At 72.8% G+C, this 56,429-nt stretch carries 45 protein-coding genes and 2 pseudogenes (1 of these 47 running past the window's edge); 17 read left to right on the forward strand and 30 right to left on the reverse strand.

What is annotated here, in order from left to right; all coding sequences use genetic code 11:
- Positions 1-170 precede the first annotated feature (170 nt).
- Together ACFXGI_RS17630 and ACFXGI_RS17635 are read left to right on the forward strand one after the other, a co-directional pair.
- Positions 171-941, forward strand: a complete 771-nt coding sequence (locus tag ACFXGI_RS17630; RefSeq protein WP_384706957.1) for a hypothetical protein — start codon at positions 171-173, stop codon at positions 939-941.
- Between the two features lie 180 nt (positions 942-1,121).
- Complete coding sequence (locus ACFXGI_RS17635) at positions 1,122-1,700, forward strand: hypothetical protein (RefSeq protein ID WP_384706959.1); 579 nt, start codon at positions 1,122-1,124, stop codon at positions 1,698-1,700.
- 167 nt (positions 1,701-1,867) lie between these two features.
- On the opposite strand, the gene ACFXGI_RS17640 is transcribed toward ACFXGI_RS17635, so the two are convergent.
- Positions 1,868-2,425: a hypothetical protein gene (locus ACFXGI_RS17640; protein ID WP_384706961.1), complete on the reverse strand. Its 558-nt coding sequence runs from the start codon at positions 2,423-2,425 to the stop codon at positions 1,868-1,870.
- 355 nt (positions 2,426-2,780) lie between these two features.
- Here ACFXGI_RS17640 and ACFXGI_RS17645 point away from each other — a divergent pair, with 355 nt between their 5' ends.
- Positions 2,781-3,476 (forward strand): class F sortase, encoded by a 696-nt coding sequence (locus ACFXGI_RS17645; RefSeq protein WP_384706963.1) that lies wholly within the window; start codon positions 2,781-2,783, stop codon positions 3,474-3,476.
- Between the two features lie 78 nt (positions 3,477-3,554).
- Here the strand turns inward: ACFXGI_RS17645 and ACFXGI_RS17650 are convergent, their stop codons facing one another.
- Positions 3,555-4,487, reverse strand: a complete 933-nt coding sequence (locus tag ACFXGI_RS17650) for a polysaccharide deacetylase family protein (protein WP_384706965.1) — start codon at positions 4,485-4,487, stop codon at positions 3,555-3,557.
- A 70-nt stretch (positions 4,488-4,557) separates the two neighbouring features.
- On the reverse strand, positions 4,558-7,863 hold the full coding sequence (lysX, locus tag ACFXGI_RS17655; RefSeq protein WP_384706967.1) for a bifunctional lysylphosphatidylglycerol synthetase/lysine--tRNA ligase LysX: 3,306 nt from the start codon (positions 7,861-7,863) through the stop codon (positions 4,558-4,560).
- Positions 7,864-7,922: 59 nt separating this feature from the next.
- On the opposite strand from lysX, the gene ACFXGI_RS17660 reads away from it, so the two are divergent.
- Positions 7,923-8,384, forward strand: a complete 462-nt coding sequence (locus ACFXGI_RS17660; RefSeq protein ID WP_099888596.1) for a universal stress protein — start codon at positions 7,923-7,925, stop codon at positions 8,382-8,384.
- 24 nt (positions 8,385-8,408) lie between these two features.
- Here ACFXGI_RS17660 and ACFXGI_RS17665 read toward each other — a convergent pair whose 3' ends face one another.
- Positions 8,409-9,623: a CapA family protein gene (locus tag ACFXGI_RS17665; protein WP_384706969.1), complete on the reverse strand. Its 1,215-nt coding sequence runs from the start codon at positions 9,621-9,623 to the stop codon at positions 8,409-8,411.
- A gap of 274 nt (positions 9,624-9,897) precedes the next feature.
- Between ACFXGI_RS17665 and ACFXGI_RS17670 the strand changes: the two genes are divergently transcribed.
- Positions 9,898-10,437 carry a sigma-70 family RNA polymerase sigma factor gene (locus tag ACFXGI_RS17670; protein WP_327134401.1) on the forward strand — a complete coding sequence of 180 codons (540 nt, stop codon included), beginning with the start codon at positions 9,898-9,900 and terminating at the stop codon, positions 10,435-10,437.
- Positions 10,438-10,638: 201 nt separating this feature from the next.
- Positions 10,639-11,103, forward strand: coding sequence for a hypothetical protein (locus ACFXGI_RS17675; protein WP_384707087.1), 465 nt, complete (start codon positions 10,639-10,641; stop codon positions 11,101-11,103).
- 60 nt (positions 11,104-11,163) lie between these two features.
- On the opposite strand, the gene ACFXGI_RS17680 is transcribed toward ACFXGI_RS17675, so the two are convergent.
- Genes ACFXGI_RS17680 through ACFXGI_RS17695 form a run of 4 tightly spaced genes read right to left on the reverse strand, consistent with a single transcriptional unit; the run spans position 11,164 to position 16,035 of the window.
- Positions 11,164-11,628, reverse strand: coding sequence for a hypothetical protein (locus ACFXGI_RS17680; protein ID WP_384706972.1), 465 nt, complete (start codon positions 11,626-11,628; stop codon positions 11,164-11,166).
- Between the two features lie 26 nt (positions 11,629-11,654).
- Positions 11,655-12,515 carry an Fpg/Nei family DNA glycosylase gene (locus ACFXGI_RS17685; RefSeq protein ID WP_384706974.1) on the reverse strand — a complete coding sequence of 287 codons (861 nt, stop codon included), beginning with the start codon at positions 12,513-12,515 and terminating at the stop codon, positions 11,655-11,657.
- Positions 12,516-12,563: 48 nt separating this feature from the next.
- A complete protein-coding gene (locus ACFXGI_RS17690; protein WP_384706976.1) occupies positions 12,564-14,627 on the reverse strand; it encodes a SpoIIE family protein phosphatase in 2,064 nt (687 codons plus the stop codon).
- A 7-nt stretch (positions 14,628-14,634) separates the two neighbouring features.
- The gene (locus ACFXGI_RS17695) at positions 14,635-16,035 is read right to left on the reverse strand and encodes a DUF6777 domain-containing protein (RefSeq protein ID WP_384706978.1); all 1,401 of its coding nucleotides are present in this window, start codon (positions 16,033-16,035) and stop codon (positions 14,635-14,637) included.
- A 213-nt stretch (positions 16,036-16,248) separates the two neighbouring features.
- Between ACFXGI_RS17695 and ACFXGI_RS17700 the strand changes: the two genes are divergently transcribed.
- From ACFXGI_RS17700 to ACFXGI_RS17710, 3 genes are read left to right on the forward strand one after another with little or no spacing between them, the layout of a single operon-like run.
- On the forward strand, positions 16,249-17,118 hold the full coding sequence (locus tag ACFXGI_RS17700; RefSeq protein ID WP_384706980.1) for a YndJ family protein: 870 nt from the start codon (positions 16,249-16,251) through the stop codon (positions 17,116-17,118).
- Positions 17,115-17,648, forward strand: coding sequence for a DUF1990 family protein (locus ACFXGI_RS17705; protein WP_384706982.1), 534 nt, complete (start codon positions 17,115-17,117; stop codon positions 17,646-17,648). The genes ACFXGI_RS17700 and ACFXGI_RS17705 overlap by 4 nt, the downstream gene beginning before the upstream one ends.
- Positions 17,649-17,668: 20 nt before the next feature.
- Positions 17,669-19,108: a lipase maturation factor family protein gene (locus tag ACFXGI_RS17710; RefSeq protein ID WP_384706984.1), complete on the forward strand. Its 1,440-nt coding sequence runs from the start codon at positions 17,669-17,671 to the stop codon at positions 19,106-19,108.
- Here ACFXGI_RS17710 and ACFXGI_RS17715 read toward each other — a convergent pair.
- Positions 19,094-20,077: an NAD-dependent epimerase/dehydratase family protein gene (locus ACFXGI_RS17715; protein WP_384706986.1), complete on the reverse strand. Its 984-nt coding sequence runs from the start codon at positions 20,075-20,077 to the stop codon at positions 19,094-19,096. The two genes, ACFXGI_RS17710 and ACFXGI_RS17715, sit on opposite strands and share 15 nt — an antisense overlap.
- 182 nt (positions 20,078-20,259) lie before the next feature.
- Positions 20,260-20,436, reverse strand: a complete 177-nt coding sequence (locus ACFXGI_RS17720; protein WP_384706988.1) for a hypothetical protein — start codon at positions 20,434-20,436, stop codon at positions 20,260-20,262.
- Between the two features lie 346 nt (positions 20,437-20,782).
- On the opposite strand from ACFXGI_RS17720, the gene ACFXGI_RS17725 reads away from it, so the two are divergent.
- On the forward strand, positions 20,783-21,310 hold the full coding sequence (locus ACFXGI_RS17725; RefSeq protein WP_384707090.1) for an HD domain-containing protein: 528 nt from the start codon (positions 20,783-20,785) through the stop codon (positions 21,308-21,310).
- An 87-nt stretch (positions 21,311-21,397) separates the two neighbouring features.
- Here the strand turns inward: ACFXGI_RS17725 and ACFXGI_RS17730 are convergent, their stop codons facing one another.
- Entirely contained in the window at positions 21,398-22,891 is a 1,494-nt protein-coding gene (locus ACFXGI_RS17730; protein WP_384706990.1) for an SDR family NAD(P)-dependent oxidoreductase, read from the reverse strand.
- A gap of 257 nt (positions 22,892-23,148) precedes the next feature.
- Here ACFXGI_RS17730 and ACFXGI_RS17735 point away from each other — a divergent pair.
- A pseudogene (locus ACFXGI_RS17735) lies at positions 23,149-23,943 on the forward strand (DMT family transporter); the annotation flags it as partial.
- Positions 23,944-24,000: 57 nt separating this feature from the next.
- Here ACFXGI_RS17735 and ACFXGI_RS17740 read toward each other — a convergent pair.
- Complete coding sequence (locus ACFXGI_RS17740) at positions 24,001-25,239, reverse strand: transglycosylase family protein (RefSeq protein WP_384706992.1); 1,239 nt, start codon at positions 25,237-25,239, stop codon at positions 24,001-24,003.
- Between the two features lie 185 nt (positions 25,240-25,424).
- Here ACFXGI_RS17740 and gndA point away from each other — a divergent pair, with 185 nt between their 5' ends.
- Complete coding sequence (gene gndA, locus ACFXGI_RS17745) at positions 25,425-26,867, forward strand: NADP-dependent phosphogluconate dehydrogenase (RefSeq protein WP_384706994.1); 1,443 nt, start codon at positions 25,425-25,427, stop codon at positions 26,865-26,867.
- Positions 26,868-27,172: 305 nt separating this feature from the next.
- On the opposite strand, the gene ACFXGI_RS17750 is transcribed toward gndA, so the two are convergent.
- Genes ACFXGI_RS17750 through panD form a run of 3 tightly spaced genes read right to left on the reverse strand, consistent with a single transcriptional unit; the run spans position 27,173 to position 28,589 of the window.
- The gene (locus tag ACFXGI_RS17750) at positions 27,173-27,802 is read right to left on the reverse strand and encodes an aspartate/glutamate racemase family protein (RefSeq protein WP_384706995.1); all 630 of its coding nucleotides are present in this window, start codon (positions 27,800-27,802) and stop codon (positions 27,173-27,175) included.
- On the reverse strand, positions 27,796-28,155 hold the full coding sequence (locus ACFXGI_RS17755; RefSeq protein ID WP_384706997.1) for a GNAT family N-acetyltransferase: 360 nt from the start codon (positions 28,153-28,155) through the stop codon (positions 27,796-27,798). Before ACFXGI_RS17755 ends, ACFXGI_RS17750 begins: the two co-directional genes overlap by 7 nt.
- A gap of 14 nt (positions 28,156-28,169) precedes the next feature.
- A complete protein-coding gene (gene panD / locus ACFXGI_RS17760; RefSeq protein ID WP_384706999.1) occupies positions 28,170-28,589 on the reverse strand; it encodes an aspartate 1-decarboxylase in 420 nt (139 codons plus the stop codon).
- A gap of 363 nt (positions 28,590-28,952) precedes the next feature.
- On the opposite strand from panD, the gene ACFXGI_RS17765 reads away from it, so the two are divergent.
- On the forward strand, positions 28,953-30,650 hold the full coding sequence (locus ACFXGI_RS17765; RefSeq protein ID WP_384707001.1) for an SWIM zinc finger domain-containing protein: 1,698 nt from the start codon (positions 28,953-28,955) through the stop codon (positions 30,648-30,650).
- Between the two features lie 542 nt (positions 30,651-31,192).
- Positions 31,193-33,640, forward strand: coding sequence for a SpoIIE family protein phosphatase (locus tag ACFXGI_RS17770; protein WP_384707004.1), 2,448 nt, complete (start codon positions 31,193-31,195; stop codon positions 33,638-33,640).
- A 49-nt stretch (positions 33,641-33,689) separates the two neighbouring features.
- On the opposite strand, the gene fusA is transcribed toward ACFXGI_RS17770, so the two are convergent.
- The 5 genes from fusA to ACFXGI_RS17795 all read right to left on the reverse strand — a co-directional run bounded on the left by fusA (position 33,690) and on the right by ACFXGI_RS17795 (position 40,408).
- A complete protein-coding gene (gene fusA / locus ACFXGI_RS17775) occupies positions 33,690-35,789 on the reverse strand; it encodes an elongation factor G (RefSeq protein ID WP_384707006.1) in 2,100 nt (699 codons plus the stop codon).
- 385 nt (positions 35,790-36,174) lie between these two features.
- Positions 36,175-36,747, reverse strand: coding sequence for a hypothetical protein (locus ACFXGI_RS17780; protein WP_384707009.1), 573 nt, complete (start codon positions 36,745-36,747; stop codon positions 36,175-36,177).
- Between the two features lie 58 nt (positions 36,748-36,805).
- Positions 36,806-37,819: an SCO0930 family lipoprotein gene (locus ACFXGI_RS17785; protein ID WP_384707093.1), complete on the reverse strand. Its 1,014-nt coding sequence runs from the start codon at positions 37,817-37,819 to the stop codon at positions 36,806-36,808.
- A 154-nt stretch (positions 37,820-37,973) separates the two neighbouring features.
- Entirely contained in the window at positions 37,974-39,422 is a 1,449-nt protein-coding gene (locus ACFXGI_RS17790) for an NADH-ubiquinone oxidoreductase-F iron-sulfur binding region domain-containing protein (RefSeq protein ID WP_384707012.1), read from the reverse strand.
- Positions 39,419-40,408 (reverse strand): hypothetical protein, encoded by a 990-nt coding sequence (locus tag ACFXGI_RS17795; RefSeq protein WP_384707014.1) that lies wholly within the window; start codon positions 40,406-40,408, stop codon positions 39,419-39,421. The genes ACFXGI_RS17790 and ACFXGI_RS17795 overlap by 4 nt, the downstream gene beginning before the upstream one ends.
- Before the next feature lie 594 nt (positions 40,409-41,002).
- On the opposite strand from ACFXGI_RS17795, the gene ACFXGI_RS17800 reads away from it, so the two are divergent.
- Positions 41,003-42,232 carry a PucR family transcriptional regulator gene (locus ACFXGI_RS17800; protein ID WP_384707017.1) on the forward strand — a complete coding sequence of 410 codons (1,230 nt, stop codon included), beginning with the start codon at positions 41,003-41,005 and terminating at the stop codon, positions 42,230-42,232.
- Between the two features lie 192 nt (positions 42,233-42,424).
- Here ACFXGI_RS17800 and ACFXGI_RS17805 read toward each other — a convergent pair whose 3' ends face one another.
- The 4 genes from ACFXGI_RS17805 to ACFXGI_RS17820 all read right to left on the reverse strand — a co-directional run bounded on the left by ACFXGI_RS17805 (position 42,425) and on the right by ACFXGI_RS17820 (position 47,972).
- Positions 42,425-43,288 (reverse strand): RNA polymerase sigma factor, encoded by an 864-nt coding sequence (locus tag ACFXGI_RS17805; protein WP_384707020.1) that lies wholly within the window; start codon positions 43,286-43,288, stop codon positions 42,425-42,427.
- Positions 43,289-43,442: 154 nt separating this feature from the next.
- Positions 43,443-44,882, reverse strand: a complete 1,440-nt coding sequence (locus ACFXGI_RS17810) for a DUF1996 domain-containing protein (RefSeq protein WP_384707023.1) — start codon at positions 44,880-44,882, stop codon at positions 43,443-43,445.
- A gap of 9 nt (positions 44,883-44,891) precedes the next feature.
- Entirely contained in the window at positions 44,892-45,557 is a 666-nt protein-coding gene (locus ACFXGI_RS17815) for a DUF4142 domain-containing protein (RefSeq protein ID WP_384707026.1), read from the reverse strand.
- 249 nt (positions 45,558-45,806) lie between these two features.
- A complete protein-coding gene (locus ACFXGI_RS17820; RefSeq protein WP_384707029.1) occupies positions 45,807-47,972 on the reverse strand; it encodes a SpoIIE family protein phosphatase in 2,166 nt (721 codons plus the stop codon).
- A 197-nt stretch (positions 47,973-48,169) separates the two neighbouring features.
- On the opposite strand from ACFXGI_RS17820, the gene ACFXGI_RS17825 reads away from it, so the two are divergent.
- On the forward strand, positions 48,170-49,288 hold the full coding sequence (locus ACFXGI_RS17825; protein WP_384707032.1) for a PP2C family protein-serine/threonine phosphatase: 1,119 nt from the start codon (positions 48,170-48,172) through the stop codon (positions 49,286-49,288).
- 181 nt (positions 49,289-49,469) lie between these two features.
- Complete coding sequence (locus ACFXGI_RS17830) at positions 49,470-51,023, forward strand: alpha/beta hydrolase (RefSeq protein ID WP_384707096.1); 1,554 nt, start codon at positions 49,470-49,472, stop codon at positions 51,021-51,023.
- Positions 51,024-51,045: 22 nt separating this feature from the next.
- Here the strand turns inward: ACFXGI_RS17830 and ACFXGI_RS17835 are convergent, their stop codons facing one another.
- The 6 genes and pseudogenes from ACFXGI_RS17835 to ACFXGI_RS17860 all read right to left on the reverse strand — a co-directional run.
- Positions 51,046-51,489, reverse strand: a complete 444-nt coding sequence (locus tag ACFXGI_RS17835; RefSeq protein ID WP_384707035.1) for an SRPBCC family protein — start codon at positions 51,487-51,489, stop codon at positions 51,046-51,048.
- 106 nt (positions 51,490-51,595) lie between these two features.
- Positions 51,596-52,810: pseudogene (locus ACFXGI_RS17840) on the reverse strand (MFS transporter); the annotation flags it as partial.
- Between the two features lie 6 nt (positions 52,811-52,816).
- Positions 52,817-53,230 (reverse strand): PaaI family thioesterase, encoded by a 414-nt coding sequence (locus ACFXGI_RS17845; protein ID WP_384707038.1) that lies wholly within the window; start codon positions 53,228-53,230, stop codon positions 52,817-52,819.
- A 41-nt stretch (positions 53,231-53,271) separates the two neighbouring features.
- Complete coding sequence (locus ACFXGI_RS17850) at positions 53,272-54,144, reverse strand: alpha/beta fold hydrolase (RefSeq protein ID WP_384707041.1); 873 nt, start codon at positions 54,142-54,144, stop codon at positions 53,272-53,274.
- A 17-nt stretch (positions 54,145-54,161) separates the two neighbouring features.
- Positions 54,162-56,195 (reverse strand): FAD-dependent oxidoreductase, encoded by a 2,034-nt coding sequence (locus ACFXGI_RS17855; RefSeq protein ID WP_384707043.1) that lies wholly within the window; start codon positions 56,193-56,195, stop codon positions 54,162-54,164.
- A 91-nt stretch (positions 56,196-56,286) separates the two neighbouring features.
- Positions 56,287-56,429, reverse strand: the 3' portion of a protein-coding gene (locus tag ACFXGI_RS17860) for a DUF4328 domain-containing protein (RefSeq protein WP_384707046.1). 502 nt of this gene lie beyond the right edge of the window; only the last 143 of its 645 coding nucleotides appear in the window; the start codon falls outside the window, past its right edge; it ends in the stop codon at positions 56,287-56,289.

Here is a 56,429-nt window from a genome sequence, read left to right on the forward strand (position 1 = left end):
GGGTGGTCCTCGCTCCCCCCGCGGGGCCCCCCGCATGGGTTGTTTCTAAAAGTGGGCGTGGGCCCCCACAAGGGGGGCCCGGACGGGACTTTGACGACAGGACCCAGGCCGAGGCGGGGCCCGGACCCGCTGCCCCGCACACCACCTTTGTGACCCGATTGGGAGTCATCTTGTCGGAATGGCTCGTCCTGACCCTCGCGATGGCCGCGGCCTGCGCCGTGGTGCTGTCCATCACCTTCTTCAACCACCGGCGGATCGGCGACGACGACGATCCCAACGAGACACCGGACGTCATCGAGTACATGACGATGATGATCGGTGTGATCTACGCGATCGTGCTGGGCCTGGCGATCGCCGGTGTCTGGGAGGGCCGCGGGGCCGCCCAGGAGTACGTGCGCCAGGAGGCGCAGGCCCTGCACGAGATCAGCGTCCGCTCGGAGGTCTACCCGGCGGACGTGCGCAAGAAGATCCGGTCCGATGTCGACGCGTACGTGACGTACGTGGTGGACACCGAATGGAAGGAGATGGCCGACCACGGCGATCTCACCGACCACAGCGGGGAACTGCTGGAGCGCATCCGCCGCGACGTCACGGACTACGAACCGCAGACCGACCACGAGGGGCAGGCGTACCAGCCTCTGGTGGACCAGGTCGCGCTGGTGGACGACGCGCGCAGCGCCCGCGGCCAGAGCGCCGGGGCGACGATGCCGGGGGTCGTGTGGTTCGGGCTGATCGCCGGGGCGCTCGTGACGGTGGGCCTGATCTTCACCCTGCAGATCCGCCGCTCGTTCCGGGAACTGCTGCTGGCGGGCCTGTTCAGCGCGCTGATCGCGTTCCTGCTGTTCCTGATCTGGGACTTCGACGCGCCGTTCGGCCGGGGCGTCGCGGCGACCGCGGAGCCGTTCCTCGCACAGTTCCCGCATCTGCCGCTCGGCGGCTGAACGCCCGGCAAACCGGGGACGGGCCCTCCGTCCCCGGTTCGGCCTACCCCCGTGCCCCATTCGCCCGTTCCTGATCGCGGGTCACCGCGCCCGGACCTAGCGTGTCGGACATCGAGGCGCACGACCCCCCACGTGCGGAAACCGTTCCGCGGCTGCTCCTCGGAGATCCGGAGATCAACCATGGGTGCGATACGCAGCAACGCCACCGCCCTGCTGAGCGCCGGCGCCATGAGCGCCGTACTCGCGCTCGGCGCCCTCGGCGCGCCCTCCGCGTCCGCGGCCGAGGCTCAGCCCATCACCTCGTTCGGCTTCGCCCTGACCCCGTCCACGGTCGCCCCGGGCGGCCAGACGGTGCTCTCCGTCACCGGCTGCAACGCCGCCTACGCCACCGTCTCCTCCGGAGTCTTCGACACCGTGAGCGTCGCGCGCGGCCAGACCGCCCGGGTGACCGTGGACCGCGACGCCCGGCGCGGAGCCGTGTACTCCGTCTCCTTCACCTGCAACGGGGAGACCGGTTCGGCGGACCTCACCATCACCGGTGGCACCACCAAGCCCACCACCAGCTCCACCTCCACCTCCACGTCGACGGCCGCCTCCGCGGCCACCCGGGGCGCTTCCCTCGGTGTCCGCGGCGGTCTGGGCGGCAGCGTGGCCGGGATGGATCCCCGGGAGCTCGGCGCGGGCGCCGCCCTCTTCCTCGCCGCCGCCGGCGGTACGGCGTACGCACTGCGCCGCCGCGCCTCCACCCGCGGCCACTGACCGGCCCCGCCGACGACGTACGGCAGCACGCCGCACACACCCGGAACCACACCCACACCCCAGAGCACCGACCGCCGGTCGCCCCGAATCCTGATGAGGATTCGGGGCGACCGGCGTTTCCCGGGCCACTGCGGGCTGCGAAGGGCTCGACCGGGCAGGCCCGGCCGTCAGGCCCGCCCGCGCAGCGGACGGCGCCGACGCATCACGTGCACGCCCGCACCCAGGGCCGCGGCGCCGACCAGGCTCGACCCGATGGCGGTCTCGGCGGTGGACGGGCCGAACGAGCCGCCGATACCGCCCTGTGCGCCGTTGCCCCGGAGGATGGTGAACCGGTGCGTGGCGACCAGGCTGTTGTCGTGGCACTTGACCGACAGCGTGTGGTTGCCGGGCGAGGCGTGGTTGAAGATCCGGACGCTGGCGAATCCGATGGAGCCGGCCGACAGGTTCGTCTGGGGAAAGTTGCCGGCCGACCAGACCGTGCCGCCGTGGCGGCAGCCGGCCGCGCTGACCTGCATCGTCGAGCCCTGGTGCACGGAGTACGGGTTGACGGTGACGTTGCTGGGCCCGTTGCCGTTGTTGCCGCCGTTGCCGCCCTGGCCCGACGGGGATCCGCCCAACGGGGCTCCGCCCAGTGGGTCCGACGGGTTCGCTGCGGCAAACGGGGTACTGAGCCCGACGGCGACGACAGCCGCCGCGGCCACGGTGAGGGCGCGGAGAACACGCATGGTGGAACCTCCAGCGGGAAGCGCCCCGGAGCGGTCGCCCGGGAAGATCGACGAGAACGCCTCCCACGACGAACCCTCAGGGCGGCTCGCAACCAGCGCATTTCCGGCTTTGGGCCGCAAGGTTGAGCGACACGCCGAGGCGCGCGCGGCTCGGCTGACGGATCCGCAGGTCACGACCCGTCAGGCATTTATGTGACGAATACCTGGATGGGCGCACCCCTTCCGGCCGTCCCGCCACCCGTTCGCCCTTCAGCGATCGCCGTCTTGCGCACGCAGCCTTAGCGTGCGTGAGGAAGGGCGTACAGGGGTGGGACAAGAACGCGGGTCGGGACCCCCGCGTCGGGAAGGGAGAGCCATGACCGAGGACGAGAGCGAGCAGCCACCGAGAAGACGATCCCCCTGGGGCGTGCTCGCACTGGTCATGCTCAGCGGCCTCGCCCTGATGCGCAACGGAGCGGACATCGGCGACGGGCCGCCGCAGCCGACCGCAGCGGCGGCGGTCGGGGTACCGGCCGAGCAGCTGCCGGCGAATCCGCCGGCGCAGGGTGAGCAGCCGATGCAGCAGGCCCAGCCGCGCGCGGAGATGGCACCGCTGGAGCACTCGTCGGTGCAGCGCATCCGCATCCCCAACATCAAGGTGGACGCGCCGGTGATGACGGTCGGGCTGGACGCGCAGGGCTGGATCGAGGCCCCGCCGCCGCAGGACCCGAATCTGGCCGGCTGGTACCTCAACGGCATCTCGCCGGGCCAGCGCGGATCGGCGGTGATCGTGGGCCACGTGGACAACGCGAGCGGCCCGGCGGTCTTCTACGGCCTGGGTTCGCTGCGCAAGGGCAACCACATCGAGGTGGAGCGCTACGACGGACGCACGGCGGTGTTCGAGGTGTACGGGGTGGAGGTCTTCTCGAAGGAGACGTTCCCCGGGGCCCGGGTGTACGGGGACAACGGGCACGCGGAGCTGCGGGTGATCACCTGTGGCGGCGGCTACTCCAAGGCCCGGGGCTACGACGGCAACGTCGTCGTCTTCGCCCGGATGGTGGAGGCCCGCTGAGGGGCGGGCCCGCCGCCGCCCGGCCGCGCGGACCCGCCCGAACACCGCCCCGCCCCGCCCCGCCGAGGAGGAGGCTCCTCAGCGGGGCGGCAGGGCGGGCAGCGTCATCCGGTAGCCCCGGGCCAGCAGTTGGGGCAGGTAGGTACTCACCGCCTGCACGCTCTGTGAGCGGTCGCCGCCCGCGTCGTGGTTGAGCACGATGACGCCGGGCGCCGCGCCCTTGAGGACGTTCGAGACGATCGTGGTGGTGCCCGGCTCCTTCCAGTCCAGGGTGTCCACCGTCCAGGCGAGCGGCTCCATGCCCAGCTCGGCCCCGATCTCGAACGCCGCCCGGTTCCACGCCCCGTACGGTGCCCGGAACCACTGCGGCGCCTCCCCCACCGCCTGCTGTACGACCTCGCTCGTCCGGGCGATCTCCGAGGCGAGGGCGGGCCGGCTCAGCGTGGGGATGAGCGGATGGGTCCAGGTGTGGTTGCCGATGACGTGGCCCTCGGCGGCCATCCGGCGCAGCAGGTCCCGGTTGTCGGTGGCCATCTCCCCGCACACGAAGAACATGGCGCGCACCCCGTACCGGGCGAGGGTGTCGAGGATGGCGGGCGTGTAGCGCGGGTCGGGCCCGTCGTCGAAGGTGAGCACCATGGCGCTCGCCGTGCTCGCGTCGGCCGGCAGTTCGAGGATGGGCCGGGTCCGTACGGCGGGCCGTGCGGCGGGCGGCCTCAGCGGGGTCTCGGCGGTCATGGGGCTCAGCCGGTACGCCGCCTGCCCGGGTGCCTGCGGTCGCAGGGCGCGGACTCCGCCCGGTCCGGCGGCTCCGCCCGGTCCGGGCTGCCCGGCCGCCGGGCCGCTGCCGGGGGCGGCGCCGAGACCGGCGCCGGGTGCACCGCCCGCCGCGTTCCGGCCGGGCGCTCCGGTCTCGCCGCCGGTGAGCAGTCCGGAGGCCGCGGCGACTCCGAGGAAGACGGCGGTACGCAGGAGCACGCGTCGCCCTACTGTCGGCTCGTCATTTTTCATTATTACTACGTATCAACGACATCCCCGCAGATGTCGAGAGGCGCGAACGCGCGCACTCCCCCTCACCCGATCAGCCGCGCCGCACCAGCGGGAACGGCAGCGTCTCGCGGATCGTGAGGCCCGTGAGGAACATGACCAGCCGGTCCACGCCGATGCCCAGGCCGCCGGTCGGCGGCATCGCGTACTCCAGCGCCTCCAGGAAGTCGTTGTCGAGCTCCATCGCCTCCGGGTCGCCGCCCGCCGCGAGCAGCGACTGGACGGTGAGCCGGCGCCGCTGCTCCACCGGGTCGGTCAGCTCCGAGTAGGCGGTGCCCAGTTCGGTCCCGAAGGCGACCAGGTCCCAGCGCTCGGCGAGGCGCGGGTCCTTGCGGTGCTGCCGGGTCAGCGGGGAGACGTCGGTGGGGAAGTCCTTGTAGAAGGTGGGCAGCTTGGTCTTCTCCTCCACCAGCCGCTCGTACATCTCCAGCACCACGTCTCCGCGGGTGTTCTCGGGTGTGTGCGGGACGGACGCCCGGTCGCAGAGCCGCCTGAGCACGTGCTCCTCGGTGTCGGCGTCGACCTCTTCGCCGAGCGCCTCGCCGATCGCCCCGTACATCGTCTTGACCGGCCAGACCCCGGAGATGTCGTGGACGACGAGCTTTCCGTCCGGGCCCGCCTTGTGGGCGATCGGAGAACCGAAGGCGGCGGTCGCGGCGCCCTGGATGAGCTCGCGCGTCAGGTCGAGCATCACGTCGTAGTCGGCGAAGGCCTGGTAGGCCTCCAGCATCGTGAACTCGGGGTTGTGCTTGTAGGAGACGCCCTCGTTGCGGAAGGTGCGGCCCATCTCGAAGACCTTCTCCAGGCCGCCGACGCACAGCCGCTTCAGGTACAGCTCGGGCGCGATGCGCAGGTACAGGTCGAGGTCGTAGGCGTTGATGTGGGTCCGGAAGGGCCGGGCGTTGGCCCCGCCGTGGATCTGCTGGAGCATCGGGGTCTCGACCTCCAGGTAGCCGCGGTCCAGCAGTCCCTGGCGCAGTGCCTGGACGGCCGCGGAGCGGGCCCGTACGACGTCCCGCGCCTCGGGGCTCGCGACCAGGTCGAGGTAGCGGCGCCGGACGCGCGCCTCGGGGTCGGCGAGACCCTTGCGCTTGTCCGGCAGCGGGCGCAGGCATTTGCCGGTGAGCTGCCAGGAGGAGACCACGAGGGAGGGCTCGCCGCTGCGGCTGGCGCCGATCTCTCCGCTCGCGACCACGTGGTCGCCGAAGTCGACCTGGGAGGTGAAGGAGTCCAGTGCACCGGCGCCGCTCTCGTCGCGGGTGAGCATCAGCTGCATGTCCCCCGACCAGTCGCGCAGGACGGCGAAGACCACGCCGCCGAGGTCGCGTACGAGCATCACCCGGCCGGCGAGCGTGGCCTGTTCCCCGGAGCGGGCGCCGGGCGCGTGCCCGGGGAGGGCGGCCTTCAGCTCGGCCACGGTGTGGGTGCGCTGCCGGATGCCCACGGGGTACGGGTCGGTCCCGGCCGCCCGGATCCGCTCCATCTTGGCGTGGCGGACGCGCACCTGGTCGGGCAGGCGCTCGCCCCGCGCGGCCGTGCCGTCCCCCACACCGACGAGGTCGAGGGCGAGGGAGTCGATCGAGGGCAGCCCCTCGGTGCTGGTGGGGGCGATGAGCCCCTTGGCGTGCCCGTTGCCCCACAGTTTGCGCAGGCTCGGTACGGAGACGAAGCCCTCGGCGATGCCGGAGGCGAGGCTGACCCGGGCGAGCGAACCGGCGTCCTGGTAGCAGAGGAACCGCGGGTACCACTCGGGCCCGTACTTGACGTTCGAGCGGTACAGGGCCTCCAGCTGCCACCAGCGGGAGAAGAACAGCAGCAGCTTGCGCCACAGCTTGAGCACCGGTCCGGCGCCGATCCGGCCGCCTTCCTCGAAGGCGGAGCGGAAGACGGCGAAGTTCAGGGAGATCCGCCGTACGCCCAGGCCGGGCGCGGCGGCGCACAGCTCGGCGACCATGAACTCCATGACCCCGTTGGGGGCGGTGCGGTCGCGGCGCATCAGGTCCAGGGAGATGCCGTCCTTGCCCCAAGGGACGAAGGACAGCAGCGCGATCAGCTCGCCCTGTGCGTCGAAGGCCTCGACGAGCAGGCAGTCCCCGTCTGCGGGGTCGCCGAGCCGGTCCAGCGCCATGGAGAACCCGCGCTCGGTCTCGGTGTCGCGCCAGGTGTCGGCACGCTCGATGATCCGCTGCATCTCCTCGTCGCTGAGGGCGGAGTGGCGGCGGATGAGGGTGGTGGCTCCGGTGCGCTTGACGCGGTTGACGGCCTGGCGGGTGACCCGCATGTCGCGGCCGTCGAGGTCGAAGTGGGCGACCTGCAGGATGGCCTCGTCGCCGAGCTGGAGGGCGCCGAGCCCGGAGCGGGCGTACGCGGTGGCCCCCTCCTCGGAGGCGCCCATGACGGCCGGCTGCCAGCCGTGGCGGCGGGCGACGGTGAGCCAGGCGTCGACGGCGGCGGACCAGGCGGCGGGGTCGCCGACCGGGTCGCCGCTGGCGAGGCAGACCCCGGCCTCGACGCGGTAGGTGACACCGGCCCTGCCGTTGGGGGCGAACACGACGGCCTTGTCGCGGCGGGTGGCGAAGTAGCCGAGGGAGTCGCCCCGACCGTAGGCGCCGAGCAGGGCCCGGATGCGGGGCTCCTCGTCCCCGTGCAGGGCGGCGGTCAGCCGCTGCGAGCGGAACAGGGTCGAGGCGGCGTTCAGCAGGGCGAGGGCGCCGAACAGGCCGAGGAAGAAGTACAGCGGGCGGGGCGGGTGGCCGTCGAACTGGCGGGGCGAGACGAGACCGCCGAAGACCTGCCGGGCGGCCCAGTCCAGCCACTGCCCCTTGGGCAGGGTGCCGGGGAACAGGGCGACCAGCCCCCAGCCGACGAGCACCGCCACGAGCAGCCCGAGACCGAGGACGAGCATCGCGCGCCAGAAGGCGCCGGGCCGGGCGGCGGCGTAGAACTCCTGGCGGGCGGCGATCAGGATTCCGAGGGCGGCCACGGCGAGGGCCATGGAGGGCCCGCCGATCCAGTAGTACTCGTCGGCGATGATCAGGACGTCGACCAGGACGAGCAGGGCCAGATAGGTGACGACGATCCACCAGGCGACCTTCTTGCGGGTGCCGAGCGCGGCGGCGAGCAGGAAGAGGAAGACCGCGTAGGCCAGGTTGGCGCTGACCGGCACCACGATCTCGTCGAGGAAGCGCACGATGTGCCGGAGCAGGTGCCGCAGCGTCGGGGAGAGCGCCAGTACGGCGCACAGGAGTCCGAGCGTTCCGAAGAACGCCGCGAACGCGTCGGGCACCCGGTTCAGGAAGCGGTTCCGGGTGCCCCGGGTCTCCTCCACGGTGGCACTCATGGTTCGCACTGTAGGGAGGCCCGCGCCGCCGCGCGCGGCGAAGGACATACCGTGGGGAGGTGACTGAGCACGTGAACACGGGATTCGAACGCGGTACCGACGGCCCCAAGGTGATCCTCGCCGGGGTGGACGGCTCGGAGTCCTCGCTGCGGGCGGCGGCGTACGCGGCGGGTCTGGCCCGGCGCCAGCACGCGCTGCTGGCGCTGGTGTACGTCCAGCCGGTGATGCCGGCCGGGGCCTCGCTGGGCGCGCCGGTGGCCGACACCACCGGGGAGATCGCGGAGGGTCTGGTCGCCGAGATCCGGGAGGCGGCGGAGCGGGTCAAGGGCGTCTACGACGTGCGCTGGCAGTTCCACACCTTCCGCGGCGACCCGTACGCGGGACTGGTGAGCGCGGCGGACGAGCTGAAGGCGGACGCGGTGGTGGTCGGCGCCTCGGAGCAGGCCGGGCACAGGATCGTCGGCTCGGTGGCGGTCCGCCTGGTCAAGGCGGGCCGCTGGCCGGTCACGGTGGTTCCGTGACCGGCGTGCCCTGACGGGGGGCGGCTACTTCGCCGTCGTCAGTCCGTCCTTGGCCGCGCCGCGGCTGAGGACGGCCTCGCTGACGGCGTCCCGCGCGGCCTCGTACTCGTCGTCGCCGGGGTCCTGGGCGAGGGCGGCGGGCAGGTTGACGACCTTCCCGGCGGACAGGTCCATCATCTGCGGGATGAACTCGGCCTGGGTGACCTGCCATCGCTGCCCGGCGGCGGCCGGCGGGGCGAAGGTGAAGCGGCCGATCGAGCCGTAGTTGCCGCGCATGTCCCGCGCGCCGGAGTAGTCGAACATCTCACCTGCGACCTGGTCGCCCATGCCGTAGACGATCCACGTCCCGTTGACCTTCTCGTAGGCCTGCGGGATGTGCGCGTGCGTGCCCAGGATCATGTCGATGTCGGGGCGCCCGCTGCTCTGCGAGGCCGTCAGCTCCTTGCCGAGCGACAGCTGCTTCCCGTCCGGCTCGGTCTGCCATTCGGTGCCCCAGTGGACGCTGACCAGGACCACGTCCGCCCCGGCCTTCCGGGCGGCCCGCGCGTCCGCGATGATCCTGTCCTTCTCCATCAGGTTGACCGCCCAGGGCTGCCCCTCCGGCATCGGGTAGCCGTTCGTGTCGTAGGTGTACGCGAGGTGCGCGACCTTCGCGGAACCCGCCGTGTACAGGGTGGGCGTGGCCGCCTCGGCCGCGGTACGGGCCGAACCGGCGTGCTTCAGCCCGGCCCGGTCGAACTTGTCGAGGGTGCGCTTCAGCCCCTCGGCTCCGGCGTCCAGGGTGTGGTTCGAGGCCGTGGAGCAGCCGTCGTACCCGGCGTCCTTGAGACCGTCGGCCACTTCCGGCGGGGACTGGAAGGCCGGGTAGCCGGTGAACGGCCCGCCGTCCTCCCCGTACACGGTCTCCATGTGGCACAGGGCCAGGTCGGCCGCCGAGACCACCGGCTTGACCAGGGAGAACATCGGCCTGAAGTCGTGGCCGTCGCCGTCCGCGTCCGCCGCCGCCCGCTTGATGACCGAGTCGTGCGGCAGTACGTCGCCGGACGCGACCAGGGTGAAGCCCTTCGCGGAGCCTTCGGCCGGCGCCGAGTTCGCCGCGGAGCCGGTGGGCGGCGACGGGGCGCGGGGCTCGCCGAGGCGGGCCCGCGCGGGCTCCTTGCCGGAGGAACAGCCGGCGGCGGCCGCGGCCAGCAGGACAGCCGACAGGAGCGCGAGGGCCTGCCGGGTGCGCTTGGTCATCTGAGCCAGCTCTCATTAGTAGGACTATCTGACCATCTGTAATCCATGGGGAGAGGCGTCACCAGTCGGCCGGCGGCTCCGGGGGATCTCCGGGGTGCCCGCGCACCCCGGGTGGCCGTTCGCCGCGCCGTTCGACCGTTCACCGCCGGGCACGGCCGCCCACCGGACGACCCGGACGCTTGGGCGCAACGGCGCCCCCGGACGGTTCCCGGGGCGCTCCGCGCAGGTGAGGGTGGGTGCGTCGGAGCCGAACGGACCCAGGAAGGAGCCACTCGTGCCCCTCTCCCCCACCCTCCTGCGCACGGACCCCGAGGCGCTGGCCGAGCTCCAGCGCGACCACGGGCGGGCCCTGTTCGGCTTCCTGCTCGGACTCACGGCCGGGGACTCGCAACGCGCCGAGGACCTCGTGCAGGAGACTCTGGTGCGGGCGTGGCAGCACCCCGAGGTGCTGGAGAGCGCTCACGACTCCATGCGGCCCTGGCTGTTCACGGTGGCGCGGCGGCTCGCGATCGACGCCCGGCGGGCACGGCTGTCCCGCCCGCAGGAGGTGGACCCGGAAGGGCTGGAGCAGGCGCCCGCGCCCGAGGACGCGGTGGCCGGCTCGGTCACGGCGATCGACGTCCGCCGGGCCGTGGGCTCCCTCGGGCCGGAGCACCGCGAGGTGCTGATGCAGGTCTACTTCCAGGACCGCTCGGTGGCCGAGGCGGCGGCGGAGCTCGGGATTCCGGCCGGAACGGTCAAGTCCCGTACGTACTACGCCCTGCGCGCCCTGAGGAAGGGCCTCCAGGGATACGGGTACGGCCTCGGAGCCTGAACGAACCGAATGCACGCGGATCGGACACAAAACGCATCGAAATCAGCCTCAGAGCGTTCAAGTTGGGTAAACATGCCACGTTCCGCGAGTCGCTCGGTGAAGGCTCATGACTGACGACGGGAAGCTCGACGCGCGGGAGAAGGTGGAACGGTGCAGCCCGAGGGTACGAACGGCACCAGTGACGGCGGGCTCGCGGTGCCCATGGCATGGCTCTACGCGGAGTACATCGCCGACGAACTGCTGCGCACGGGCCGGCTGATCCCGGTCAGTACCCTGGAGTTCCGTGCCGGGCGGGACACGCTCGCGCTGACGATCTACCTCTCCGACGCGGCCGGCGAGCTCTCCGGGATCCGGGTGGTCTCGCAGCTCGACGAGTGGATGTCGCTCACGGCGTACGGGCACCCCTGGCGCGACTGGGTGGACACCCGCTTCCTCGCGCTGGGCGAGGAGGCCCGGGAGCGCGGCGGCGGCGAGGACCCGGACCTGGAGCTGGCCCGGGCGGCCTGGCGCTGGCTGGACCGCACCGAACTGTTCGCCACCAACCTCGACCCGGGCCGGATCGGCCACGCCGACACCCCGGCCGGGCTGGACGAGAACGCGCGGGTGTGGACCCCGGCGTGGCAGCTCGGCCTGCCGCTGGGGCACTTGGCGATGCACCTGTTCTGAGGCGGACGCCGGGCCGGGGGCCGCGGGCCGGGCTGCGGACCGCGGGCTGCGGGCCGGGGGTCAGCCGGGCTGTCGGTGGATGCCCGGCGCCTCGGCCGGATCCATCACCAGGCCGGTGAAATCGGCCTCGTTGCGCTCGGCCCGGGTGACGTACCACCGGGCGATCAGCCACATCACCGGGTAGGCCGCCAGACCGAGCGCCACCCAGACCAGCGGCCCCGACTCCGCGCGCGACAGTGTGAACAGCACCGGCAGCGTCCCGACGAGCAGCGCGAGGGCGCCCAGCGCGCCGAGTCCGGCCCGCAGCTGACTGCGCATCAGGGCCCGGACGTACGTGGCGCCCAGGGTGGTCTGCTCGGAGATCTCCGAGCGGGCCGGGGTGTGCGCGGGCGGGCGGCTCCGGGTGCCCCGCGGCACGCCCGTGACGACCTCGCGCCGGGGCGGCGGCGGCTGCTGCGGGCGCGCGCGGGGCTGCTGCGGGCGCGCGCGGGGCTGCTGCGGGCGCGGCTGCTGCTGGTCGGCCATGGGGCCGGAGTCTACGCAGGCGGAGGTCATTTGAGGAGACGGGAGAGCCTGCGGTCGGCGAGCGGCCTGCCGCCCGTCTGGCAGGTCGGGCAGTACTGGAGCGAGGAGTCGGCGAACGACACCGAGCGCACGGTGTCCCCGCACACCGGGCAGGGCTCCCCGTCCCGGCCGTGCACCCGCAGCCCGCTCTTCTTCTCGGCCTTCAGGTTCCCGGCGGCCACGCCGTGCGCGCGCCCGACGGCCTCGCGCAGGGTCCGCCGGACGGCCTCGTACAGGTGGGTGACCTGCTCCTCGTCGAATGAGGCGGCCAGTTTGAAGGGCGAGACCTTCGCGGCGTGCAGGATCTCGTCGCTGTACGCGTTCCCGATGCCCGCGATGACGCCCTGGTCGCGCAGCACCCCCTTGATCTGCCGCCGCTCCCCCGCGAGGAGCGCGGCGAACGCGTCCCGGTCGAACCCGTCGGCGAGCGGGTCCGGTCCGAGGCGGGCGATGCCGGGCACCTCCTGCGGGTCGCGCACGACGTACACGGCCAAGCGCTTCTGCGTCCCGGCCTCGGTGAGGTCGAAGCCGCCGCCCCCGTCCAGGGCGACGCGGAGCGCGAGCGGCCCCTTGCCGGGACGCGGCGGTTCGTCGGGCAGGGCGTCCTGCCAGCGGAGCCAGCCGGCCCGGGCCAGGTGGGTGACGAGGTGGAGCTCGCCGATCCGGATCGCCAGGAACTTCCCGTGGCGGTCGGTGGCCCCCGCCCGCTGCCCTTCGAGGGCGCCGAGCGGCGGGTCGTACGTCTTGAGCACGCTGACGGCGAGCGGGAGGACTCGCTCCACCACCCGCCCGGCGAGGTGCTCGTCGAGGAACTCCCGCAGGGCCTCGACCTCGGGCAGCTCGGGCATACCCCCACCCTCCCCCGCAACTCCCGCCCCGGCGACCCGGGCGCGGGGTCAGGACATCACGAACTCGCACCAGACGCATTTGCCGCTGCCCCGGGGTTCCACTCCCCAGACGTCCGCCAGCCGGTCCACCAGCATCAGGCCGCGGCCCGAGACGCCGGACTCACCCGCTTCGCGGCGGCGCGGGAGGGCGCTGGAACGGTCCGCGACCTCGACGCGCAGGCGCCGCTGCGGGCTCGTCAGGACCCGGAGGGTCACGATGGCCGGGCCGTCCGTGTGCATCAGGGCGTTCACGATGAGCTCGTCCGCGACGAGTTCGATCTCGTCGGACCGTTCCCGCGCACCCCACGCCCGTACCGCCGCGCCGATCATGTGGCGGGCCGCGACCAGGGCCTCCGGGTCTCCCGGGGCCACGTGCTGCTGGAGACGGCCGCCGCCCTGCGGGACGTCCTCCACCTGGCGGCGCAGCAGGAGCAGCGCCATGTCGTCGTCGCCGCCGCGCTCGTCGATCACCCCGCACAGCCGGTCCGCCAGCCGCGCGAGGTCCGCCGGCCCGCTCCGGACGAGCTCGGTGAGCAGCTGGATCCCGTCGTCGAGGTCCGCGCCCGGGTGCTCCACGAGGCCGTCCGTGCACAGGACGAGCGTTTCCCCCGGGTCCAGCTCCACGGTGGTCACGGGGTACTCCAGCCGGCCGAACTCCGCCGACAGGCTCAGCGGCATCCCGCCCTCCACCGGCAGGCGCCGACAGTCCCCGTCCCGGGTGCGCAGGAGCGGGTCGATGTGCCCGGCGCGGACCACTTGCAGGACACCCGTGGCGAGGTCGGCCTCGACGTACGTGCAGGTGGCGAAGCGGTCGGTGTCCAGCTCGTGCAGGAAGACGGAGGCCCGCGCCATGACCGTGCCCGGCGCGTGCCCTTCGGCGGCGTACGCGCGCAGCACGATCCGCAGCTGGCCCATGACCGCCGCCGCGTGCGTGTCGTGGCCCTGGACGTCTCCGATGACGGCTCCGACCCGGCCGCCGGGCAGCGGGATGACGTCGTACCAGTCGCCGCCGATGTCCTGGCCCATCCGGGCGGAGCGGTACCGTACGGCGATCTCCGCACCCGGCACCGAGGGGATCCGGCGCGGGAGCATCGCCTGCTGCAGGCCCTCCGCCAGATCGTGCTCCTGCTCCAGCAGCATCGCCCGCTGGAGGCTCTGCGCGATGCTGCTGCCCAGTGCGATCAGCAGGTTCCGCTCGTCCTGGGTGAAGCCGTCCTTGTCCTGGTAGAGCAGTCCGATCGCGCCGATCGGGCGGGCCTGGGCGATCAGCGGCAGGTACGCGGCCGCCGAGATGTCCATGGACGAGATCTTCGACCAGAGATCGGGATAGCCCTCGGCGAACTCCTTCGCCGAGTCGAGGAAGCGCGGTTGCAGCGAGCGGACGACCTCGCTCATCGGGTACTGCTCGTCGATCCGGGTGTACCGGGTGCCGGGTACGAAACTGTCGGCGGGACCCTCGGCCACGAGGTGGATCCGCCCGGCCTCGACCAGCCCCATCACCATGCCCATCGAGCCGAGCCGCTCCAGGCCGTGGGCGTCGCCGATGACGTCGATCACGTCCCGTACGGTCCGGGCGTGCGCGAGGGCGGCGGTGGTGCTCTCGACCACCGAGGTCTGGCGGCGCCGCTCCTCGTCGAGGCCGAGGCGCTCGGCCGAGTGGCTGAGCTCCTCGGTGGCGTCGCGGACGATGCCGATGATCCGGAACGGGCGGCCGTCGGAGCCGCGCACGACGCGGCCCTGGGTGTGGGTCCAGCGCAGCCGCCCGTCCTGGGTGCGGATCCGGAAGTACGCGCCGTAGCTGTCGTCGCCGCTCTTGAGGACGCTGGAGACGAGCGCGTCGAGCCGCGTCGCCTCGTCGGGCGGCACGCGCGGGCCGAGGGATTCGGGCCGGCCGTCGTATTCCCCGGGCGTCATGTCGTACACCTCGAGGGCCGCTGCGTCCATGTGCAGGAGACCGGTCTCCAGGTCCCAGTCGAAACTGCCCATGCGGTTCAGCGAGAGCGACCGGTCCGGGTGTGCGGGCCAGTCGTCCGGCAGCGATACGGTGGTCGGCACCGATCCACCATGACACACGGGCCGGTCAGGCGCGCTCCAAGGAGCTCGCCGGGTTCGCGAGCGGTTGTTGCCGGTCCGGGCCGCCGAAGGGGTCGTACGGGGCGTCCCGGCCGTCCTGACCGGACGGGGCGAAGGGGTCGTCGCCCCGGCCGAACGGGTCTGTCTGCGTGAACGGGTCTCCCTGGGCGAACGGGTCACCGGAGTCGGGCCGGCGCGGCATCGAGCCGTCGGCCTCCTGCGGGAGACCCGGGTCGGCGAAGCCGTCCGCGGGTACGTCGCCCGGCTGGTTCGGGGGCGCGTCGGACCGCGGCGCGGCCGGGGGCTGCCCGGGCCGCTGCTGCTTCTGCGGGGTCTGCGGCGGCGCCTGGCCGGGGCGGTCCGGCCGGACCTGCTGGTCGGGGCGTGCCTGCTGGTCCGGACCGGCCTGCTCGCCCTGGGCAGGCACGCAGTCCGTGGCCTCGGGGGCCGGGACTCCCGAGGGACCGGCCGGCGGCTTCGGCGGGGCCGGCGGAGCGGTCCTGGCCAGGCCGTTCGTCCCGGCGCCGGCGTCGTGGCCGGTCTCGGGCGGAGCGCACGGCTCGGCCGGGGCCGCCGCGGGCGGGGTCACGGGGCCGGTCGGGATGCCGTCCGCCGGGTCGAACGCGGGGACGGCCTGCGGGGTGCCGTCCTGGGCGCCGTCGTCGCCGGTCTTGCGCTCCAGCCAGGTGTTGTCGGCGATGTTGACGATGACCAGGCTCTTGATCGGGTGCGGGGTCGGTTCGATGACGATGACCTGGTGGGGCTGGTAGCCGCTCCACTGGTCGCCCTTGAGCGCCGGGGAGCCCTTCGGGGCACGCGGCGCCTGGAGCGGGTTTCCGCAGGCGCAGCGGACCCGGGGCATGCCGTGGTCGTCGACGAGGACGGCGGTGCCGGCCTGCAGGACGGACTGGAAGGCGTCCCCGCGGCCACCGCGGAAGGCGTGGTTGGTGACGCGGGTGTCGGCGCGGAGCACGACCGGCGTCAGGCCGCGCAGGAACTCGGGGAGCTTCGCCCGGTCGACGGAGACCGCCTGGGCGAAGGCCTTGGCCTTGGCTTCGTCCTCGGTGACGGCGCGCAGCTGCTGTTCCACGTCGCAGCTGCCGAGCCGCTTGGTGCCGGCGTAGAGCCCGGGCGTGGCCGCGTTGACGGTCCGGATGCCCTGACCGGTCGCGTTGGGCAGCGGAGGCTGCGCCGGGGCGGACTCGCCGGTGGCCGAGGTGGTGGTGAAGGGGTCGGGTCCGGCCGACCCCACGGGCTGGAGCAGGACCTCCTGGCTCTCCGGGCCGGCCGCGCTCTTCGGTTCCTCGGGGGCGCCGCAGGCCGCGGCGAGCAGACCGAGGAGCGTGAAGAGGGCGGCGCGGACCGGAGTGTGACGGCGTGGAGCCTGACGAGGTGTCGGTACGTGCACGTGAATCTCCCTTTCGCCCCGGTTGCTCCCTCCTGTCTGCCGTATCCGCGGGAGGGTCGCAACCGGAGCGGCGCGAGGGAGCGGGGTCGGCGCGAGGGCGGACCGGGGCAAAATCCGGATCGCGTCTTGAACATGTTCAAGGAACCTCGTAAGGTCACGACCGTGAGTTGAACGCGTTCAAAGCGTTCGGCCGCGCGCGGAGGGGAGCCCACGGTGACGGTACTGGTGCATCTGATCGTCACCCTGGGCATGCTCTACGTGATCCCCGCCGGCCTCCGCCTGATCGACCCGGCCGGGCTGCGCACAGCGGCCCGCGTCTGGCCGCTGCTCGCCGTCCCCGGGGCCGTCTGCCTCTGGCTGCCGCGCGGCGCGACCGCCACGGTGCTCGCCACGCTGTACGCCGCCGCCACCCTGGCGCTCGCGGCCCGGGCCCCGGCCCGGCTGCTGCGGACCCTGCGGACGCCGACCGCCGCAAGCGGCCCCCCGGCACCGGCCGAGATCGCCGTGCTCACCGCGCTGATCTCGCCGTCGGTCGCGGGGACCGCCCTCGTCGCCGAGCGCGCCGGGTACCGGCTGTTCGGCTTCGACCTGGACATCCTGGCGCTGACCGTGCCGCACTTCCACTTCGCCGGGTTCACCGCCGCCCTGGTCGCCGGGCTGGTCTGCCGGGCCACCGCGACCGCGCCCGGCAGTACGGCCCTGGCGCGCTGGGCCGCGTACAGCGTCCCCGGCGGGACCCTGCTCGTCCTCCTCGGCTACTTCGTGGACGACTGGGCGGAGCTCGCGGGCGCGGTGGTGCTGACCGGCGGGATGTGGGCGGTGGCACTGCTGACCTGGCGGGAGATCCGGCCCGGCGCCCGCGACCGCACCACCGGGATGCTCCTGGCGACCTCGGCCGCGGTGCTGGTGGCCACCATGCTGCTCGCCCTGTGGTGGGCGCTCGGCGAGGCCACCGACCTCGTACACCCCACGCTGACCTGGATGGCCGCGACCCATGGTCTCGGCAACGCCCTCGGCTTCGCCCTGTGCTCGCTGCTGGCCTGGCGCCGGCTGACCGTCGACCGAATGGAGATCACGCCATGACCCGCCTCATCAGCGCCGGCCGTGACACCGTCAACTACCCCGACCGGGGCGCGACGCGGCGGCGGCCGCTGCCCACCGGATACCACCACCTGCACCACCGCACCCGGATCGGCCGAGGACGGGCCGCCTTCGAGGCCGCCGGCACCGCCGTCACCACCTTCGGCGCCCACCGGGCCTCGGGCATGCTGGTCCGGGCCGGCCACGGCGCGGTCCGCCCCGGGAGCCGGGTGGTGGTCGGGATCGGCTGGGGGCCGCTGCGGATCAGCGCCCCGTGCGAGGTGATCTGGACGGCGTACGAGCCCGCGCGCATCGGTTTCGCGTACGGGACGCTGGCCGGCCACCCGGAGTGCGGGGAGGAGTCCTTCATGGTGTCCCTGGACCGGGACGGCGCCGTGTGGTTCGAGGTGACCGCCTTCAGCCGCCCGGACGTCTGGTACACCCGGCTCGCCGGCCCGGTGGTCCCCTTCCTGCAGCTGCGCTACGCCCGATGGCTGGGCCGCACCGTGCGCAAGCTGGCCGTCGCGGCCTGATCAGCCCGATACTGGAGGGGATGGACTGGTTCACGGCGCCCGGCTACTGGCTCGGCCGGCTGGTCTTCCAGCGGGCCCTCGCCGGCGTCTACCTCTTCGCCTTCGTCGCGGCCGCCCTTCAGTTCCGGGCCCTGATCGGCGCGCACGGCATGCTGCCCGTGCCGCGCTACGTGCGGTACGTGCCCTTCCGCCGCGCCCCGAGCCTGTTCCAACTGCGCTACTCGGACCGGCTCTTCGCCTGCTGCGCCTGGGCGGGGGCGGCGGGGGCGGCGGCCCTCGCCGCCGGGGCGGGGGACCTCGTCCCGCTGGGCGCGGCCATGGGGATGTGGGCACTGCTGTGGCTGCTGTACCTGTCGATCGTGAACGTCGGGCAGACCTGGTACTCCTTCGGCTGGGAGTCGCTGCTGCTGGAGGTGGGCTTCCTCGCCGTCTTCCTCGGCAACGGGCGGGTGGGGCCGCCGGTGCTGGTGCTGTGGCTGCTGCGCTGGGTGGCCTTCCGGGTGGAGTTCGGCGCGGGGCTGATCAAGATGCGCGGGGACTCCTGCTGGCGCAAGCTGACCTGCCTCTACCACCACCACGAGACGCAGCCGATGCCGGGGCCGCTGAGCTGGTTCTTCCACCACCTGCCGAAGCCGCTGCACCGGGTGGAGTGCGCGGCCAACCACGTGACCCAACTGGTGGTCCCAGTGCTGCTGTTCACTCCGCAGCCGGTGGCCTCCTACGCCGCCGGGATCATCGTGGCGACGCAGCTGTGGCTGGTGCTTTCGGGCAACTTCGCCTGGCTGAACTGGATCACCATCACGGTGGTCCTGTCGGCGGTCGACTTCACGGGGCTCGCGGGGCCGCCGCCGGCCGCTGCCTCGCGCGGCGCGCCCGTCTGGTTCGCGGCCCTGGTGTGCGCGGTGACCGTGCTGGTGCTGGTGCTGAGCCGGCATCCGGTGCTGAACATGATCTCGCGGCGCCAGGTGATGAACCGCTCCTTCGACTCCCTGCACCTGGTCAACACGTACGGGGCCTTCGGCACGGTGGGCCGGATCCGGGACGAGGTGGTGGTCGAGGGGACCGCCGACCGCGTGCCGCGGGAGGACGGGGCGTGGCGGGAGTACGGGTTCAAGGGGAAACCGGGTGATCCGCGCAGGATTCCGCGCCAGTTCGCCCCGTACCATCTGCGGCTGGACTGGCTGATGTGGTTCGCCGCGCTCTCCCCCGGCTATGCGCGGGACTGGTTCGGGCCGTTCGTGGAGCGGTTGCTGGCGGGCGACCGCGACACCCTGCGGCTGCTCCGCCACAACCCCTTCCCGGACGCCCCGCCGCTCTACGTACGGGCCAGGCTGTACCGCTACCGGTTCACCACCTGGCGGGAGCTGCGCGAGACGGGCGCGTGGTGGCACCGCACGCTGCTGCGCGAGTACCTCCCCCCGACCCGCCTCGCCGAGGCCTCCTGGTCAGAGCCCGAGTAGCACCGCCTCGCGCTCCGCCGAAATGCCCTTGGCCGAGCGGTCGTGGCGGAGGGGGAGGGGGCCGTCGAGGGACCGGAGCCAGGCCCAGGTGTCGGCCACGGTCTCCTCGACCGGGCGGCACTTCAGGCCCGCCGCCAGCGCCTTGGAGACGTCCCCGCCGAACATGTAGTCGTGCAGTTCGCCCTCGGGGAGCCAGATCGGCAGTTCGGTCCAGGGCTCCACTCCGGCCTCCGCGATCCGGTCCTGGTCGATCCAGCGGAGCTCGGCGCCGCCACCGGTCACGGCCGCGCAGGCCTCGAGGAGCGCGCCCATCGTGGCGTGCCCGGACGGGGCGACCACGTCGTACGGGCCGCCGTGTCCGGCCTCGGCCGCGTCGAGCGTCCAGTGCGCGAGGTCGCGCACGTCGATGTACTGGATCGGGAGTCCGGGGCGGCCGGGGGCCGGTGTGGGACCGCCGCGGGCGGTCCGGTCCAGCCACCAGGGCAGGCGGCCCACGTTCTCGTAGGGCCCGAGGATCAGCCCGGCGCGTACCAGCAGGGCCCGGTCCCCGAAGGCGTCGACGGCGGCGATCTCACCGCCCCGCTTGTCCTCGGCGTAGGCCGTGGATCCGGCGTCGGCCGAGCCGTCGACGACCGGGCCGTCCTCGGTCAGGCCGGCGGGGGCGGGGTAGGCGTACACCGAGCGGCTGGAGATGTACACGTACCGCCCGGCGCGGCCGGCCAGCAGCCGGGCACTGTCGCGCACGGCGGTCGGGGCGCCGCTCCAGGTGTCGACGACGAGGTCCCACTCCCCCGCGGCGAGGGCGTCGAGGCCCCCGGGCGCGGTGCGGTCGCCGTGCAGGGCCCGGGTGCCCGGCGGCGGCGCGTGGTGCCCGCGGTGGAAGACGGTGACCTCCCAGCCCCGGGCCAGGGCGTCTTCGGTGATCGCGCGTCCGACGAATTCGGTACCGCCCAGCATGAGTAGCTTCATGCGCTCCAGCGTGCCGGGGCCGGGGGCCGGCCGGAAGCCTTGATCGCCCACAGCGATGACGCTCACGGCGTAGGGCCTACGGGAACCTCCCGCCGGTCCCGAACGGTCGGCGGGCGCGCACGCCCGGCTCAGCACCGCGCCCCCGTCGCCGGGCGGCTCGGGGGCGCTGTGTGACGGTCGTGCTAGTCGATGCCGGGCAGGATGTGGGGCTCCGCCAGGTCGTCCTCGTAGCCGGCCAGTCGGATCGGGGCGGACCGGGCCCAGACTTCGAGGCTTCCGAGTTCGTCGACGTGAGGACGGAACCGCGCCCCCTGGTACGTCCTCGGCTTCTCCTCGGACTTCGTCGTCGTGTCTGTCACCGCGCACTCCTTTGTGTCGCGCAACCCGGCGGGCGAGCCGCGCGCCGGGCACAAGGGATCAAGGGTTTCCGGACGCGGTGGCGCCTTCGTGGAGCGTGGCCTGGATACGGCCGATCTGTGGCACTCAGAGTACACATATGAGCGCGCCCCCGCTCGATGGATTGGCAAAATCCCCTCGACGGCTTGATTTCGCCCGGAATTCAGGAAGTCGTACGCCGATGTGACCGAGTCGGGTGGTCTGCTCGACGCCGGTGACACGACCGGAGTACGGGCGGCGGAGGGAGCGACGGTGGCGGCGAGGTCCGGAGTGCCGGGGGTGCCGAGGGTCGACAGCATCGAGGAGCTGATGGAACTGCTGCTCGCGTGCCGCGGGGCGTGGGACACGCCCGACCGCAGCGGAGACCCGGTCGATCTGCACGATCATGGGCTACAGACTGCGGCACTGCTGCGCCGTTCGCATCCGTTCGACAAGGAGCTCCAAGTCGCCGGCCTGGTGCACGACCTGGGCCATCTGCTCTTCCCCGGGGACGACGCGCGCCACGCCGACCACGCGGCGCAAGCGATCCGTCCGCTGCTCGGCGGCCGGGTGGCCCGGCTCGTACGGCTGCACGTGCCGGCCAAGCGCTACCTGGGGGCCGTGGAGCCCGACCGGGCGCTGTCCCCGCAGAGCGCGCTGACGCTGCGCGCCCAGGGCGGGCTCATGGACGCGGCGGAGGTCCGGGCCTTCGAGGCCGATCCGGACGCGGAAGCGGCGGTGACATTGCGCCAAGCGGATGACGCGGGCAAGGTCGTCGGGCTCGACGCGGGCGTGATGGAGGACTGGCGTCCGGTCCTGGAGCTGGTGGCGGCGCGGGCGTACGAGCGCACACCCTGAAACGGCCGCGCCCCGGCCCCTTCGAGGGGGACCGGGGCACGGGACCGGGACGTGGGCCGACCGGCGAGGGGCCGCCGGGCGGAGGGCCTACCAGTTGGCGGGCGCGTAGTCCTTGAGGAAGACGCCGTACAGGTCCTCGCCGACCTCGCCGCGGACGACGGGGTCGTAGACCCGGGCCGCGCCGTCGACCAGGTCGAGCGGGGCGTGGAAGCCCTCCTCGGCCAGGCGGAGCTTGTCGAAGTGCGGGCGCTCGTCGGTGATCCAGCCGGTGTCCACCGAGGTCATGAGGATCCGGTCGGTCTGGAACATCTCCTGGCCGCTGGTGCGCGTCACCATGTTCATCGCGGCCTTGGCGGCATTGGTGTTCGGGTGCCCGGCGCCCTTGTAGCCACGGCTGAAGACGCCCTCCATCGCGGAGACGTTGACCACGTAGGCACGCCCGCTGGCCGCCCGGCGGGCGGCCTCGGCCATCGCCGGCCGCAGAGCGCTGATCAGGATGAACGGCGACGTGTAGTTGCACAGCTGGGTTTCCAGCAGCTCCACCGGGGAGATCTGGTCGATGGTCTGCACCCAGGTGTTGGTCTCGACGACGTCGGGCAGCAGGCCGCCCGCGTCGATGGCGGTGCCGTCGAGGTGCCGTTCGATGCTGGCGTTGCCCGCGACCAGGGCGAGGTCGGCGACCTTCTGCGCGTCGATCCCGCTGACGCCGACGGGCAGCGCCGCCAGACCGTCGACCGCGCCGGAGTTGAACGCGCCGATGACGTGGTGGGCGGGGAGCTCGCCGGCCGGCAGCGGGGCGCCCTCCCCCTCGACCAGCGCGGCGTACGCGCTGGGCAGGCGGCGCACGGTCTGCGTCGCGTTGTTGATCAGGATGTCGAGCGGGCCGGCCTCGGCCACCTGGTCGGCGAGGGCCACGGCCTGGGCCGGGTCGCGCAGGTCGAGTCCGACGACCTCCAGGCGGTGCATCCAGTCCGCCGAGTCGTCCATCGCCTTGAAGCGGCGGATCGCGTCCTTGGGGAAGCGGGTGGTGATCGTCGTGTGGGCGCCGTCGCGCAGCAGCCGCAGCGCGATGTACATGCCGATCTTGGCCCGGCCGCCGGTGAGCAGCGCGCGCTTGCCGGCGAGGTCGGCGCGGGCCTCGCGCTTGGCACGGTTGTGGCCGGCGCACTCCTGGCAGAGCTGGTGGTAGAAGTAGTCGACCTCGACGTACCGCGCCTTGCAGATGTAGCAGGAGCGCGGGCGCTGGAGTATCCCGGCGATCCGGCCGGCCTCCGTGACCGAGGAGGGCAGGATGCCCTCGGTCTCGTCGTCGATGCGCTCGGCGGAGCCGGTCGCGGTCGCCTCGGTGACGGCCTTGTCGTTGGCGGTCTTGGAGGCGCGGCGCTCCTGGCGGCGGCGCTGCTTGACCGTGCGGTAGAGGCCGGCGGTGGCGCGGCGTACGGTGATGGCGTCGGGGTGGTCGACGTCGATCTTGTCGAGTTCCCCGAGGACGCTGAGGCAGAGCGCCAGCCGCTCGGGGTCGATGCCCGGCCCGTAGGCGTGGTCGTCCGCGCTCACGTGGTTGTCTTCGGTCACCGTCATGGCCGCTGCCGTTCCTTGCTCACTCGTACGCGTCCGCCTTCTGCGGAAGTCCCAAAACCGCCACTGTACGGATCCGACGCGCCCGGAACCAAACCCGTCACCCGGCGCCTCACGCACCGCGACGGGGCCGTCACCATGGGCAGGGCCCGGCCGGCCCCGCCGGGGCCATGCACTCCTTCCGGAGTATGCCTCGGGTATGACTGGTGACCACCTGTAGGGGGAGGAATAGGCCGCTGAGGTCGGGCATTGTGGAAATCATGAGTGCCCTTGCGCTGTCGGTCCTGCTCTGCCTGGTTTCCGCCCTCGCGTACGCGGGCGGCGCGATCGTCCAGGAACAGGTCGCGGCGAGCACCCCCGACCGCCCGTACGCGCCGCTGCGCCGGGCCGGCTGGTGGTGTGCGGTCGGTCTGAACGGCCTGGGCGCCCTGCTGCACGTGGTGGCCCTCGCGTACGGGCCGCTGAGCCTGGTCCAGCCGCTCGGTGCGCTGACCATCGTGTTCGCGCTGCCGATGGCGGCCCTCTTCGTACACCGCCGGGCGGGTGCGGCGGCCTGGCGCGGTGCGGTGCTGGCCACGGTGGGGCTGGCCGGGCTGCTGGCGCTGACGGGCGGGGACGGGAACGCGGACCGGCCGCTGGCGGGCGGGGAGCGGAGCCTGCTGCTGATCGCCACCGGGGCCGGGGTGGCCGCGCTGGTCCTGGCCGCGCACCGGATGCACCGGCCGGTGCTGCGCAGTGTGCTGCTGGCGGTCGCGGCCGGTTCGGCCTTCGGCATGGCCTCCGTGTTCACGAAGTCGGTGGCCGAGAACGCCGAGGAGTTCGCCTTCGCCCCGGACGCGCTCGGCTCCGCGTGGCCCGACCTGGCGGCGATAGCCGTCCTGGCCTCGGGCGGGCTGCTGCTCTCCCAGGCCGCCTACCGGGGAGCGGGGCTGGCCGCGCCGCTGGCCACGCTGACCGTGGTCAATCCGGTGGTCGCGGCGGCGGTCGGCATCTCGCTGTTCGACGAGGGCTTCCGGTTCGGGGCGGCGGGCACGGCGGCCGCCCTGGCCAGCGGCGTACTGGCGGCGGCCGGCCTGATCCTGCTCGCGGTCGTGCCGCCGCACGTACGGGGGTCAGATGCTGACGCCGCGGCCGCGGAGGTACTTCAGGGGGTCGATGTCGGAGCCGTAGCCGGGGGACGTGCGCATCTCGAAGTGCAGGTGGGGTCCGCTGGTGTTGCCGGTGGAGCCGGAGCGGCCGATCCGCTGCCCGCCGGAGACCTGCTGCCCGGCCTTGACCCCGAGGGCCGAGAGGTGGGCGTACTGGGAGTACCGGCCGTCGGTGTGCAGGATGACGACCTGGTAGCCGTACGCACCGGCCCAGCCGGCGGAGACGACGGATCCGGGGCCGACGGCCTTCACGGAGGTTCCGGTGGAGACGGGGAAGTCGACGCCCGTGTGGTAGCCGCTGGACCAGGACGATCCGGCCACGTGGTACGCGGTGCCGATGGCGGCGTCCACGGGGGCGACGAAGCCGCCCGAGGCCGGCTGCTGCTGCGCTGAGGCGGGAGCGGGGGCGGGCTTCTCGGCCGGCTTCTCCGCGGGCTTGGGAGCCGGCTTCTGCGCGTTCGGCTCCACCGGCTCCGCGGTCCGCGGCGGCTTCTCGGGGTTCTGCGCGGGCGGCGCCGCCGGCGGGGCGGGTGCGGCGGTGACGCGCAGGGTGAGCCGCTGACCGGGGAGGATCAGGTTCGGATCGCTGCCCACGGTGGCCCGGTTGGTCTCGTACAGCGCCTGCCAGCCGCCCTCGACGTGCTGGCGGGTGGCGATCGCCGAGAGGGAGTCGCCGGGCGCGACCACGTACGGGTTGGGCAGGACGGAGGTGCCGGTCGGGCGGGGCGTGGTGGCCGGCGGGGCGGCGGGCTTCGCCTCCTTGACCTGGACCTGGACCTTCACGCCCTGGCCCTGGCCCTGCGGGGAGACGGCGGGCGCGGGGCCGCTGCGCGAGAGCCCGGCCTGCTTCCCGCACACCGGCCAGGCCTGCGGGCCCTGTCCGCCCAGGACCTTCTCGGCGACGGCGATCTGCTGGTCCTTGGTGGCCAGGTCGGCGCGGGCGGCGTACGCGGTGCCGCCGAAGGCGCGCCACGTGCTCTGGCTGAACTGCAGCCCGCCGTAGTAGCCGTTGCCGGTGTTGATGTGCCAGTTGTCGGTGGACTCGCAGTCCGCGACCTTGTTCCACGTGTCCACCGAGGCGGCGTGGACGGTTCCGGCGCCGATCAGAGGGAGTGCGAGTCCTGCGCCACCGGCGGTGACGGCGAGCGAGGCGCGGTTGATGCTGCTCGGCTGGTACCGGCGGTGCCGACCCCGTACACCCATGGGAGCCCCCATTGAAGACATCAGGAACCGCACAACTTAACGGCGCGATCAGAGCATGACAAGGGGCGCAACAGGGCGCACACCCGGGGAAGTTGACATTGATTCGCATGGCGGGACGGCTCGCGGCTTCTTTGCCCATGTAGCGTCGCTCCCACCCGCACATCGAAGCACTCAGGAGCGCATGCATGAGCAGCACCGCCCAGATCGGCGTCACCGGGCTCGCGGTGATGGGGAGCAACCTCGCCCGGAACTTCGCCCGCAACGGCTACACGGTCGCGGTCCACAACCGCACGGCCGCGAAGACCACCGCCCTGGTGGAGGAGTTCGGGCACGAGGGGTCCTTCGTCGCCGCCGAGTCCGCCAAGGAGTTCGTGGACGCGCTGGAGCGGCCGCGCCGTCTGATCATCATGGTGAAGGCCGGTGAGCCGACCGATGCCGTGATCCGCGAGTTCGCCCCGCTGCTGGAGCCGGGGGACGTCATCATCGACGGCGGCAACGCCCACTTCGAGGACACCCGGCGGCGCGAGAAGGAGCTGCGCGGGCAGGGCATCCACTTCGTGGGCGCGGGCATCTCGGGCGGCGAGGAGGGTGCGCTGCTCGGCCCCAGCATCATGCCGGGCGGCTCCGCCGAGTCGTACGCCTCGCTCGGTCCGATGCTGGAGAAGATCTCCGCGAAGGCGAAGGACGGTACGCCGTGCGTCTCGCACGTCGGCCCCGACGGCGCCGGACACTTCGTCAAGATGGTGCACAACGGCATCGAGTACGCCGACATGCAGCTCATCGCCGAGGCCTACCACCTGCTGCGCGAGGTCGCCGGCTACTCCCCCGCGCGGATCGCGGAGACCTTCCGCGGCTGGAACCGGGGCCGGCTGGACTCGTACCTGATCGAGATCACGGCGGAGGTGCTCGCCCACACGGACGCCGAGACCGGGCAGGCGTTCGTCGACGTCGTGGCCGACGCCGCCGAGCAGAAGGGCACCGGCCGCTGGACCGTGCAGATCGCGCTGGACCTGGGCGTGCCGGTGTCGGGCATCGCGGAGGCGGTCTTCGCCCGTGCGGTTTCGGGCCACGCGGACCTGCGTACGGCCTCCCGCGGGCTCGCGGGCCCGACGGCGGCGCCGCTGTCGGCGGAGGCGGCGGACGCCTTCGCCGCCCAGGTGGAGCAGGCCCTGTACGCCTCGAAGATCGTCTCGTACACGCAGGGCTTCCACCAGATCCAGGCGGGCAGCGAGGAGTACGACTGGGGCGTGGACCTGGGTGCCGTGTCCTCGCTGTGGCGGGGCGGCTGCATCATCCGGGCGGCGTTCCTGGACCGGATCCGCACGGCGTACGACGCGAAGCCGGACCTGCCGAGCCTGCTGGCGGACCCGGGCTTCGCGCAGGAGATCGGCGAGGCCCAGGACGACTGGCGGGCCGTCCTGGTGGCTGCCGTGTCACACGGCATCCCGGTACCCGCCTTCGCCGCCTCCCTGGCGTACTACGACGCGCTGCGCTCGGAGCGGCTCCCGGCGGCCCTCACCCAGGGCCAGCGGGACTTCTTCGGCGCGCACACCTACCGGCGCACCGACCGCGAGGGCTCCTTCCACACCCTCTGGAGCGGCGACCGCTCCGAGGTCCGTACGGCCTAGGTCTTTACGGACCGGCTCCGTACGGACCGGCTCCGCGTGCCGCTCAGGGGCCCGGGCTGCGGGATCGGCGCGGGCCCGGGCGGCGGCGGGATCGGATCGGGCTCGGGCACCGGCGCGGGAACGGGCGGCACCGGCTGCGGAATCGGTCCGGGATCCGGGAACGGATCGGGCCCGGGCACGGGCACGGGCGGCACCGGGGCGGGTCCCGGCACGGGCGGCTCCGTCATCTCTACGTTTCGCATCATGAGCCCCACCTTCCCCGGATCCACTCCACCACGCGCGCCGAAACCCGGTACGCCGAGGGATCAACGGGCCGTGTGGAGGGCCGCCGTGAGGCCGGGGGCGGGGCTGGAGAGGATCGGGAGGGTGCTCCTCGCCCGCGCAGCGGCTTCCGCCATCGAGGCCTGGGCCAGCACCATGACGTCCGCCTCCGTGACCGCGTCGGCCGCCCGGGCCACCAGGGCCAGGTAGCCGGCGGTGTCGCCGGCCTCGAAGCGGGGCCAGGCGTCCGCGACCACGTGCTTGGTGATCGACACCGGGCGGCCGGCCCGTTCGGCCTCCTCCTCCAGCAGGGCGACCGTCGGGGCCAGCGTCGACTCCACGGTGGCCAGCACCGCGATGCGCGGGCCCCCGCGGACGGCCCGCGCGGCCATCGGGCGGTCGACCCGCAGCACCTGGACGCCGAGCTCCGGCGCCAGGGACTCCGCGACGGCTCCGATGCTCGAGCAGGTCACGAGAACGGGGCCCGCGGAGCCGGCCAGCAGGTCCCGGAGGGCCGGGACCACCGAGTCCGGGCCCTCCGCACGGGCCCGCTCCAGCAGCTCCGGCACCACGAGGTGGCGCAGTACGGCGCCGGGGTGGTCCCGGTCCCGCAGGGCGTCGAAGACCGGCACGTGGACCGGCGACGTGTGCAGCAGGGTCAGGGGCGTCACCACAGGTCGGGGTCCCTGTCGAGCTGCGCCTTCGCCGCCGCGACGACCTCGGCCGGCGCCTCGGGCGCCCGGTCGGGGTGCCTGGCCGCCCAGCCGGCCGCGTACGGGCACAGCGGAACAACCGGCACCGCTTCGGCTGCGGCGATCCCGTAGAAGGTCTTCACCAGGTCCCCCGCGATGCCCCGCCCCTCGTGCCCCGGCTCGACGACGGTGTGCACCGCCACGAGGGCGTGGGGCGCCGTGTCGAGCACGAAGTACGCGACGAGGCCGACCACCTCGCCGTCCTCGACGGCGAGCAGCCGTCCCGCCTTCCGGTCGTCCTTGAACTCGATGGCCCCGGCCCCGGTCTGCGACATGGTCCCGACTCCCCTCAGACAGCCACCGCGTGGGGGCTGCGCTCCTGGTCCGTTCCCGGCACCGGGGCGGACGGATCCGCACCCAGCTCGATGATGCGGTTGTCCGCGTCGACGTGCACGACGCGCGGCTTCAACACCCTTGCCTCGGCGTCCTCGACCTGTGCGTAGCTGATGAGGATGACGAGGTCCCCGGGGTGCACGAGGTGTGCGGCGGCGCCATTGATCCCGATGACCCCGGAACCGCGCTCGCCCTCGATGACGTACGTCTCCAGCCGCGCCCCGTTGGTGATGTCCACGATGTGGACGAGCTCTCCGGGCAGCAGATCCGCCGCGTCGAGCAGATCGGCGTCGATGGTCACGGAGCCGACGTAGTGCAGATCGGCCTGGGTGACCGTGGCCCGGTGGATCTTGGACTTGAACATGGTCCGAAACATGAAGAAGCTCCCGAAATATCTGCTCCCTGCCTGCTCATTGCAGGTCAAGGGCGGTCTCCGCAGATTGTAAGGCAGGGCATGCTCCTGTAGAGGGCCTGTTCGCCGGCCCAGGACCCCCCTCGTCGGGTCCGCCGTCCGGCTCGGCGGCGAAGGAGCCGTCGAGGGTCTCGACGGCCTTGGTGTCCTCGGCTGCGGTGTCGCTGCCCGCGTTCCCGGGCCGAAGCAGCGCGGCCACAGGCTCCCCCGTGCCGCCGCTGCTGTGGTCGACGAAACCCCTCAACGGATGGCACCACATCCGGCCGCGCTTCGCCCGGGTCGGCGTCATCCTCGGAGCCCAGCGGACAGGCGTGCCCGTCCGGTTGAATGAATGGCGTGACACATGCTCTGCGTTTCGCCGAGGAAGACCTGCGCCGGCTGGCGGGGGCGCGCTCCTTCGAGCGGGGGGTCGGCTACCTGTCTGCGGTGTCCCGGCTGGAGATCGGGGACGAAGCGATCACCGCGACCGTGGACGGCACCGACGCCTACGAGGTCGAGCTGGCCGAGCACGAGGACGGTGGGCTCACCGGCTGGTGCGACTGCCCGTACGGACGGGAGGGCAACTTCTGCAAGCACTGCGTGGCGGTGGGCCTGACCGTACTGCAGCAGGCCGAATCCGTGCCATGGCAGCGGTCGGCCGCCGCCTCGCGCACCCGGCTGCTGGACGCCTGGCTGGAGTCCCGCACCCGCGAGGACCTGCTCGTCCTGGTACGGGAACAGCTCTCCGACGACCGCGACCTTCGACGCCGCCTCGAGCTCCGCGCGGCCACCGCCGGGGAGGACACCGACATCGCCCGGGAGCGCATCCTGAGCCTCCTCGACACCCGCCCCTTCGCCCGCTACGGCTGCGTCGAGTACGCCGACGCCCACGCCTACGGGCAGCAGGCGGCAGAGGCGGTCACCGCCCTGCGGGCCCTGACCTCAAGCGGCCGGTCGGCAGTCGCCGTGGAGGCGTCCCGCGAAGCCCTCCGGGCTTTGGGCCGCGCCTACGGGGAGATCGACGACTCGGACGGCCTGATCGGGGACGTCGCCACCGGGCTGGCCGAGGCTCATCTGGAGGCCTGCCGAACTGCCGGGCCCGACCCGGTGGAGACCGCCGAGTGGCTGGTGAGGCACCTGCTGGACGACGGTAACGACGCAACAGGCATGGATCTCTTCGATTACCGGGAGGTACTGGGTGAGCCGGGCATGGTCCGCGCGCGCGAACTGGTGGTGGCCGCCTTGCGGGCCAACCCGAAGGGGTGGGCGGAGAAGCACCTCATGGAGCGCCTCCTGAAAGCGGACGGCGGCGGCGTGGACGCGCTGGTCGCCGTCCACGCGGCGGACCTCGGCCCGAACGGCCACACCCACCTGGTGATCGCCAAGGAGTTGGAAGCGGCGGGCCGTACGGCCGAGGCCCTGGAGTGGGCCGAACGCGGCCTGCGGGAGGCCGAGTCCGACTGGGGGCCGGACGACGAGCTGGTCACCTTCGTCTGCGAACGGTACGCGCGGGCCGGCCGTCTGGCCGATGTGGTCCCGATCCGCCGGGACCTGCTGAAGGCCCGCCCCTCTCTGGCGGCCTACCGGCATCTGCGTGCAGCGGCCCGGGCGGCCAACGCCTGGGAGGGCTCCGCGCACGCGGGAGCCCTGGAGGTACTGAAAGCGGCAGCCCAGCCCAAAGACGGGCGCTGGTACGGCGGCTCCGTGCTGGTCGACGCGCTCATGGACGACGCCGACCTCGAAGCCGCCTGGCAAGCCGCCGCCGAAGGGTACGCCGATCAGCGGCAGTGGCTGGCCCTGGCCGACCGGATCCGCGACAAGAAGCCGGCCGACGCGCTGACCGTCTACCTGCGCTGGATCGAGCCGCTGCGCAAGCAGACCGGTGACAGCACGTACGAACGCATGGCGGAGCTGCTGCTCAGCGCCCGTGCCTGCCACCGCGCACTCGGCACCGAGGCCGAGTTCGCCGCCTACCTGGCCTCCCTGCGCGCCGACCAGAAACGCAAGCGGAAGCTCATGGCGACGCTCGACCTGCACGGACTCTGAGCGGTATCGCCCGGTCGGCGCCGGCCCGTGGTGAAGCGGACGTACGGCGTCCGCCGTATCTGCGGCCTTGCCCGCCTCCGGCGTCGCGTTCCGCCTTGCATCACCCGTGACAGAACGGGTGCGGATGGCGCCCGGGCGGCCTGAGGTCTCGGAACGCAGGTGTGATCGGGCATGCGAGCAGAGTGCCAACGAGTCGGACGGTGGTCTCCGCCCCTCCGGCCACGGCCACCCGGTTGGCCGTCGGCCGCACCCGATCAGGGCTGACGCTGGCCGTTTGCCGACCTCACCTCGGCCTGCACGGCACTGACCTGCGGACACGCTCGAACACTGGAGGTCGGACCTGAACATGGTGCGCAGCATGGAACGACTCCTGGTGTGCCTGCTCCCCGCCTGCGGTGTGCAGGTCGAGGGCCGCCTCGCAAGGGCGGGGTCGAGGGGCCTCCGGCGGGGCTCGACCCAGGCTGCACAAGCGGTGACGCAGAGCAATAATCGGAAGCAGTACGCAGAGAGTCGTTCCGCGGATCGGGAAGTGGGGCGCAGTGATGCACGACCCGGTGTTCCACGATGCCTCCGGCGTGGTTGCGGAACCGGGCGACGAGACGTATGCCCTGCTGGATGCGCGCGGGGTGGTCATCGGGTGGGGGCAGGGGGCCGAGCGGCTGCTCGGGTACACCGCCCTGGAGGTTCACGGACTGCGCGGGGCCGATCTGCTGCTCGCGCGCTCCGAGCTCGGGCACGCGGTGCTGCGGCACCGGAGCGGGCGTGAGGTCGAGGTGGCGCTCCACGCTCGGCCCATGACCTCCACGACCGGGGAGCGGCAGTGGCTGATCCAGGCGACCGACACCGACGCCACACAGCGGCGCGAGCTCAGCGAGGCCCTGATCAGGGGGTTGTTCACCGAGTCCCCTTTGCTCATCGACGTCTTCGACACCCAGCTGCGCTTCATCGCCCAGAACGACGCCCTGCGGCGCGGTGCCGGCTTCTCGAACGAGGAGTTCGTGGGGCGCACGATGTCCGAGGTGGCCCCGCCCGACCTGCTGGACATGGCGGCCCTCGAAGCACGGCAGCGCCATGTCCTGGAGACCGGTGAGGCACTGGTCCAGACCGAGGTGCGGGGACTGCTGCGCGGCGATCCCGACCGGCAGCACGTCTGGTCCGAGACCATCCTCCCGCTGCGGAGCAGCTCCGGCGAGCTGATCGCGCTCGCGCACACCGTGGCGGACGTGACCGAGCGGGCCCGGGCGCGCGAGCGGTTGGCGCTGGTCAACGACGCGAGCACGCGCATCGGCACCACGCTGGACGTGCTGCGCACCGCGCAGGAGCTCGTCGACGTGGCGGTACCGGAGTTCGCCGACCACGCCTACGTCGACCTGCCCGCCCTGGTCTTCGGCGGCGAGGAACCGCTCGTGGGGACGGTGGGCGAGACCGTGACCCTGTTGCGCGCGGCGACTTCCTCCGCACCCGGGATACCGGTGAAGGCGACGGTCGCGACGGGCGATCCCGACCCCTTCACCACCGGGCCCGGCTCCCTGTTCACCCGGGCCATGGCCGGCGGCGAACCGCTGCTGCTGACGGGCGAGGAGCTGATCGCGGAGCTCGCCCCGGTCGACCCCGGGCAGGCCGCGCGGGTCCGCGCGTACGGGGTCCACTCCTGGCTGCTCGTACCGATGTCGGCCCGCGGGGCGGTGCTCGGCGCCGCCGTCTTCGTACGGCACGCCCGCGCCCACGGGTTCGAGCCGGACGACGTCCTGCTGGCCGAGGAGATCTCGGCGCGCGCGGCCGTCTGCATCGACAACGCGAGCCGCTACACGCGCGAGCGCACGGCGGCCCTGGCCCTGCGGCGCAGCCTGCTGCCCCAACGGCTGCCCGTGCTCGGTGCGTTGGAGGCGGTGACCCGCTACCTTCCGGCGCACGGCCAGGCGGAGCTGGGCGGCGCCTGGTACGACGTGATCCCGCTGTCGGGCGCACGGGTGGCGCTGGTGGTGGGCGACGCGCAGGGGCACGGCCTGAACGCCGCGGTGACCATGGGCCGGCTGCGGACCGCCGTACGGACCCTCGCGGACCTCGACCTCTCCCCCGACGAGCTGCTCTCCTACATGGACGACCAGATCCACCGGTTCGTGGACGAGCACGGCGATGACGGGGCCGGCGGGTCGCGCCGGGGCGGCGCGGCCGGGACCACCTGCGCGTACGCGGTCTTCGACCCGATCACGCGGCAGCTGGCGGTGGCGTGCGCGGGCCATCCGCCGCCCGTCCTCGCGCCGGTGGGCGGGGAACCCGCCATCGTGGCCCTGCCGGGCGGGCCGCCCCTCGGTCACGGCGGTTCGCCGTTCGAGAGCGCCGAGATGAGGCTGACCGACGGGGACGTACTGGTGCTGTACAGCCACGGCCTGGTCGCGGCGCCCGACCGGGACGTGGACCTCGGCCTCGAACGCCTGCCGGAGGCGCTGTCGGGCGTCGCGCTCACCCCGCCGAACGGGCTCGACCAGGCCTGCGACGCGGTGATCGGCCGACTGCTCCCGGTGCTCCCGCAGAACGACGTGGCCGTGCTGATGGTGCGCCTGCACGAGCTGCCGTCCGAGCACCACGTCACGTGGGACCTTCCGGCCGAGCCGGAGATCGTGGCGCGCGCCCGGACGCTCGCGACGCGGCAGCTGGCCCTGTGGGGCCTGGAGGAGCTGGAGTCCACCACGGAGCTGGTGGTCAGCGAACTGGTCACCAACGCCATCCGCTACGGCAGCGAGCCGATCCAGCTGCGGATGATCCGCGACCGCGAGCTGATCTGCGAGGTCTCGGACGGCAGCAGCACCTCCCCGCACGTACGGCGCGCGGAGGAGACCGACGAGGGAGGGCGCGGGCTGTTCATGGTGGCGCAGCTGGCCCAGCTGTGGGGCACCCGCTACCACGCCCGCGGCAAGACCATCTGGGCCGAACAGCCTTTCCCCGAGGGGTTCCTGGAGGAGGCCGAAGCCTCCCCCAGGAAGGGTTGAGCGCCGCGCCACGTGGCGGGAAGCGGCGGCCCGACCCGGAAAACAGGCCCTAGCCGGCCGACGCCTGCCGGTACGCCGCCTCCGGTACGGGGGCGTGGCCCGCGGGCCGGGTGGTGAACGTGCCCCGGCCCTGGGTGCGGCTGCGCAGCCGGGACGCGTAGCCGAACAGCTCGGCCAGCGGCACGGTGGCGGTGACCGCCGTGGTCCCGGCCCGCGCGGTCGAGCCCGAGACCCGTCCGCGCCGGGCCGCCAGATCGCCCAGCACCCCGCCGACGGCGTCGTCGGGCACGGTCACCACGACCTCGGCCACCGGTTCCAGCACCTCCATCCCGGCGGCGCGCAGGGCCTCGCGCAGCGCGAACCTGCCCGCCGCGCGGAACGCCATCTCCGAGGAGTCCTTGGAGTGCGTGGCCCCGTCGGTCAGGGTGACGCGGACGCCGGTCACCGGATGACCTCCGAGGGGGCCCTCGGCGAGCGCGTCCCGGCAGCCCGCCTCCACGGCGCGGGCGTACTCCTGCGGCACCCGCCCGCCGACGACGGCCGACCGGAACTCGAACGTGCCGGCGCCGCCGTGGCCGCCCGTGCCGCCGGCGCCGTCGGCCGGGCCCTCCAGGGGCTCGACGTCGAGGACCACGTGGGCGAACTGACCGGCGCCGCCCTCCTGCTTGACGTGCCGGTACACCAGCCCCGACACCCCGCGCACGACGGTCTCCCGGTACGCCACCCGCGGACGGCCCACGTCGATCCGCAGCCCGTGGCTGCGGCGGATCTTCTCCACCGCGACCTCCAGGTGCAGCTCGCCCATCCCCGACAGGACCGTCTGGCCCGTCTCGGGATCCGTCCGCACCACCAGCGACGGGTCCTCCTCGACCAGTCCGGCCAGTGCCGCGGACAGCCGGCCCGTCTCGGCGCTGCCGACCGCCTCTACCGCCACGGACACCACGGGTTCGGCGGACTTCGGCGGCTCCAGGACGAGCGGTGCCTGCGGGGCGCACAGCGTGGACCCGGCGCGGGTGCCCTTGAGCCCGACCACGGCGACGATGTCCCCGGCGACGGCCTCGTCCACCTCCGCGTGGCGGTCGGCCTGCACGCGCAGGATCCGTCCGATCCGCTCGGTCCGGCCGGTGCCCGCGTCCAGCACGGTGTCCCCCTTCCTCATCGTTCCCGAATAGACCCGCAGGCAGGTCATCCGTCCGGTCGCCGTCGCGTTCACCTTGAAGGCGAGCGCGGCGAAGGGCGCCGCCGGGTCGGCGGCCCGTTCCTCCACCACCGCGCCGCGGGTTCCCCGTACCGGCGGCATGTCCACCGGCGAGGGGAGGTACGACACGACGGCGTCCAGCAGCGGCTCGACACCGCGGTTGCGGTAGGCCGAGCCGCAGAGCACGACGACGCCTTCGCCGCTGTGCGTCAGGTCGCGCAGCGCGGCGGTCAGCGTGGCGGCGCAGAGCGCCGAGGTGGCGCAGTACTCCTCCAGGGCGGCCGGGTGGAGTTCCGCCACCCGCTCCTCCAGCAGCCGCCTGCGGGCGCGTGCCTCCTCGTACAGGGCATCGGGTACGGGACCCGCCGCGAACGAGTCCGGCTCGTCACCCCAGACCAGCGCGCGCATGTGTACGAGGTCCACGGTGCCGCGGAATCCCTCCTCCTGCCCGATGGGCAGCTGGACGACCAGCGCAGTCACGTGGAGCCGCTCCTGTACGGACGCCACCACCCGGTCGAGGTCGGCGCCGACGCGGTCCATCTTGTTGACGAACACGAGGCGCGGTACGCCGTGGCGGTCCGCCTGACGCCATACCGACTCGCTCTGCGGTTCGACGCCCGCGACGGCGTCGAACACCGCGACCGCCCCGTCGAGTACGCGCAGGGAGCGCTCCACTTCGTCGGAGAAGTCGACGTGTCCCGGTGTGTCGATCAGGTTGACGTGGTGGCCGTCCCACGTACAGCTGACGGCGGCGGCGAAGATGGTGATGCCGCGGTCGCGCTCCTGGGGGTCGTAGTCGGTGACGGTCGTGCCGTTGTGGACCTCGCCGCGTTTGTGGGTGGTCCCGGTGGCGTAGAGGATGCGCTCGGTGACAGTGGTCTTGCCGGCGTCGACGTGCGCGAGGATGCCGAGATTGCGGACGGTGTTCGAGGTGTTCAGGTGGGTGCGCATGGCCCGGGGTCTTTCCGGAAGTTGGTGAAGAGGGCGGCGCGATCTCCGGCGGACGAAGGACGTGCCGGGGGGCACGGAGGAACACGAAGGAGCCCGAGGGCGAACCCGCGCCTGCCCGGGCGTGCGGGGACGCACCGGGGAGGGGGTCGTGTCAGTCGTCGCGGACATCCGATGGCGGCCGCGCAGCCGTCATCGGGAGGACGGAGACACCAGGATCACGTCGTACCGGGACCGGGGAACGAAGACGGCGATGCGGTGACACACGGCCCGGCTCCCCTCTCGTCGACGAAGTGCGCGCCACGTCCCGTGGCGGCATGGGAGCGAGTGTAGGCACACGGCAGCGGCCCGGCACCGCAATTTCTCGCGGGCCGGGCCGGACGCCCCCTCAGGACGCGGCGGGACTCGGGGAGTCGTGCCCGCCGGGGTGGGAGGTGCCGGGAGAGGCGTCGTGCGCGGGGTGCTGCGAGGGGTCGGGCGAGGAGCCGGGCGAGGGGTCCTGGGACATGTCGTGGGCGGAGGAGCCGTGCCCGGAGACGGTCTGGATCGTTCCGCCGAGGCGGGTGTGGGCGCCGGCCAGTGCCTCGGCGGAGGCCGCCGTGATGACCCAGGTGGGGCCGACGAGGTACGTGCCGCCGTACATCTGCGCCTCGGTCAGCCAGGACTGCCGGCCCTGCTCGCTGGTGAAGGTGGCCATCCGGAAGCCCTCCTGGCCCGATCCGCACGCCCCTTCCCGGAGCTCCTCCGCGTCGACCGTCGTCTCGGGCGTACAGCCGAGGGCGTCGGCGATCGTCTGGAGCGGGGCGGGGCGGGCGCCCGGGGCCGGGGCGGCGGACGAACTCGGGTCGGGCGGAGCCTGCGCACCGGCCGCCACCCGGGCGGCGCAGCCGCCGCACAGCAGCGTCGCGAGCAGCGCGGCAGCGGCGGCGGTGGAAGCGGCGGTACGGGGTGAACGGGGCATGGCTGACTGCCTCACAGGGGTCGGGGCCGGGCTGGATCGGAGGGGGGCGGCAGGCGCGCTACGCCGTCGGCGGGACCTTCTTGCCCTCGGCCGTGACCGCGAACCAGAGCCCCTGCTTGTTGTGCCCGTTCGCCTGGCCCGGCTCGGTGTCCCCGGTGAACGTGTAGACCGGCCAGCAGTCGATCGTCAGCTGCTCGCTGCCGTCGGGCCGCTTCACGGATCCGACCAGCTTGCCGGCAATTCCCTCGGCCTTCGCCTTGTCGATCGCCGCGGCGGGCTTCCACGTATCCAGGCAAGCCCCCAGGCAGCCGAACTTCATCGGCCACGCACTGTCCTTGTCGAATCGGTAGAGCGTGCGCCACTGCCCGTCCACCAGAATCTTGCCGAGTTTCTCGTTGTCGGCCACGGAAAGCTCCGCGCCCTTCTTCATCTCCATTCCTCCCGTTCCCGCCCCCATTTCCATTCCCGTTCCACTGTCGCCGCCCGCCTTCTGTTTCTTGTCGACCGCCTTCTTGCCGTCCGGTGCCAGCGCGTGCCAGATGCCGCCGACGCCCTCGCCCTTCGCCTCGCCCGCCTTCGTGTCCTTCGCGTAGCGGTACACCGGCCAGCCGCCGAGGGTCAGTTGCTTGCTGCCGTCGGTCCGGTCCACCGAGCCCAGGAGGGCGGCGTCGATGCCCGCGGCGGCCGAGGCGTCGTCCGACGGGACCGCGGGCCAGGTCGTGGCGCAGTCCCCGTCGCAGTTGGACTTCGGGGGCTGGGGCGTGTCCTTGTCGAAGCGGTAGAGGGCCATCCCGGCGCTGTCGGTCACCACGCTGCCCACGCTCGCGATGTCCCGTACGGACAGCTGCCCGGCCGAACCGGCCTTGCCGGAGCCCGATCCGACGTCCGAGCCCGACCCGGAGCCGGCGGCGCCCGCTCCGTAGCCCGTGTCGTATGCGCCTCCGAGGGCCTTGCCGGCACCCGCCGGCTGTACGGAATTCGCGTTGCGTGCGGCGCCGTTGTCGCTGCTTCCGCATCCTGCCGCGAGCAGCAGAACCGCGGCCACCGATCCGACCGTTGAGATACGACGCATCTTGTTCACGATCTCTCCTTCGGGTTGAACCCGGGGGGTTCGTCTACTGCCTCATTCATAAGGCCTGACGGGTTCACCGAATTCGAATGAGCGGGAATTTATCAGATCGCGCTAACCCTTGAACTCCCCTCGCCGGCGGCCGTTTACCGCCGGCTCATTCCTGAATGCGCAGGGCGAGCGCGGGGCAGCGCCGCACCGCGCGGAGGGCCATCGGCCGCAGCCTTCCGGGGACCGACATGACGGCCTCTGCCGGGTAGCCGTCCCGGTCCAGCCGCACCACGTCGGGCAGCACGTCCATGCAGAGCCCGTGCCCCTTGCACAATGTCCAGTCCACGACGAGCCGTTCGGGGTTCTCGTCCTCGGGCAGGGGCAGCGCCCCGAGCACGCGGCGTCCGCAGCCGCTGCCCAGGGCGTGGTCGCGCATCTCGTCGGGGAAGACGGCGAGCGCGGAGGCCATGAAGGCCGAGGTGCCGTCGGGATGGCTGCACGCACCGCGTCGCAGCACTCCCCGCATCCGCACCTCGACCGCCTCCAGGGCGGGCCGGCCTCCGCCGGCCACCAGGGCCTCCACGGCATCGGCGAGCGAGGGCAGGCCCCTGACGCACGGGCCGCACTGGCCGGCGGTCTCGTCCGCCATCCAGCGCATCACGCGGGCCACCTCGCCGGCCGGGCAGGTGTCCTCGGGCAGCGGCAGGACCGCACCCGCCCCCAGCGTGGCCTTGAGCGAGGACAGCGACTCCCGGGAGAGCAAGGCGGTCCGCGCCGCCGCCGGCGTCAGCCATTTGCCGTGGTACCCGCCGACCAGGACTCCCTGGCCCGGGGACGAGCCGCACAGCTCCAGGACGTACGCCAGGGAGGTCCCGAGAGGCGCCTCGACGACCGTCGAACCGCTGATCGTCAACATGACGGTGCCCGGCTCGGACTCCAGGCCGACCGAGCGGAATGCCGGCACCCCGATCCTGGCCGCGACGGCGAGCTGGGCGTACGTCTCGGTGTTGGACAGCAGGGTCGGCAGTCCGCTCAGACCCCGCTCACTGGTCCGGACCTTCTGCCCGTTGGGGACGGCGTCCCCCCCGTTGAGGCCGTTCACGAGGGAGGTCCCCTCTCCCGAGACGAAGCGCTCGGGAAGCCTGCCGACGCGCAGGCGGTTGTCGGGCACGCCGCGCTCGGCAACGGCGGCCCGCAGGGACTGCTCCACGTCGTCCCTGGTCACCCCGATGGCAATCTCCTCGGCGCCGATCGCGTCGGCTGCCAACAGGGCTCCGTCGAGCACCAGGTGCGGGGAGTGCAGCAGCATCGCGGCGTCCTTGAGGCAGCTCGGTTCCCCCTCGGTGCCGTTCACCACGACGGCGGTCCGCCCCTCCTTGGTCCGGGCGGACCGGATGACCGCTTTGAGCTTGCGGGCGAACGGAAAACCCGCTCCCCCGCGGCCCCGCAGGTCGATGCCCTCGGCGAGCTCCACGAGATCGCCCGAGGTGTACTGCGGCAGCGGACCGTGCACCACCAGGTGATTGGCACGGTCGAGTCGCGGCAGCACATCGAGTCCGGCCAGCAGCCTGGGCTGGCCGACGCACCCGAGGGCGGGATCGACGATCGAGGTCACTGACGGCCCCTCATCCCGTCGTACGACCCGCCGGACCGGTCCGTTCCCGGCCCGGCCCCGATGCCGCTCGGGACGACCACCGTGTCGTACGCATCGGCGCCGTACGACGGCGCGTACGGCGCCGCCCCGTACGGCGGGAGGATCTCGGTCGTGGGCTCCAGGGCCTGCCGGGGCGAGGGCACGAAGGCGCCCCCCAACGGTGCGGTGGCCGGATCCGGCTGCTGCGGGACGGAACGCCGGTCCGACTGCCGGGCCAGCCGCGCCGTCAGCCGTTCGGCGGCCCATTCCGCGGGCTGCCGAACGAACCGCTGCGGCGGCTTCTTGGGCCGGGGCGGCGCGCCTTGGGGGGTTGCCGCCGACGCGGCCACCGGGCGCACCGGCGCGGCGCGCAGCCTGGCCCGGAGCCGTATGGCGAGCACGCCGGCGACCCCGGTCAGGCAGAGCGCGTACGACACGGTCACCCAGCCGCTCGCGGGGCGGCCGGCCTTGAGCCCGTGCACCAGGGCCGCGCCCCACGCCGGGTACGCGCCGAAGTGCAGGGCCCGCCACCACAGGGAGCGGCCCTTGGTGGCGAAGGCACTGCGGACAGCGCCGGAAACCGCCGTGGAGACGAATATGTATCCGGCCAGGGTGCCGAGGCCGATGAGGATCGGCTGGTCCTGGTCCGCGAACGGGAGGAAGGCGGAGGCCAATCCCGTCTGCGCCTCGGCGACCTTGACCCAGATGTGCAGGAGCAGGAAGCCCAGCCCCGCGACAGCGAGGCCGCGGTGCGCCGCCTGGGCGACGAGCCGGTGCCCGGAGGTGAGCACCGCACGGTCGGTGGCCGCGAGGCCCCACAGGACGGCGGAGGTGAGCGAGACGAGCGCGAGGACGCCCGCGCCGAAGTCGAGGAAGTCCCAGAGATGACTCAGGGCGCCTGCGCGGGCCGCCACGGACAGGGCGAGCAGGCCCGTGAGGGCGGCGACGACGAGTGTGGCGGGACGCACGCCTCCGGCGGGGGACAGCAGGGGCGGCCTACGGGCGGCCCGCCGGCCTGCGGCCGCCGCAGCGGCCACGCCGGCATGGCGTCTGGTGCGGCGGGCCCGGTGTGAGCGGGGCGTACGGGCTGGGGACAGGGGCATGTAGTTCTCCCATACGCCCAGGCCCGAGGCACTCGACCGCGCACTCGGCGCCCGGGGTAGTCGACGGAACTGCTCCGCGGCGGGCGGGAGATGAGGTCCCGCCGGCCAGGAGCGGGGGCCGGAGTGCAGAAGCATCGTGGACCTTCGCAACGCCTCCACAGTATTTATCTAATCGTGACAAGTTCTGGCGCGCGTGGCATCGTCACACCGGACAGCCCCGGAAGATTCCCTTCCAACGGTGCGGTGGCAAGAAGAGTTACGCCTTGTCCGCCATCACACCTCCCCGTCGGCAAAGCTCAGGCAAAGCCGCGGGACTGCAAGTGGATGGCACTCTCCTGGAGGGTGTACGAGGTGCTCAACTCCCCCGTCCGCACTGGCGCAGAGGGGGGAGGAGGCGACCTCGACAGGCTTGCCACCCTCCCACGGGGCAGGCCGTACCCCGGCATGAACGAGGTAACAATGTGCGAACTTCTGAACCGCATCTGGGCCCGTCCCCGAGGCGAATGGACCCGGGTCCTGCGAAGGGAACTCCCCGCGCTGACCGCGGGGATGGTGGAGGAGCTGAGGGAGGAGCTCCCCGGGTTCTCCGCCCTCGTCGACGAGCTCGACGAGGAGGTGGTCAGACAGCGGCTCGAAGTGGCCCTGCTCACCGCCCTCGGGTACCGCGAACCCGCGCCGCAGCAAAAGAACAAGGCCGCGGAACACGCCCACCCCGACGAGGATGAGGAAGAGGAGGACTACGCGGCCGAACACGACCACCCGGACCAGGGAGAAGAGGAGGAGGAAGAGGATGAAGCACACCGCGCTCCGCCGGCCGGCATCCGGGTCCCCCGCCAGCGGGGGCAGCTGTCCCCCCTGACGGTCGTCCCCCGCGAGGGACTCGGCACCCGCACCGAACGGGCCAGGCGTGAGCTGTTCTCCGCGCTCACGAGTGACATGCCCATGGCTGAAATCGCCCTCTCCGAGCTGGCTGCCGCGGCCAACTGGCCGCTCCCGGCCGAGATACGCGCCATCGCCCTCGCCACCCCGGGCGAGACCCAGCAGCTGGCGGCCGTCCTGGACGACGGACTCGCCGGCATGGTCGGCGGCCAGCCCTGCCTGCTGGTCCCGAGCCCGGACCCGGAGACCCGGGCCTCGCTGGAGGCCCTGCTGCGCGGCCGGTTCGCCGCCGTCGGACACCCCGTCGCCCCCCGCGACACCGCTTCCTCCCTGCGGTGGGCCCTTCGACTGCTGTCCCTCACCCCCAACCGCCCCGGTCTGGAGGCAAGGGCCCTCTTCGTCGACGACCACCTCTCGACCCTCCTGCTGCTCCAGGACGAGCCCTTGGCGCACGCGCTGGCCGCACGCTGGCTGCGGCCGCTGGCCAGCCTGACCCCGCGCCAGAGCGAGCGGCTCGAAGTGACCCTGCTGGCCTGGCTGGAGGGCGGCGGTGCCCCGGAGGCCGCGAAGGCGCTGAGCGTGCACCCCCAGACCGTGCGCTACCGCATGCGGCAGCTGGAAAAGCTCTTCGGACCCGGCCTGCGCGATCCGCGGACCCGGTTCGAGCTCGAAATGGCCCTGCGCAGCCGCCGCCTGATGGCCCAGGTACGCCGCCAGAACTCGCGGATCGGCCGCAAGGTGCGCGTCGCCACCACCGACTTCCGGCCGCTGGGCGGCGTCGGGCGCATGGCCCGCGTCAACGGCCTGTAACCCCCTGTAACCCCCTGGGCCCCCCGGCCCCCGAACCCTCGAACCCCCCAACCCTCCCCCGTGCACACGGATTCGGCCCCGGCCCCCTCCCCGCCCCCGCGGAGCAGAGGGACCGGGGCCGCCGTGTGCCTCAGGTCCACCGGCCGACAGATCCACGCACCTGCAGACCTGCGGATCTACGGGTCGGCAGACCTACAGGCCGACGAGGACCGCGGACGCGGCCCCGGCCCGCAGCGCGGCATTGAGGTCCAGCAGTTCGGCGTACGCACGGGAACAGGACCGGCAGGCCGCCAGGTGCCGGGTGAGACCGCGACCGCGCGGGCTGGTGCCGCGGCGCCGGATCACCGCCCCGAGCAGGCTGCCGTAATGGCGGCACCGGGCGTCGGCGGCCGTGTCCAGGTGGGCCCGCAGGTACGCCTCGCGCAGCCCCTCGCGGGCCCGGAAGGCCAACGAGGTCACCGCGCTCGGGGTGATGCCGAGCAGTTGGGGAACGGGGTGCGGGCAGTCGTCCTCGACGAGGGTGTGCCACAGGACGGCCTTCCAGCGCTCGGGCAGGGCCTGGAACGAGCGGGCTACGAGCCGGCGGTCCTCGCTGTCCAGCAGCCGGCGCTGCGGGTCGTCCCCGTCGGGACCGGGCCTGCACCAGGCCTCGATGTCGGGCGTCAGGACGGTCCGGCCGGCGCAGTCCCGCCACTCGACCGCCGTGCGGCGGACCACCGACAGGAGGTACGGACGCCAGACCTCCCGCGGCCCGGCCCCGGAGCGGACGGCCTGGAGGGTGCGGATGAACGCCTCGGAGACGAGGTCCTCGGCATCCTGCGGAGCCCTGGAACAGCGGCGCGCACATGCGAAAGCGGCGGCACTGTGCCGCCGGTACAGGCGCTCGCAGGCGGCCGGATCGGCGTCGCCGGCGGCGTAGGCCGCCCTGAGCCGCCGTATGAGTTCCCCGTCCGAGGGCTCGGAACCGGGGTCGGGTTCCGGACGCGGTTCCGGACGGGGTGCGGAACGGGGTGCGGAACGGGTTTCGGGAGGGGTGGTGTGACGAGAGCCGGACATGGCACTCCTCGTATGGGTCTCAGGGCCCGGACACGGACCCCTTCGGGCGGTGGCACAAACGCCTGTGCGGTGCCGGTCCGAAGTCGGCTTCGGACCGGCACCGCTCTCGGGGCGACGCGGGGGAGGTGGGAGGGGGGCGCCGTCCCGAGGGTTCTCAGCGGCAGGCGCGCCCGTCGTTGATGCAGCGCACCGCGCCGGCCATGAGGCCGTTCGACATGACGTTGATGAAGTCTCCGTGGTCGGTCACCGGCTTGTGGAGCTGCTCGGGGAAGCTGTCCACGGCGAACCGGGAGCCGGGCGGCACGCTGTAGACGATCCGCTGGACCAGCTGCGGGATGGCCTTGAAGCCCTGCTTGCAGTTGCCGTTGTTGTCGGCGAAGGCCACGTGGGTGCGGTGGTTGGCGCTGTCGATGTTCTTGCCGTCCCAGCAGCTCTGGAAATTGAACGTCCGTACGACGTCACTGCCCTTGGGGCACACCGGGTACTTGTCCTTCAGCTGGCGGTTCTCGAAGCCGGTGCAGCTCCACGACGCGTTGGCGTTGGCGTTGCCGTTGGTGAGGGCCTTGGCGTCACCGGTGATGATCCGCATGAAGCGGGGCATGGCCGCGACCTTGCTGACGGGGCTGCCCTTGAAGTCGATGGTCACCTGCTTCGGCTTCAGGATCGTGCCGACGTTGGCGTCCTGGCCGCCGCCGGGTGCCTGCGCGTCCTTCTCCGCCTTGCCGTCGCGCAGGCGCAGCACGGGCCAGTAGTACGCCGACTGGTCGCCGTTGGTGCAGGTGGTCCCGGACTGGGCGAGGCTGTTGTTGGTGGAGAAGGCGTCGGTGGTCTTGTTGCCGACGTAGTCGTGCATGTGGTGGGCGCCGTTGCTCACACCGGGCGCGACGATGACGTTGTCGGGGTTGAAGTGGCCGTCCTCGTTGCGCCCGCACTGCACGGCGAACGATCCGGTGGAGGCGCCGGCGCGGGCCGCGGGCTTGCGCACGTTGGGCTTCACGGTGCCGATGTTGACGAAGTCGCTGCGGGCCGGTCCGCCCTTGGCCTGCTGTTGCTGCTGCTGTTGCTGCTGTTGTTGCTGCTGCGGTGCGCCCTGCTTCGCGGCGCCCTGGGCAGCGGCGGCGGCGCCCTGGGCAGCGGCGGCGGCGGCCGGCTCGTCCGCCGGGTCGGCGGCCGCCGCCTCCTTCATCACGCATCCGCTGAGCCCTTGCAGTCCGGCGGGCTTCTGGCCCGCCTTCCCGAGCGTGTCGGACAGGTTGGTGATGGTCTTGTCACGCTGCTGCTTCAGTCCGCCGAGCAGCGTCTTGCTCTTGGCCTGGCCGGAGGAGAGCTGCTTGTAGGCGTCGGCGACCTGGGTGTCGAGCTGCGCGAGGTTCGCGTCCACCTCCTTGCGGGCCTGGTCGGGGACGTTGTCGAGCTTGTCGCCCACGTCCGGGCAGTCGATGGTGGCGGTCACGGGCGCGCTGCGGGAGTTCTGTCCCGCGAAGGCGCCCTGCGAGACGATCACGACCCCGCCGCCGCCCAGGACCAGGGCGGACATCACGGCGAGGATCTTGTGCTTCGGCCGCAGACGGCGTTTGTGGCCCTTTTGACTCATGCGATCACTTCACTTCGTCGGTCGGGAATAGGGGGAGGAGGCGGGGGCGGGTGCGGAGGGGGTGCCCGACGGGGCGTCCGCGAGGCCGTCGAAGTCGACGAGCCCACTGGCCTCAAGGACCGTGATGTGGTCCAGGACCGTGCTGTTGGCGTCCGTGGCGAGGGCCCGGACCATCGAATTGCGGGTCTGCGCCCGGATCTGGGCCACGAGTGCGAACACCTTGCCGTGGGCCCTGCGCAGCAGCTGGATGAACAGCTGCTCGTATTGGGGTCCTTGGGCCCTGTCCATCTGGTCGAGCCAGCCCTGTTGCAGCACGCTGGGCTGGTTGGGGATCTCCATGCCGAGGGCCTGACTCACCTCCATGACCCTGCGGTCCAGTTCGGTGTGGCCTTCGACGAGGTGCTCCCCCGCGGTGCGGATCGCGGGCCGTGTGCTGCGCTGCATGGCCTGCCGCCCTGCGGGCAGCTCCCACAGGCCGGCGAGCCGTACCTTGCGGACGAAGTCCCGGTCCTGGGGGGTGAGCGGCCCGAAGGCCGTGCTCTGGATACCGGCACCATCGTCCTCGGCCGCCGGAGCCGTGGCGGCCGCGGCGTTTCTCCCGCCGAACTTCTGCACGGGGATCAGCAACGCGATCAGGGTGAAGGCGAGGGCGCCGATGACGACGCCGGTTGCCATCACGTGTCTCGATGCCACCGACATGCCACCGATGGCCGACCGACGGAAAGACAGCACTGCGCCTCCTTGCTGCGTGGACCGGGAGGGGGTGCGCCGGCTCGGTCTCCGGCAGTTGCCCGTGTCCAATGCACCCGCGCTCCCCGGGTGCCACGGGACGCTAGTGCCAGTTGTGGTGCCTGTTCGGAAGGACCATCACGAATGGACAAACATCCGGTCAACGCCCCGAAAGGCTGGTACCGTTCGCGGGCGCTAGCTGTCGGGTGTCGTGGGCACCGGGCGGGTGCGGGCCACGAGCAGGGCCACGTCGTCACGGCCGTCCGGCTGGCGCAGTTCGGCCAGCAGCAGGTCGCAGGTCTCCTCGAGGGGACGGGCGGGGTCGTGGAGCAGGGCCGTGAGCGCCTGCAGGCGGATGTCAATGTCCTCGTCGCGGGTTTCGACGAGTCCGTCGGTGTAGAGGACGAGCTGGTCGCCGACGTCCAGGTCCAGGGCAGTGGCCTCGAAGGGCACACCGCCGACCCCCAGGGGCGCGCCGGTCGGCAGGTCGAGCAGCTCGGGCGGCCGCCCGAGGCTCGTCCGTACGGGCGGCAGGTGGCCGGCGGTCGCGATGCGGCACCGGTTGCGGTGCGGGTCGTAGACGGCGATCACACAGGTGGCCATGGTGTGCCCCAGCCCGGTGGCCGTGTGGTCGAGCCGGGTCAGTACGGTGGCCGGGTCGAGGTCGAGCTCCGCCAGGGTACGGGCGGCGGTGCGCAGTTGGCCCATGGTGGCGGCGGCGTTGATACCGCTGCCCATGACGTCCCCGACGACCAGGGCCGTCTTGTCGTCGGGCAGCGGGATGACGTCGAACCAGTCCCCTCCTACCTCGCCGGCCGCCTCGGCGGGCTGGTAGCGGTAGGCGATCTCCAGACCCGGGGTGGGCGTGGGGTTGTGGGGCAGCAGGTGGCGCTGGAGGGCGAGGGCCGCGTGCCGCTGCTTCTGGTACCAGCGGGCGTTGTCGATGCAGACGGCGGCGCGGGCCGCGAGCTCGCTGGCGAGCAGGACGTCGTCCTGGTCGAACGGCAGCGGATTGTCGGTGCGTTGGAGGCCGAGGGCGCCGATGACCTCGCCGCGGGCGATCAGCGGCACCGCCAGGTACGAGTGGAGCCCGGCCGCGGCGAGGAGGGTGGCGGCCTCCGCGTCCCGGGCGACGCTGGGCAGCTCCGCCTCCGTGACCCGCGCCACGAGCACGGGGCGGGCGGCCCGTACGCACTGGGTGACCACGCGGGTGGTGTCGTAGCGGGCGATCGTGCCGACCGGGTCGGCCGCGAGGGTGGCGGGGGTCGGGCGGGCCGCCTTGACGGCGAGGGCGCGGAACCGCACGGTCTCGTCCGTCGGGGCCCCGGGTGGGTGCTCGCCCGTCAGGACGGCGTCGAGGATGTCGACCGTGGCGAGGTCGGCGAGCTGCGGCACGGCGATGTCGCCGAGCTCGCGCGCGGTGACCCACAGGTCGAGGGTGGTGCCGATGCGTACGGAGGCGTCGGCGATCAGGGAGAGCCGCTGGCGGGCCAGGGCCACGGCCATCGAGGTCTTGTGCTGTTCGGTGACGTCGACGATGGAGGCGGCGACTCCGAGCGGCCGCCCGGCCGGGTCCTCCAGCCGGTAGAGCGAGAGTGACCAGGCGTGGTCCTGATCGGGGTCCGCGGGCGTACGGCCGGTGGTGAACCGGTTCAGCTGCGGCCGGCCGGTGGACAGGACGTCGCGCATGGCCGACTCGATGGACGCGGCGTCCACGTGCGGCAGGGCCTCGTGGACGCGGAGGCCCATGTGTTCGGCGGCGGGCAGCCCGTTGATCCGTTCCAGGGCCGGGTTGACGAGGACGTAGCGCAGCTCGGTGTCCAGGACGGCCAGACCGATCGGGGACTGCGCGACCAGCCGCATCGAGAGGGCCAGGTCGCGTTCCATGCGCCGCAGGGTGGCCTGGTCGGAGATGATGCCGAGGGCGTAGCGCCGCCCCTCGCCGTCCTCCAGCCGCATGTTGCGGAACTCCGCCAGGCGGGTGGTGCCGTCTTTGTTCCGCACGGGGAAGGCCCCGGCCCAGGAGCCCGTGCCGGCCATCACCTCCTCGAAGAGGGCGAGGACCGTGGCCAGGTTCTCTTCGTCGACCAGCAGCTTCGCCGCGAAGTGGCCGAGGGCGTCGCTCGGGGTGTAGCCGAACAGTTCCTCGGCCTGGGGGCTCCACAGTGCGATCCGCCCCTCCGCGTCGAGGACCACACCCGCGACGCCGAGCACGTCGAGGAGGCCGGGCCCGGTGGCGGGGTCGACGGTGAGGGAACCGGAGGATTCCGGCTCCGGGTGGTCCGGGGCCGGGTGGTCCGGGGCCGCGAGGTCCGCGTGGTCCGGGTCCGGGTGGTCCGGGGAGGCGTCCGCCGTACTCATGCCGGGCGCTCCTTCCCGTCCACTGCCGCAGGGGCGGCGCATCGGCCCGCTCGGTCTCCGCGCCCCGGGTCCGCGCCCGGGGTGCTCCCATCCTGCCCCCACTCCCCCGGACCGGCAGCGCAGCCGCCCCCCGATACGGCCGTACGACGGAGCGCGGCCGGTGCGCGGGAACAATACGTGCGGTGTATTCAGGAGTCATGGACCACCGGCCGCCGCATCCGAGCCATCGCCACGTCGGCGAACCGCGCCTGCCCCTGCTGGCGGTTCCCTTCGCGCTGATCGCGGTCGTCACGGTGGTGGACGTCCTGGCTCCGCCCGATGTCCACCTGGGTCCGTTCCTGGTCGCGGCCCCGGCCGTCACCGCCTCCTTCGCCGGGCCCTGGATGACGGGGTTCGTCGGCGCGGTGGCCGTCGCCGCCCAGGTGGCGGTCGCCGTGGTGCGGACCACCGCCACCGACCTGAACCACACCTTCCAGATCATCGCGCTGGTCCTGATCTCGATCTTCGTCACCCTCTTCGCACACCTGCGCGAGGTCCACGAGAAACAGCTGACGCAGCTGCGCTCGGTCGCCGAGGCCGCCCAGGAAGTGGTCCTGCGGCCGCTCCGCGACCGGATGGGCCCGCTGCGCCTGGCCTCCGTCTACCTGGCCGCGGAGGCCGAGGCCCAGATCGGCGGGGACCTGTACGCCGCCACCCGCACCCCGCACGGCACCCGGCTGATCATCGGCGATGTCCGCGGCAAGGGCCTGGAGGCGGTGGGGGACGCCGCCCTGGTGCTCGGCGCCTTCCGGGCCGCCGCCCACCAGGAGGCGGACCTGCCGGCCCTGGTCGCCCACCTGGAGGCCGCCGTGGCCGCCGATCCGGACGGCACGGGCGAGCCGGCCGGCGAACCCGGCGAGGCGTTCACCACGGCGGCGGTACTGGACGTCCCCGATCAGGACATGACCCTGCGGCTCATCAGCTGCGGGCACCCGCCGCCCCTGCTGCTGCGAGGAGGACGTGCCATCCCCCTGGAGGTGGACCACCCGGCGCCGCCGCTGGGCCTGACGCAGTACGTGGACACCGGCTTCGCCCCGCAGTCCTTCCCCTTCGAGCCGGGCGACGTGATCCTGCTCTACACCGACGGCGTCATCGAGGCCCGGGACGCCGAAGGCACCTTCTACCCCCTGCCGGAGCGCGCCGCCGACTGGCCGGGGGACGGTCCGGACGCACTGCTGCGCCACCTGTGCGCGGACCTGCTGGCGCACTCCCCCGGCGGGCGCCTGGGCGACGACGCGGCGATGGTGGCCATCGAGCGCATCGGCGGCGGCGCCTGAACCGGCTGATCCGGTATCCGCCGTGACGTCAGTTCCTTTGGCATGTCGGCCAGTTGTCCGGATTTGAGCTCGTTCGTGAGACGCATGCACACCGGCCCTTCGGGATGATTCGCCCGGGGGTCTTCGTACAACAAGGTGGTGAGGCCATCGCATTCACGGAAGGAAACGGCTCTTCGTGAACATGAAACGCCTCGCACCCATGCTCGCCGCCGCCGGTCTCGTCACGACCGGTGTCCCGCTGCTCTCCGCGACGCAGGCCTCGGCCGCCCCGGCCGCGGAGTACACCCCGCAGAAGCCGGCGTGGCAGCGCTGCAACGCCGATCAGCCCGCCTCGTACGAGTGCGCGACGATCAAGGTCCCGCTCGACTACCGGCGCCCGCAGGGCCGCACGATCGACCTCGCGATATCGCGGATCAAGAGCGAGAACCCGGCCAAGCGGCACGGCGCCATGCTGCTCAACCCGGGCGGGCCGGGCGGCGGAGGGCTCGATCTGCCGCTGATGATGAACGAGCTGATGCCGAAGGACGTACGCGACCAGTACGACCTGATCGGCTTCGACCCGCGCGGGGTCGGCGCGTCCACGCCCATCACCTGCGGGCTGACCGACGCCGAGCAGAACATCGACCGGCCGTACAAGGAGGAGACGTTCCCGGCGGACGTGGCCTGGGCGAGTACGGTCGCGGACAAGTGCCGCGAGAAGTCCGGCTCGCTCCTGCCCTTCGTCACCACGCGGAACACCGCGCGCGACATGGACGCGATCCGCACCGCGCTGGGCGAGAAGAAGATCTCGTACGTCGGCTACTCGTACGGCACGTACCTGGGCGCGGTGTACACGCAGATGTTCCCCGACCGCAGCGACCGCTTCGTGCTGGACAGCGGCGTGGACCCGCAGCGCATCTGGCGGGGCATGATCCAGGTGTGGGCGACCGAGGCGGAGCCCGCGTTCAAGCGGTGGACTCAGTGGACGGCCGAGCGCTCGGCCGACTACGGGCTGGGCGACACCCCGGACGCGGTCTCCAAGACCTTCTGGGACCTCGTGGCCCGGGCGGACAAGGAGCCGATCGAGTTCGAGGGCACGAAGCTCACGGGCGATGACATCCGCACCGCGCGCGCCCTGTTCTTCTACCCCTCGCAGGCGGCCCCCCTGGTCAAGTCGCTGAAGGACGCGGCCGACGGCAAGCCCGTCCGGCTGACCGAGCCCCAGCGGAGGCTGCTGAAGCCGGCCGCCGAACCGGCGTCGGACAACGGCACGGCCGTGTTCTGGTCCGTGGTGTGCGGGGACACGGAATGGCCCCGCTACCCGGAGCAGTACCAGCGGGAGGCCGCGAAGGACAAGGCCAAGTACCCGCTGTACGGGGACTTCGCGTCCAACATCAAGCCGTGCGCCTACTGGCAGCGGCCCATCGAGCCGCCGACGGCCATGAAGACGAAGACCAACGTGCTGACCGTGCAGAACGAGTGGGACTCCCAGACCCCGCTGGTCAGCGGCCAGGGCCTGCACAAGGCGCTCAAGGGCTCGCGGATGGTGCTCGCGATGGGCGGTGAGGGCCACGGCGTGTACCTCGCCGACCCGAACTCCTGCGCCAACGCCACGGTCAACTCCTACCTGACGACGGGCAAGCTGCCCGCCCAGGACGTGACCTGCCGGACGGCGCCGGGCGCGCAGGAGCGCCGCTCCGAGATCGCCCCGCAGTCTCCGCAGCGCTTCCCGGTCCTCGGCGACGGGAGGTTCTGATCCCGCGGGCTTCGGCCGCCGGTCAGGCCGCCTCCGCGGCGGCCTTGATCCGGCGGCCGAAGTCGGGTGCGTCCTTGCGGGCCGCGCTCAGCGCGAGGCCCACCAGCAGCTTTCCCAGTCCGTGCCCTTCGAGGGTGTTGAAGATGCGGACCCGGGTGCGGTCGCCGGAGAGGGCTTCGAAGTCGTACCCGCCCTCGGCGGTGACCAGGTTCTTGCTCTGCTCCGTCCAGCGGATCAGCTTCTGCGGCTCGAATCCGGTGATGCGGAACTCACGGCCGGTCTTCATCCCCGCGTCCTTCACCGTGCTGCGGAAGACAGTCCCCACACCCGTCGGGCCGTCGGGCGTCCTGGTGATCTCCTGGACCCTCGGACTGAACTGCGGGTCGTTGCGGCCGTCCGCCAGATAGGCGAAGACCTCCCCGACGGGCCGGTCGATCTCGACGGTCGACTCGAACTGTCCGGACATGACTGCTCCTCCGTACGCTCCCCCCACGATCCACGATCGCAGACCCGCACTCCATGCGCGCGGCGTCCGGCACCCGGGCGCGCCCGGCGCGGCTCCCCCGCAGCGGCGTCAGCAGCCCCGCCCCGACGATGGCCAGGCAGAAGGCCCCGGCGCCCACGCTGACCGCCGGTACCCCGTGGCGGCCTGCCAGCAGGGTGAGGGCGGCCGCGCCCACCGGCCCGGAGGCCCCGTGCACCGTCCAGAAGGCGGAGGTGACCCGCCCGAGCAGCGGATCCGGGGTCACCTCCTGGCGCAGGGTCAGGGAGCAGACCGCGCCGAGGGCCAGCCCGAACATGAACACGGCGGCCGCCACGGCGATCACCGGCAGGCTGCGGCTGACGCCCGTCACCGCCATTGCCACGCCGATCAGGGCCACCGAGCCCAGCCAGCAGGCGCCGAACCCGAACGTCCGGCGCAGCGGCGCGGCGGCGAAGGCCGCGCCGACCACACCGAGCCCGCTGACGGCGATGACGTAGCCGACGGTGGCCGCGCCCAGCCCGAGGTCGTGCCGGATCCGGAAGACCAGCAGGTCGGTGGCGCCCATGGTGACGAAGGTCAGCAGCGTGAGCAGAACGGTCAGCGCCCGCAGAACGGGATGGGCCCACAGGAAGCGGAACCCCTCGAGGAACATCTCGCGCAGCTTCCCGGTCTGGGGGGCGCCCGGCTCAGCGGCCACCGGCCCGGCGGTGCCCTCCCGCCCGAAGGCCACCCACCGCAGGCTCACGGCCGAGACGAGGAAGGTCGCCCCGTCCACCCCCAGGGCCCAGTCCGCTCCGACCCCGGCGGCGATGAACCCGGCCGCGGCCGGCCCGCACAGGGTCCCGAAGGCGAAGGTCGCCGTCAGCCGCCCGTTGGCGGTGATCAGGTGCTCGGCGCGGACCAGGTTCGGCACCGCCGTCACGTACGCCACGTCGAACAGCGTCTTCAAGACGGCGACCAGCGCCGTCAGCACGTACAGCACCCAGATCCGCGGCCCGGCCAGCCAGACGAACGGCACCGCGCCCAGCAGCAGCGCCCGTACGAGATCGCAGGCGATCATCAGGCGGCGCCGGTCCGTCCGGTCCACCACGTACCCGGCGAACAGGCCGGTCGCGATGGTGCCGACCCCCGAGATGACCGTGATCAGGCCCATCTGGACCACGGACCCCGTGGCCTCGAGGACCAGCAGGGGCAGCGCGAGCAGCGAGATCGACCCGCCGAGCACGGACAGTGCCTGGCCGAGCCAGAAGACGTTGAAATCGCGGTTCCGCCAGAGCGAGGGGTGGTGGACCGGCGCCGGCACCCCGGCTCAGCCCAGCAGGGCGTAGACCGTCGACGTCGTCGCGGACGGCTCCTCGGCGCCCTCGGGGGTCATCGTGACGTCGGCGAAGGCCATGCGCTTGCCGAGCTTGGTCACCCGGACCCCGATCAGCACGTCCGCGGCGACCACCGGCCGCTGGAAGCTGGTCGACTGCTGGACCGTGGTCATCGGCCCGTACGCCCCGCGCGCCGCGGAGATGGCGATGACGGTGGCGGTGTCGGCGGCCGCCATCAGGGCCTGGCCGGACATGCCGCCGCCGTCCCGGGCCAGCTCCTCGGACCAGGGCAGCCGCAGCACGGCGTGCCGCTCGCCCGTCTCCTGGACGGTGAGCCCGAGGGCGAGCACCCAGGGGGCGAAGTTGTCGGCGAGGATCTTTTCTGCGTCTGCGGGTGTCAAGGTCACCCGCAGATTGTGGCGGCCGGGCCCGGCCGCCACAACACCTTTCAGCTCACCACACGTTCCAGCCAGCCGAGCAGGTCGGCGACGACCTGGTCCCGGTCCGTCTCGTTGAAGAGCTCGTGGCGGGCGTCCTCGTAGGTGCGGTACTCGACGTCTGGATGGCCGGCCGCGCGGTAGCGCTCGACCACCAGATCGCTCAGCTCCAGCCCGTAGTTGAGCGGATCCGCCGAGCCGACGGCCACGTACAGGGGAACGGCGGGCGGCGCGCCCGCCGGGTCGTGGAACCGGGTCGAGGCGGCCTCGTACAGCTCCCCCATCGCCCGGTCGTCGATCGCGAAGCCGCAGAGCGGATCGGCGAGGTAGGCGTCGACCTGGGCCTCGTCCCGGCTGAGCCAGTCCGCCGGTGTACGGGCGGGCTCGAACGGCGCGTTGAAGGCGACGAGCGGATCCGCGCCGGCCTCCGCGACCCGCAGGAACATCCGGTCCACGGCGGTCGTGCCGTACAGCGCGACGGCGTCGGCGTGCTCCGGCCAGTCGAGCAGGTAGTGCTGGGCGGCGAAGGAGCCGAGACTGTGGCCGAGCAGCACCAGCGGTGTGCCGGGGTGCAGTCCGCGGACCGTCTCGGAGAGCGCGGCGAGGTCGTCGACCAGCAGCTGCCAGCCGTTCTCGCCGAGCACGCCGGGCCCGGCGTTCATCGTCAGGCCGTGACCCCGGTGGTCGGGTGCGTAGACGGCGTAGCCGCGCGCGGCCAGTTCGCCGGCCAGCGGGGCGTAGCGCAGGGCGTGTTCCCCCATCCCGTGGGCGATCAGGACGACCGCCCGCGGCGGGGGCCCGGCCGGCCCGCCGCCGGGGCGGGGACCGGGGAGCCACGTGTGCACGGTCACGGTGGTGCCGTCGCTGCTGTCGAACGTGAACATCGTGACTCCCGGACCGGTCAGAGGGTGGCTGCCAGTTCCGTACCCTGGCGGATCGCGCGCTTGGCGTCCAGTTCGGCGGCCACGTCCGCGCCACCGATCAGGTGCGGCCGGCCGCCGGCCGCGAGCAGGGCCTCGTACAGATCGCGGCGCGGCTCCTGGCCGGTGCAGAGCACCACCGTGTCGGCGGGGACGAGCCGCTGTTCGCCGCCGACGGTGATGTGCAGGCCCTCGTCGTCGATGCGGTCGTACGTGGCACCCGCGACCGAGACGACACCGCGGTGCTTGAGCTCCGCGCGGTGGATCCAGCCGGTGGTGGTGCCGAGGCCCGCGCCGACCTTGGTGGTCTTGCGCTGGAGGAGGTGGACCTGGCGCGGGGGCGCGGGCCGCTCGGGGGCGGTGAGCCCGCCGGGGCCGGCGTAGGCGGTGTCGACGCCCCAGTGGCGGAAGTACGTCTCGGGGTCCTGGGAGGCGCCCTCGCCGCCGTCGGTGAGGAACTCGGCGACGTCGAAGCCGATGCCGCCGGCGCCGACGACGGCCACGCGCTCGCCGACGGGGGCGCCGTCGCGCAGCACGTCGAGGTAGTTGACGACGTTGGCGCGCTCCACGCCTTCGATGTCGGGGGTGCGGGGGGTGACGCCGGTGGCGACGACGACCTCGTCGTAGCCCTGGAGGGTCTCGACGTCGGCGCGGGTGTTCAGCCGGACGTTGATCGCGCGGGCGGCGAGCTGGGTGCCGAAGTAGCGGATGGTCTCCTCGAACTCCTCCTTGCCCGGGATGCGGCGGGCGATGTCGAGCTGTCCGCCGATGTGGCCGGAGGCCTCGAAGAGGGTGACGGAGTGGCCGCGTTCGGCGGCGGAGACGGCGCAGGCGAGTCCGGCCGGACCGGCGCCGACGACGGCGACGCGCTTCTTCGACCGCGTGGGCGAGAGCACGAGTTCGGTCTCGTGGCAGGCGCGCGGGTTGACCAGGCAGCTGGTGATCTTGCCGCTGAAGGTGTGGTCGAGGCAGGCCTGGTTGCAGCCGATGCAGGTGTTGATGGTCTCGGAGCGGCCGGCCGCGGCCTTGGCCACGAAGTCGGCGTCGGCGAGGAAGGGGCGGGCCAGCGAGACCAGGTCGGCGCGGCCGTCGGCGAGCAGTTCCTCGGCGATCTCGGGGGTGTTGATGCGGTTGCTGGTGACGAGGGGGACGGAGACCGCGCCCATCAGCCGCTTGGTGACCCAGGTGTAGGCGCCGCGCGGGACGGAGGTGGCGATGGTGGGGATGCGGGCCTCGTGCCAGCCGATGCCGGTGTTGATGATGGTGGCGCCGGCCGTCTCGATCTCCTTGGCGAGGCGGACGACCTCGTCGAGGGTGGAGCCGCCGGGGATCAGGTCGAGCATGGAGAGGCGGTAGATGAGGATGAAGTCCTCGCCCACGGCCGCGCGGGTGCGCCGGACGATCTCCAGCGGGAAGCGCATGCGGTTCTCGTACGCGCCGCCCCAGCGGTCGGTGCGCTTGTTGGTCGCGGCGGCGATGAACTCGTTGATCAGGTAGCCCTCGGAGCCCATGATCTCGACGCCGTCGTAGCCGGCGAGCTTGGCCAGGCGGGCGGCGCGGACGAAGTCCTCGACGGTGCGCTCGACCTCGATGTCGCTGAGCTCGTTGGGAACGAAGGGGCTGATGGGGGCCTGGAGGGCAGTGGGGGCGACCAGGTCCTTGTGGTAGGCGTAGCGGCCGAAGTGGAGGATCTGCATCGCGATCTTCCCGCCCTCGGCGTGCACGGCCTCGGTGATCACCCGGTGCTCGGCGGCCTCGTCCTCGGTGGTGAGGCGCGATCCCCCCTCGAAGGGGCGGCCGGCGTCGTTCGGGGCGATGCCGCCGGTGACGATCAGGCCGGCGCCACCGCGGGCGCGCTCGGCGTAGAAGGCGGCGAGCCGCTCGAAGCCGCCCTGGTGCTCTTCGAGGCCGGTGTGCATCGACCCCATGATCACGCGGTTCGGCAACGTGGTGAAGCCGAGGTCCAAGGGGCTCAGCAGGTGCGGGTACCGGCTCTGGGAACTCTGCGTGCTCATTGGGGTGTGCCTCCTCGCACGGGGGTGATGCACCTGTTCTAGGCGAGGAGGGCCCGATTGTGCAACTAGGTGCATAACCAAGTGGCGGAGTTCACGCCCGCGCCTGCATGGCCGAGACCTTCCGTACGAAGACGACGGCGAAGCCGGCCGCCACGACGAAGAGCAGGTCGGAGGCCATGGCGACCAGCGCGGCGGCGCGCAGCCCGGCCTGCGCCTCGGCGGCGGCGCCCATCC

Origin of the sequence: Streptomyces sp. NPDC059355 (assembly GCF_042752335.1) — a bacterium.
Taxonomy (GTDB): domain Bacteria; phylum Actinomycetota; class Actinomycetes; order Streptomycetales; family Streptomycetaceae; genus Streptomyces.

What these genes read in the sequence shown, in the direction of transcription:
- ACFXGI_RS17645 (WP_384706963.1), top strand. Translation starts at nt 2,781, where the DNA reads ATGACCGAGGACGAGAGCGAGCAGCCACCGAGAAGACGATCCCCCTGG.
- ACFXGI_RS17810 (WP_384707023.1), bottom strand. Translation starts at nt 44,882, where the DNA reads ATGAGTCAAAAGGGCCACAAACGCCGTCTGCGGCCGAAGCACAAGATC.
- ACFXGI_RS17820 (WP_384707029.1), bottom strand. Translation starts at nt 47,972, where the DNA reads ATGAGTACGGCGGACGCCTCCCCGGACCACCCGGACCCGGACCACGCG.
- ACFXGI_RS17785 (WP_384707093.1), bottom strand. Translation starts at nt 37,819, where the DNA reads ATGCGTCGTATCTCAACGGTCGGATCGGTGGCCGCGGTTCTGCTGCTC.
- ACFXGI_RS17640 (WP_384706961.1), bottom strand. Translation starts at nt 2,425, where the DNA reads ATGCGTGTTCTCCGCGCCCTCACCGTGGCCGCGGCGGCTGTCGTCGCC.
- ACFXGI_RS17805 (WP_384707020.1), bottom strand. Translation starts at nt 43,288, where the DNA reads ATGTCCGGCTCTCGTCACACCACCCCTCCCGAAACCCGTTCCGCACCC.
- ACFXGI_RS17780 (WP_384707009.1), bottom strand. Translation starts at nt 36,747, where the DNA reads ATGCCCCGTTCACCCCGTACCGCCGCTTCCACCGCCGCCGCTGCCGCG.
- gndA (WP_384706994.1), top strand. Translation starts at nt 25,425, where the DNA reads ATGAGCAGCACCGCCCAGATCGGCGTCACCGGGCTCGCGGTGATGGGG.
- ACFXGI_RS17825 (WP_384707032.1), top strand. Translation starts at nt 48,170, where the DNA reads ATGGACCACCGGCCGCCGCATCCGAGCCATCGCCACGTCGGCGAACCG.
- ACFXGI_RS17725 (WP_384707090.1), top strand. Translation starts at nt 20,783, where the DNA reads ATGGAACTGCTGCTCGCGTGCCGCGGGGCGTGGGACACGCCCGACCGC.
- panD (WP_384706999.1), bottom strand. Translation starts at nt 28,589, where the DNA reads ATGTTTCGGACCATGTTCAAGTCCAAGATCCACCGGGCCACGGTCACC.
- ACFXGI_RS17740 (WP_384706992.1), bottom strand. Translation starts at nt 25,239, where the DNA reads ATGGGTGTACGGGGTCGGCACCGCCGGTACCAGCCGAGCAGCATCAAC.
- ACFXGI_RS17685 (WP_384706974.1), bottom strand. Translation starts at nt 12,515, where the DNA reads ATGCCCGAGCTGCCCGAGGTCGAGGCCCTGCGGGAGTTCCTCGACGAG.
- ACFXGI_RS17650 (WP_384706965.1), bottom strand. Translation starts at nt 4,487, where the DNA reads ATGAAAAATGACGAGCCGACAGTAGGGCGACGCGTGCTCCTGCGTACC.
- ACFXGI_RS17770 (WP_384707004.1), top strand. Translation starts at nt 31,193, where the DNA reads ATGCACGACCCGGTGTTCCACGATGCCTCCGGCGTGGTTGCGGAACCG.
- ACFXGI_RS17850 (WP_384707041.1), bottom strand. Translation starts at nt 54,144, where the DNA reads ATGTTCACGTTCGACAGCAGCGACGGCACCACCGTGACCGTGCACACG.
- ACFXGI_RS17815 (WP_384707026.1), bottom strand. Translation starts at nt 45,557, where the DNA reads ATGGCAACCGGCGTCGTCATCGGCGCCCTCGCCTTCACCCTGATCGCG.
- ACFXGI_RS17765 (WP_384707001.1), top strand. Translation starts at nt 28,953, where the DNA reads ATGAATGGCGTGACACATGCTCTGCGTTTCGCCGAGGAAGACCTGCGC.
- ACFXGI_RS17675 (WP_384707087.1), top strand. Translation starts at nt 10,639, where the DNA reads ATGGCATGGCTCTACGCGGAGTACATCGCCGACGAACTGCTGCGCACG.
- ACFXGI_RS17710 (WP_384706984.1), top strand. Translation starts at nt 17,669, where the DNA reads ATGGACTGGTTCACGGCGCCCGGCTACTGGCTCGGCCGGCTGGTCTTC.
- ACFXGI_RS17705 (WP_384706982.1), top strand. Translation starts at nt 17,115, where the DNA reads ATGACCCGCCTCATCAGCGCCGGCCGTGACACCGTCAACTACCCCGAC.
- lysX (WP_384706967.1), bottom strand. Translation starts at nt 7,863, where the DNA reads ATGAGTGCCACCGTGGAGGAGACCCGGGGCACCCGGAACCGCTTCCTG.
- ACFXGI_RS17755 (WP_384706997.1), bottom strand. Translation starts at nt 28,155, where the DNA reads ATGTCGCAGACCGGGGCCGGGGCCATCGAGTTCAAGGACGACCGGAAG.
- ACFXGI_RS17830 (WP_384707096.1), top strand. Translation starts at nt 49,470, where the DNA reads ATGAAACGCCTCGCACCCATGCTCGCCGCCGCCGGTCTCGTCACGACC.
- ACFXGI_RS17665 (WP_384706969.1), bottom strand. Translation starts at nt 9,623, where the DNA reads ATGACCAAGCGCACCCGGCAGGCCCTCGCGCTCCTGTCGGCTGTCCTG.
- ACFXGI_RS17835 (WP_384707035.1), bottom strand. Translation starts at nt 51,489, where the DNA reads ATGTCCGGACAGTTCGAGTCGACCGTCGAGATCGACCGGCCCGTCGGG.
- ACFXGI_RS17715 (WP_384706986.1), bottom strand. Translation starts at nt 20,077, where the DNA reads ATGAAGCTACTCATGCTGGGCGGTACCGAATTCGTCGGACGCGCGATC.
- fusA (WP_384707006.1), bottom strand. Translation starts at nt 35,789, where the DNA reads ATGCGCACCCACCTGAACACCTCGAACACCGTCCGCAATCTCGGCATC.
- ACFXGI_RS17730 (WP_384706990.1), bottom strand. Translation starts at nt 22,891, where the DNA reads ATGACGGTGACCGAAGACAACCACGTGAGCGCGGACGACCACGCCTAC.
- ACFXGI_RS17635 (WP_384706959.1), top strand. Translation starts at nt 1,122, where the DNA reads ATGGGTGCGATACGCAGCAACGCCACCGCCCTGCTGAGCGCCGGCGCC.
- ACFXGI_RS17680 (WP_384706972.1), bottom strand. Translation starts at nt 11,628, where the DNA reads ATGGCCGACCAGCAGCAGCCGCGCCCGCAGCAGCCCCGCGCGCGCCCG.
- ACFXGI_RS17855 (WP_384707043.1), bottom strand. Translation starts at nt 56,195, where the DNA reads ATGAGCACGCAGAGTTCCCAGAGCCGGTACCCGCACCTGCTGAGCCCC.
- ACFXGI_RS17800 (WP_384707017.1), top strand. Translation starts at nt 41,003, where the DNA reads ATGTGCGAACTTCTGAACCGCATCTGGGCCCGTCCCCGAGGCGAATGG.